The 57,671-nt window shown below is 67.8% G+C and carries 45 protein-coding genes, 1 tRNA gene and 1 pseudogene (2 of these 47 running past the window's edge); 19 read left to right on the top strand and 28 right to left on the bottom strand.

Annotated features, from left to right (window positions below; genetic code table 11):
• Both EAH68_RS01265 and EAH68_RS14670 read left to right on the top strand, forming a co-directional pair.
• Nucleotides 1-824, top strand: the 3' portion of a protein-coding gene (locus tag EAH68_RS01265; protein WP_126119496.1) for a hypothetical protein. 106 nt of this gene lie to the left of the window's left edge; the window shows 824 of its 930 coding nt (coding positions 107-930); its start codon lies beyond the left edge, outside the window; its stop codon occupies nucleotides 822-824.
• A 107-nt stretch (nucleotides 825-931) separates the two neighbouring features.
• Complete coding sequence (locus tag EAH68_RS14670; RefSeq protein ID WP_164546363.1) at nucleotides 932-2,752, top strand: hypothetical protein; 1,821 nt, start codon at nucleotides 932-934, stop codon at nucleotides 2,750-2,752.
• 5 nt (nucleotides 2,753-2,757) lie between these two features.
• On the opposite strand, the gene EAH68_RS01260 is transcribed toward EAH68_RS14670, so the two are convergent.
• The 3 genes from EAH68_RS01260 to putP are packed head-to-tail and all read right to left on the bottom strand — an operon-like array spanning nucleotide 2,758 to nucleotide 5,546.
• Nucleotides 2,758-3,234, bottom strand: coding sequence for a DUF2269 domain-containing protein (locus tag EAH68_RS01260; protein ID WP_126119495.1), 477 nt, complete (start codon nucleotides 3,232-3,234; stop codon nucleotides 2,758-2,760).
• Between the two features lie 39 nt (nucleotides 3,235-3,273).
• Complete coding sequence (locus EAH68_RS01255) at nucleotides 3,274-3,915, bottom strand: HNH endonuclease family protein (RefSeq protein WP_126119494.1); 642 nt, start codon at nucleotides 3,913-3,915, stop codon at nucleotides 3,274-3,276.
• Nucleotides 3,916-3,965: 50 nt separating this feature from the next.
• Nucleotides 3,966-5,546, bottom strand: a complete 1,581-nt coding sequence (putP, locus tag EAH68_RS01250) for a sodium/proline symporter PutP (RefSeq protein ID WP_126119493.1) — start codon at nucleotides 5,544-5,546, stop codon at nucleotides 3,966-3,968.
• 188 nt (nucleotides 5,547-5,734) lie between these two features.
• On the opposite strand from putP, the gene EAH68_RS01245 reads away from it, so the two are divergent.
• From EAH68_RS01245 to EAH68_RS01230, 4 genes are read left to right on the top strand one after another with little or no spacing between them, the layout of a single operon-like run.
• Nucleotides 5,735-8,833, top strand: a complete 3,099-nt coding sequence (locus tag EAH68_RS01245; RefSeq protein ID WP_126119492.1) for a DEAD/DEAH box helicase — start codon at nucleotides 5,735-5,737, stop codon at nucleotides 8,831-8,833.
• A complete protein-coding gene (locus EAH68_RS01240; protein WP_126119491.1) occupies nucleotides 8,834-9,661 on the top strand; it encodes an SWIM zinc finger family protein in 828 nt (275 codons plus the stop codon). It abuts the gene before it with no gap.
• On the top strand, nucleotides 9,658-10,800 hold the full coding sequence (locus EAH68_RS01235; RefSeq protein WP_126119490.1) for a metallophosphoesterase family protein: 1,143 nt from the start codon (nucleotides 9,658-9,660) through the stop codon (nucleotides 10,798-10,800). The genes EAH68_RS01240 and EAH68_RS01235 overlap by 4 nt, the downstream gene beginning before the upstream one ends.
• Nucleotides 10,801-10,804: 4 nt before the next feature.
• The gene (locus EAH68_RS01230; protein ID WP_126119489.1) at nucleotides 10,805-13,465 is read left to right on the top strand and encodes an ATP-binding protein; all 2,661 of its coding nucleotides are present in this window, start codon (nucleotides 10,805-10,807) and stop codon (nucleotides 13,463-13,465) included.
• Nucleotides 13,466-13,553: 88 nt separating this feature from the next.
• On the opposite strand, the gene EAH68_RS01225 is transcribed toward EAH68_RS01230, so the two are convergent.
• Complete coding sequence (locus tag EAH68_RS01225) at nucleotides 13,554-14,090, bottom strand: YceI family protein (RefSeq protein WP_126119488.1); 537 nt, start codon at nucleotides 14,088-14,090, stop codon at nucleotides 13,554-13,556.
• A gap of 265 nt (nucleotides 14,091-14,355) precedes the next feature.
• On the opposite strand from EAH68_RS01225, the gene EAH68_RS01220 reads away from it, so the two are divergent.
• Both EAH68_RS01220 and EAH68_RS01215 read left to right on the top strand, forming a co-directional pair.
• Complete coding sequence (locus EAH68_RS01220; RefSeq protein ID WP_126119487.1) at nucleotides 14,356-14,880, top strand: MarR family winged helix-turn-helix transcriptional regulator; 525 nt, start codon at nucleotides 14,356-14,358, stop codon at nucleotides 14,878-14,880.
• A gap of 105 nt (nucleotides 14,881-14,985) precedes the next feature.
• A complete protein-coding gene (locus tag EAH68_RS01215; protein WP_126119486.1) occupies nucleotides 14,986-15,192 on the top strand; it encodes a PspC domain-containing protein in 207 nt (68 codons plus the stop codon).
• 104 nt (nucleotides 15,193-15,296) lie between these two features.
• Here the strand turns inward: EAH68_RS01215 and catC are convergent, their stop codons facing one another.
• The 6 genes from catC to EAH68_RS01190 form a co-directional block, all read right to left on the bottom strand.
• Nucleotides 15,297-15,587 (bottom strand): muconolactone Delta-isomerase, encoded by a 291-nt coding sequence (catC, locus tag EAH68_RS01210; RefSeq protein ID WP_126119515.1) that lies wholly within the window; start codon nucleotides 15,585-15,587, stop codon nucleotides 15,297-15,299.
• A gap of 65 nt (nucleotides 15,588-15,652) precedes the next feature.
• Complete coding sequence (locus tag EAH68_RS14665) at nucleotides 15,653-15,802, bottom strand: hypothetical protein (protein WP_164546362.1); 150 nt, start codon at nucleotides 15,800-15,802, stop codon at nucleotides 15,653-15,655.
• 66 nt (nucleotides 15,803-15,868) lie between these two features.
• Nucleotides 15,869-18,670 (bottom strand): aconitate hydratase, encoded by a 2,802-nt coding sequence (locus EAH68_RS01205; RefSeq protein ID WP_126119485.1) that lies wholly within the window; start codon nucleotides 18,668-18,670, stop codon nucleotides 15,869-15,871.
• Between the two features lie 288 nt (nucleotides 18,671-18,958).
• Entirely contained in the window at nucleotides 18,959-19,507 is a 549-nt protein-coding gene (locus EAH68_RS01200) for a DUF937 domain-containing protein (protein ID WP_126119484.1), read from the bottom strand.
• 629 nt (nucleotides 19,508-20,136) lie between these two features.
• Nucleotides 20,137-20,209: transfer RNA gene (locus EAH68_RS01195), tRNA-Arg, on the bottom strand.
• Between the two features lie 111 nt (nucleotides 20,210-20,320).
• Nucleotides 20,321-21,901 (bottom strand): alpha/beta hydrolase, encoded by a 1,581-nt coding sequence (locus tag EAH68_RS01190; RefSeq protein WP_126119483.1) that lies wholly within the window; start codon nucleotides 21,899-21,901, stop codon nucleotides 20,321-20,323.
• Between the two features lie 154 nt (nucleotides 21,902-22,055).
• Here EAH68_RS01190 and argS point away from each other — a divergent pair, with 154 nt between their 5' ends.
• The gene (gene argS / locus EAH68_RS01185) at nucleotides 22,056-23,702 is read left to right on the top strand and encodes an arginine--tRNA ligase (RefSeq protein WP_126119482.1); all 1,647 of its coding nucleotides are present in this window, start codon (nucleotides 22,056-22,058) and stop codon (nucleotides 23,700-23,702) included.
• Between the two features lie 3 nt (nucleotides 23,703-23,705).
• Nucleotides 23,706-25,034 (top strand): diaminopimelate decarboxylase, encoded by a 1,329-nt coding sequence (gene lysA / locus EAH68_RS01180; RefSeq protein ID WP_126119481.1) that lies wholly within the window; start codon nucleotides 23,706-23,708, stop codon nucleotides 25,032-25,034.
• 19 nt (nucleotides 25,035-25,053) lie between these two features.
• On the opposite strand, the gene EAH68_RS01175 is transcribed toward lysA, so the two are convergent.
• Entirely contained in the window at nucleotides 25,054-25,755 is a 702-nt protein-coding gene (locus EAH68_RS01175; protein WP_126119480.1) for a hypothetical protein, read from the bottom strand.
• Between the two features lie 285 nt (nucleotides 25,756-26,040).
• On the opposite strand from EAH68_RS01175, the gene EAH68_RS01170 reads away from it, so the two are divergent.
• Together EAH68_RS01170 and thrB are read left to right on the top strand one after the other, a co-directional pair.
• Nucleotides 26,041-27,372: a homoserine dehydrogenase gene (locus EAH68_RS01170; protein WP_126119479.1), complete on the top strand. Its 1,332-nt coding sequence runs from the start codon at nucleotides 26,041-26,043 to the stop codon at nucleotides 27,370-27,372.
• A gap of 26 nt (nucleotides 27,373-27,398) precedes the next feature.
• Nucleotides 27,399-28,325 carry a homoserine kinase gene (gene thrB / locus EAH68_RS01165; protein ID WP_126119478.1) on the top strand — a complete coding sequence of 309 codons (927 nt, stop codon included), beginning with the start codon at nucleotides 27,399-27,401 and terminating at the stop codon, nucleotides 28,323-28,325.
• 6 nt (nucleotides 28,326-28,331) lie between these two features.
• On the opposite strand, the gene EAH68_RS01160 is transcribed toward thrB, so the two are convergent.
• From EAH68_RS01160 to EAH68_RS01120, 9 genes are all read right to left on the bottom strand, one after another.
• The gene (locus EAH68_RS01160; RefSeq protein WP_126119477.1) at nucleotides 28,332-29,558 is read right to left on the bottom strand and encodes an NAD(P)/FAD-dependent oxidoreductase; all 1,227 of its coding nucleotides are present in this window, start codon (nucleotides 29,556-29,558) and stop codon (nucleotides 28,332-28,334) included.
• Between the two features lie 187 nt (nucleotides 29,559-29,745).
• Nucleotides 29,746-30,486 carry a helix-turn-helix transcriptional regulator gene (locus tag EAH68_RS01155; RefSeq protein WP_126119476.1) on the bottom strand — a complete coding sequence of 247 codons (741 nt, stop codon included), beginning with the start codon at nucleotides 30,484-30,486 and terminating at the stop codon, nucleotides 29,746-29,748.
• 16 nt (nucleotides 30,487-30,502) lie between these two features.
• The gene (locus EAH68_RS01150) at nucleotides 30,503-32,404 is read right to left on the bottom strand and encodes an ATP-binding cassette domain-containing protein (RefSeq protein ID WP_241228227.1); all 1,902 of its coding nucleotides are present in this window, start codon (nucleotides 32,402-32,404) and stop codon (nucleotides 30,503-30,505) included.
• 2 nt (nucleotides 32,405-32,406) lie between these two features.
• Nucleotides 32,407-33,153 carry a molybdate ABC transporter substrate-binding protein gene (modA, locus tag EAH68_RS01145; RefSeq protein WP_126119475.1) on the bottom strand — a complete coding sequence of 249 codons (747 nt, stop codon included), beginning with the start codon at nucleotides 33,151-33,153 and terminating at the stop codon, nucleotides 32,407-32,409.
• 88 nt (nucleotides 33,154-33,241) lie between these two features.
• Nucleotides 33,242-34,027, bottom strand: a complete 786-nt coding sequence (gene narI, locus EAH68_RS01140) for a respiratory nitrate reductase subunit gamma (RefSeq protein WP_126119474.1) — start codon at nucleotides 34,025-34,027, stop codon at nucleotides 33,242-33,244.
• 9 nt (nucleotides 34,028-34,036) lie between these two features.
• Complete coding sequence (gene narJ / locus EAH68_RS01135) at nucleotides 34,037-34,726, bottom strand: nitrate reductase molybdenum cofactor assembly chaperone (RefSeq protein ID WP_126119473.1); 690 nt, start codon at nucleotides 34,724-34,726, stop codon at nucleotides 34,037-34,039.
• A 5-nt stretch (nucleotides 34,727-34,731) separates the two neighbouring features.
• Nucleotides 34,732-36,351 (bottom strand): nitrate reductase subunit beta, encoded by a 1,620-nt coding sequence (narH, locus tag EAH68_RS01130; protein WP_126119472.1) that lies wholly within the window; start codon nucleotides 36,349-36,351, stop codon nucleotides 34,732-34,734.
• Nucleotides 36,351-40,088, bottom strand: a complete 3,738-nt coding sequence (locus EAH68_RS01125; protein ID WP_126119471.1) for a nitrate reductase subunit alpha — start codon at nucleotides 40,086-40,088, stop codon at nucleotides 36,351-36,353. The genes narH and EAH68_RS01125 overlap by 1 nt, the downstream gene beginning before the upstream one ends.
• Before the next feature lie 16 nt (nucleotides 40,089-40,104).
• Nucleotides 40,105-41,442 carry a nitrate/nitrite transporter gene (locus tag EAH68_RS01120; RefSeq protein ID WP_126119470.1) on the bottom strand — a complete coding sequence of 446 codons (1,338 nt, stop codon included), beginning with the start codon at nucleotides 41,440-41,442 and terminating at the stop codon, nucleotides 40,105-40,107.
• A 249-nt stretch (nucleotides 41,443-41,691) separates the two neighbouring features.
• Between EAH68_RS01120 and EAH68_RS01115 the strand changes: the two genes are divergently transcribed.
• On the top strand, nucleotides 41,692-42,171 hold the full coding sequence (locus tag EAH68_RS01115) for a molybdopterin-binding protein (RefSeq protein WP_126119469.1): 480 nt from the start codon (nucleotides 41,692-41,694) through the stop codon (nucleotides 42,169-42,171).
• Between the two features lies 1 nt (nucleotide 42,172).
• Here the strand turns inward: EAH68_RS01115 and EAH68_RS01110 are convergent, their stop codons facing one another.
• Together EAH68_RS01110 and EAH68_RS01105 are read right to left on the bottom strand one after the other, a co-directional pair.
• Nucleotides 42,173-43,450, bottom strand: coding sequence for a DNA methyltransferase (locus tag EAH68_RS01110; protein ID WP_126119468.1), 1,278 nt, complete (start codon nucleotides 43,448-43,450; stop codon nucleotides 42,173-42,175).
• 30 nt (nucleotides 43,451-43,480) lie between these two features.
• Complete coding sequence (locus tag EAH68_RS01105; protein ID WP_126119513.1) at nucleotides 43,481-43,741, bottom strand: DUF2249 domain-containing protein; 261 nt, start codon at nucleotides 43,739-43,741, stop codon at nucleotides 43,481-43,483.
• A gap of 78 nt (nucleotides 43,742-43,819) precedes the next feature.
• On the opposite strand from EAH68_RS01105, the gene EAH68_RS01100 reads away from it, so the two are divergent.
• Together EAH68_RS01100 and EAH68_RS01095 are read left to right on the top strand one after the other, a co-directional pair.
• Complete coding sequence (locus EAH68_RS01100; protein WP_206436327.1) at nucleotides 43,820-44,950, top strand: DUF8744 domain-containing protein; 1,131 nt, start codon at nucleotides 43,820-43,822, stop codon at nucleotides 44,948-44,950.
• The gene (locus tag EAH68_RS01095; protein ID WP_126119467.1) at nucleotides 44,943-46,166 is read left to right on the top strand and encodes a beta-carotene 15,15'-monooxygenase; all 1,224 of its coding nucleotides are present in this window, start codon (nucleotides 44,943-44,945) and stop codon (nucleotides 46,164-46,166) included. Before EAH68_RS01100 ends, EAH68_RS01095 begins: the two co-directional genes overlap by 8 nt.
• Nucleotides 46,167-46,201: 35 nt before the next feature.
• On the opposite strand, the gene EAH68_RS01090 is transcribed toward EAH68_RS01095, so the two are convergent.
• Nucleotides 46,202-47,350: an RNA-guided endonuclease InsQ/TnpB family protein gene (locus EAH68_RS01090; RefSeq protein ID WP_206436326.1), complete on the bottom strand. Its 1,149-nt coding sequence runs from the start codon at nucleotides 47,348-47,350 to the stop codon at nucleotides 46,202-46,204.
• 47 nt (nucleotides 47,351-47,397) lie between these two features.
• Between EAH68_RS01090 and tnpA the strand changes: the two are divergent.
• Together tnpA and EAH68_RS01080 are read left to right on the top strand one after the other, a co-directional pair.
• Nucleotides 47,398-47,786: pseudogene (tnpA, locus tag EAH68_RS01085) on the top strand (IS200/IS605 family transposase).
• A 54-nt stretch (nucleotides 47,787-47,840) separates the two neighbouring features.
• Nucleotides 47,841-49,256 carry a multicopper oxidase domain-containing protein gene (locus tag EAH68_RS01080; RefSeq protein ID WP_126119465.1) on the top strand — a complete coding sequence of 472 codons (1,416 nt, stop codon included), beginning with the start codon at nucleotides 47,841-47,843 and terminating at the stop codon, nucleotides 49,254-49,256.
• Here the strand turns inward: EAH68_RS01080 and mobA are convergent.
• The 5 genes from mobA to EAH68_RS01055 are packed head-to-tail and all read right to left on the bottom strand — an operon-like array spanning nucleotide 49,243 to nucleotide 54,456.
• Complete coding sequence (gene mobA / locus EAH68_RS01075; RefSeq protein WP_126119464.1) at nucleotides 49,243-49,815, bottom strand: molybdenum cofactor guanylyltransferase; 573 nt, start codon at nucleotides 49,813-49,815, stop codon at nucleotides 49,243-49,245. The genes EAH68_RS01080 and mobA overlap by 14 nt on opposite strands.
• On the bottom strand, nucleotides 49,815-50,291 hold the full coding sequence (gene moaC / locus EAH68_RS01070; RefSeq protein ID WP_126119463.1) for a cyclic pyranopterin monophosphate synthase MoaC: 477 nt from the start codon (nucleotides 50,289-50,291) through the stop codon (nucleotides 49,815-49,817). The genes mobA and moaC overlap by 1 nt, the downstream gene beginning before the upstream one ends.
• Before the next feature lie 34 nt (nucleotides 50,292-50,325).
• A complete protein-coding gene (locus EAH68_RS01065) occupies nucleotides 50,326-51,570 on the bottom strand; it encodes a molybdopterin molybdotransferase MoeA (protein WP_126119462.1) in 1,245 nt (414 codons plus the stop codon).
• Between the two features lie 10 nt (nucleotides 51,571-51,580).
• A complete protein-coding gene (gene moaA / locus EAH68_RS01060; protein ID WP_126119461.1) occupies nucleotides 51,581-52,678 on the bottom strand; it encodes a GTP 3',8-cyclase MoaA in 1,098 nt (365 codons plus the stop codon).
• 41 nt (nucleotides 52,679-52,719) lie between these two features.
• Nucleotides 52,720-54,456 carry a long-chain fatty-acid--CoA ligase gene (locus EAH68_RS01055; RefSeq protein ID WP_126119460.1) on the bottom strand — a complete coding sequence of 579 codons (1,737 nt, stop codon included), beginning with the start codon at nucleotides 54,454-54,456 and terminating at the stop codon, nucleotides 52,720-52,722.
• Nucleotides 54,457-54,827: 371 nt separating this feature from the next.
• On the opposite strand from EAH68_RS01055, the gene rho reads away from it, so the two are divergent.
• Both rho and prfA read left to right on the top strand, forming a co-directional pair.
• A complete protein-coding gene (gene rho / locus EAH68_RS01050) occupies nucleotides 54,828-56,768 on the top strand; it encodes a transcription termination factor Rho (protein ID WP_126119459.1) in 1,941 nt (646 codons plus the stop codon).
• A protein-coding gene (gene prfA, locus EAH68_RS01045; protein WP_126119458.1) for a peptide chain release factor 1 crosses the window boundary here: on the top strand, nucleotides 56,769-57,671 show its 5' portion. It continues 177 nt past the right edge of the window; only the first 903 of its 1,080 coding nucleotides appear in the window; its start codon is at nucleotides 56,769-56,771; its stop codon lies off the right edge, out of view. It begins immediately after the preceding gene.

Below are 57,671 nucleotides of genomic sequence, written 5' to 3'. Positions count from 1 at the left end.
TCAACGTCCAGCTGGACACCACCCAGGCGGTGGTTGCCGGCGAACAGCTGGCGCGCCGTTACGGACACTGGGCGATCGCGGATGAACGCAACTGGGACCGGTTGTGTCGGGTCCCGCTGCGCACGGAACTGGAATGGTCCCTCGACGGGCTCTTTCCGGCTGATTTTGCCCGGCCCGTCACCGTGCCCGGCTCCCACGGGGAGGAGATGGAACTCTTCCTACCGGAGGATGTGCCCGGTGCGTGCCTGGTGGAGCGTGTTCCACCGGTTGAGTACCGGGAGGTCGGTGCGCCGGAGTTCCCGGTGCCTGATTTCGTAGATTTCTCTGGTCATGTGGGGGAGCGGGAGCGGGCGATGTTCGCCCGGATCACGGAGGTCCATGGCCTGGTGCGGTGGGAACCGGACCTGTTCGAGGACCTCAGCCACCACCTGGATCTGGAGGATCCGGAGGAGACTGAGCTCTACGGCGGGGAGATTTTCTTCCACCTCAACCTCAGTCCCTTCCTCATGCAGCGCGGGGTGATGGACCGGGTGCTGGAGATGGTGACACACCTGGTCGTCCTGTATCTGACAGGGACCCTGGAGGACCCGGAGGTGGAGTTCCCCCATGCGATGGAGGTGGCCAGTCCTCTGGAACTGGAGATGGCCGCCTGGCTGGCGGCCCGCCGGTTACGGCTGGAGGTGCCTCCCGGTATGGGGGTGGCGGTGTGGTTGAGCCTGCCTGATATGCCCGTTCCGGAAGGGTTGCGGTGGGCGCTGGTCTTCGACGTCGCCGGGGCGGTGGAGGGAACGCTGCTGGGGCACCGCTACCAGGTGAACGATTGACCCCGTGCAGGGGGTAGCCGGGGGCACGTGATCGGTATTCAGCTCAAAGATGTCGGCTTCTCATGTTCAATTAAGGATAGAAGACCCCCGGGAGACTAGGAGACCTCTTGAAGCCGTACGATGCGATCAGCGCGCACCTGAACCATTTCGTCCTCGACGAGGACCGGGTGCTGGTGCGTCGGTGGTTGCTCGAATTCCTCGTGTCCAATCCGCGTTTCCCGGTGACGGCGACCGCGCAGATCGGGGATCAGCTGATCGGCCGCTGGGGCACCGACATCCTCCGGGAGAGCCTGGGGGAGACGTGGTCCACGAATCCGCTGCCCGCCACCCGGGAGGAGTGGGAGGCTGACGGCCACCGCGTGCCGGAGGGCACCCGCCCCATCGTGCTCAATACCATTGATGGCTGCCGGTTGGAACTCTTCCTGCTCTTCGACGTCGAACTCGCCGAGGAGGAGCTTGTCGGCACGATCGACCACACAGCGGTGGCTGACCCCGCACAGCCGCATGAGCTGGCCCCCACGCTGGTGGAGTTCGTGCCCCACCTGGGTCGGCGGGAGCGGTCGGCGCTGTCCTACCTGTGGCGCATAGGCACAGTACTGGAATGGGCGGAGGGTAGTGGGCATACCTCGGCGGGGTGGATCGAGAACACCGGCCGGGACCACCAGTGCCGGCCGGTCCCGGAACTCGGCCGTGAGGAGGCCTGCCACCGGATCATCATCAGCCGCGACCTTGCGGGGCCCGCGGTACTGCACCGCGTGCTCATCCTCCTGGCCCGCCTGCTGGGTGCCCTCATCCAGGGTCGCCGGGAGGGTATTTCCCGGGGCAGCGGGCTCGTCGAGCAGGTCCCGGACACGGAGGTGGCCGTGGTCAGTCACCTTGCCGGGCTCCGCCTGGGGCTCGGCGTCCCGCAGGATACTGAGGAGCTGGCGGTCCCCGACGAGATCGACTGGAGCCGGGCCCTGGAGACCGCCCAGGTCATGGAGGACCTGCTGCAGGGCCTGCCGAACCCCGCTTTCCCGGTGGCCGGCACGGCCGGGCACACGCGCATCGCTCCGCCGGTCCTGGTGCGGGACCCCTACCGGGAGGTCGAGCAGGAACTGGCCGGCAGCCGCTCCGCTGCGGAGCAGGAGGCAGCTGAACGGTGGGTGGTGGATTTCGTGGCCGGCAACGGCCGTTTCCCGCTGCCCACCGCGCTGGCGCTGGGCTGGGGGCTCTACCTCCGGTGGGGGAGCGGTGTGGTCGGGGATCCCTCGCGCAGCTCCTGGGTGGGCGCCATCGAGCTGCGTTCGGTGGAGGAGTGGCAGGTCCGTGGCTGGGTACCTCGCCCGGATGCCCAGCCGATGGTGGTGCCCAGCTCCCAGGGCCGGGCGGTCGACTATCTCCTCCGTGATGATGTGGTTGTCGCCGACCGGCTCTCCGCCCTGGAATCAGAGGCGGAACCGGAACCGGAGAACCTCGCGCTCTTCCGGCCCGGACCGGCGGATGCACCCGCTCTGTCACAGTTCGCGGAGCTCATCCCCCGGCGGGAGGTGGAGATGCTGCGCAACCTGTGGCGCGAGCGGATCGTCCCCTATCTGACTGAGGCGGAGGACACGGAGACGGGTGTCCCGGCGATCCGGGGGCAGGCGCACCACCGATTGGAGGTCACCCCCTCGGCGGGGCAGAGCCTGACCCTGGCGGCCATCGAGGAGTTGGCACTGCGGTCGCTGGCCCAGGATCCGGAGACCGGGTTCGACGAGAACGCCCCGAAATGGGAGATCGCCCTGGTCAGCCACATCACGGCCCGACGTCTCGGTGTCGAGTACGAGACCTGCGACCTGGTTGAGCAGGCCCTCAGTCGCGGTGCAGGGGCACCATCCCTGCGCTGGGGTGCGGTCTTCCGCACGGCCGCGACGGTGGAGAACACCCTCAACGGTTTCGGCGGCTGATCCGCTCAGACGTACATCAGCACGAACATGATCAACCAGAGCAGGGCGAAGATGCCGCCGAACATGGACAGCTGCGTCTTCGTCCCCTCCCATTGATCCTCGGCGAGGGTGTCGCTCTCCGGGTCGAGGTCATCCGGGTCGAGCAGCCCGAGGGCACCCATCATCTTCTTCTGGCGGGGGATGATCAGGATCAGGAGGATGATCCAGGCGATGACGGCGGCACCGATGGCCAAGAGGTACTGGCTCTGGCTGAAATACATCCGGTCGGTGAACATGACCGCCACGCCCAGCAGCGGCACCAGGGCGGCGAGCACGCCGTAGGTGCTGCTCAACCGGTGCAGGACCCTGGCCGCGCCGGCGGCCCGGGCATCGCCGCCGCGGGCCTGGAGAGCCTGGCCCTGGAAGAGGGAAACGGCGATTGTGACGGGGCCGATGAACAGGACGGCGGCCAGGACATGCAGGGCGATGAGGATCGTGGTCACGGCAGGGATCAGCGCCTTTCTCCGGAGGGTAGGGGGTGATCAATGGTCCGGAGACAACCCTAACCAGTCTCCGCCCGGCACGCGCGGCTGACAGGCCCGGCGCATCGCCGCCAGTTCGTCGGCGGGCAGGGGAATCTCCCAGGTGGCGGCGACCAGTGCCAGGCGCCGGGCATACCAGCAGTGTGCGCCGCGGTCCCCGGGCAACCAGCCGGTGGGCAGGTGGTCGGATTTCTCCCGGTTGGCGGCGCGTGAGGTGGCCACGAGGTTGAGTGGGTCGTTGGCGAAGGCCTCCCGGCGGGCTCTGTCCCAACGGTGGGCACCGAGGTCCCAGGCGGCGGACAGAGGGAGGATGTGGTCGATCTCCACCTGCCGGCCCAGGTTGAGGGGGTCCCCGGTGTAGGGGTCGGTGCCGGTGCCGCCGGTGACGCGGCAGTCACTGAGGTGGCCGCCGGCGTCGGCAAGCGTGGCCTCCCGTACGGTGCAGCCCCCGGCCGGGGCCCAGCCGGTGCCGAACAGGTCGCGTTCGTAGCCGAGCACGCGTGGGCGTTGCGGTACCTGCGCGATGTGGGGGAGGAGCTCATCCAGCACCGGCAGGCCGGGTTCCTGCCGTGGGGTGGGTGGCCACGCGGCGAACAGCGTGGCGCAGATGAGCAGCAGTAGATAGATACGGAAGGGCCTCACACCAGTATTGGACTGGTGTGAGGCCCTTCAGGTTCCCGGGGGTGTGCGGATCAGGCCTCGCTGACGCCCTTGACCTTGGCGGCAGCGGTCTCGACATCCATGTCCTCGTCGGTGCGCAGGACCTCGGACAGGCGGACAGCCTGGTCGAATTCGGAGGTGATCTCCTCGGCCGGCGGGGAGGTCAGCAGGGTGACCACGACCAGGACCGCGGTGGCGGCGATGAAGCCCGGGACCATCTCGTAGATGATCTCGGAGCCGCCGAAGGTGCCCCAGGCGAAGACCACCACCGCGCCGGTGATCATGCCGGCGATGGCACCGGCGGCGTTGAGTCGCTTCCAGTACAGCGAGGCCAGCATGAGCGGGCCGAATGCCGCGCCGAAGCCCGCCCAGGCGAAGCCGACCAGCCCCAGGATGGAGTCGGAGGGGTTGATGGCCAGGGCGCCGGCGATGAGGGCGATGGCCACGACGGCGCCGCGCGAGAGGTTGATCAGTACCTTCTCGGCGGGCAGGCGCTTGGCCACGATCTTGTACAGGTCCTCAACGAGCGAGGAGGAGACGACCAGCAGCTGGGAGGACATCGTCGACATGATCGCGGCGAGCACGGCGGTGAGCACGAGGCCGGCGATCAGCGGGTGGAAGAGGAGCCGGCCCATGTCCAGGAAGATCGTCTCGAAGGCGAAGCGGTCGGTGACCGCGATGTCCGGGTTCTGCGAGAAGAAGACGGTGCCCACCAGGGCGGTCATCGTGGCGCCGGCGATGCACAGGAACATCCAGCCGATGCCGATCCACCGGCCCTGCTTGGCCTCCGCCGGGGTGCGCAGCGCCATGAAGCGGACGACGATGTGCGGCTGGCCGAAATAGCCCAGGCCCCAGGCCAGGTTGCCGATGATCGCCGCGGCGGAGACGCCGGCGACCATGTTGAAGTAGGTCGGGTTGCCGATGCCGTCGGTGTAGGGGCCGTAGTCGTTGCTGGACGCCCAGGTCCAGATGTCGGAGGGGTTGTCCAGGGCGATCAGGGCCATGACCGGCACGATGATCAGGGAGGCGAACATGATCGTGCCCTGCACGACGTCGGTGTAGGAGACCGCGAGGAAGCCGCCGACGAAGGTGTAGGCGACGGTGACGGCCGCGACGATGAGCATGCCGCTGAGGTACTCGCCGCCGAAGGTGGCCTCGAAGTAGCGGCCGCCGGCGACCATGCCGGAGGAGACGTAGAAGGTGAAGAAGAAGATGATGATCAGCGCGGAGATGATCCGCAGGGCGCGGGATCTGTCGCGCAGCCGGTTCTCGAAGAAGCTCGGCAGGGTGATCGAGTTGTTCGCCACCTCGGAGTAGGAGCGCAGCCGGGGTGCGACCCACTTCCAGTTCGCCCAGGCGCCGACGAGCAGGCCGATGGCGATCCACAGTTCGGAGAGTCCGGTGACGAACAGTGCGCCGGGCAGCCCCATGAGCAGCCAGCCGGACATGTCCGAGGCGCCGGCGGACATCGCCGCCACGAAGGGGTTGAGTCCGCGGTCGGCGAGCACGTAGTCGTCGTATTTGTCGGTCTTGAGGTAGCTCCAGTAACCGATCGCCAGCATCGTCGCCATGTAGATGACGATGGCGATGATGAACCAGGTTGTCTGTGACACTGGTTGGGGTCCTTTCCATTGACGGGTCCAACGGCAACCTAGGTCAGTTACCGGTGTCACCCAAACCACACAGACCCTTATCTTACTGTGACCTGCATCATGTCACGGCCTTTTCTGTGCGGCAACCTGCAGCGAGCCGATACCTAACAAAAGGGTAACGATCATCAGCTGATGGTAGAACTGTCCTTATGCCTTCGTTCCTCCTGCACGGTCTCTGGATGCCTTCCGGGCTGCATCTGTGGGTCGAGCAGACCGCGGGACACCGTGTGGTGCTCCCGTCATCGGCGCCCGAGGAGGCCTTCCCGCCCGCGGCCCGTTCGCTTCTCGACGACCGCTCCTTCCGCCACCGCCTCGAGACCGAGCTGCGCACCCCGCGCGGCCGCTCCGTGAAGCTGCGCATCCCCACCGCGGCCTACGCCCCCGAGCACGCCGTCGACGTGCTCAAACAGCTGTCCTTCCTGCTGCGCCCCGATGCCGCGGCGACGAAGGGGCAGATCGCGGCCATCGCCCCGGACCTGGTCTGGCTCATCCACCTCAACGCCGGCCTGACCCGATTCGTGCGCGCCGGCCGCGTGGTGCCCAAGCTCGTCTTCGAGGACAACCAGTGGTGGCCGCACTGGCAGCTGGCCTCCGGCCTGGGGGAGCGGGGCTGGCTCGCGGAGATGATCGCCGCGGCACCGGGCATCCTCACCGCGAACAACCGGGCGCTGGAGGAGATCGCCGATCACCTCGTGCACTGGATCGCCTCGGACATCCTCACCGACCTGGGGGAGTCCACCCGCCCCTACCCCTGGCACGATTTCGCCGGTTCGCTGCTCAACTCCACCCCGCTGCGCCGCGGCGGGCCGGGCCTGCTGCGCGCGATGAACGACTGGAAGGACTCCATCACCGCCGTCGACCTGCAGATGGTCCTCATCGTGGAGGAGCCCCCGCGCGATGACCCCGCCTCCGAGGTCCGCGGCGATCCCGACGACGCGAGCTGGCCGGTACGCGTCCAGGTCCGCTCGGGCACGGATGCGCCCGTGCCCATCCGGGCAGAGGAACTGGACCGCTCGAGCGTGGAGAAGCTGCGGCTCGCGCAGCGCCGCGCCATCGCCGTCACCGAACTGCTCGACCCGGACCAGCGCACCCGTTTCGCGCCGCGGCAGGAGGAACGCAACGGCGACTGGGATGTCCACCTGTCCACCGGGGAGATCGTCGACTTCATCACCACGGCCGTGCCGCAGCTGCAGGCCAAGGGTTTCACCGTCATGCTGCCCAAGGCCTGGTCCGCCTTCGAGACGAAGGCCCGCCTGGAGACCTCCGAGGTCACCGACCCGGCGGTCGGAGCCACCCAGTCGCATTTCGGGCTGGACCGCCTCGTCGAGTACAACTGGCGCCTGTCCGTGGGGGATGTCGAGCTCACCGACGAGGAGATGGACGAGCTCGTCCGCTCCAAATCCGGCCTGATCCGGCTGCGCGGCGAGTGGGTCCTGGCGGACACCTCCGCGCTGGGCAGGATCAACTCCTACATGGACCAGCTGACGGAGACGTCGCGGAAGCGGCGTCGCAAAGAACTCGAACAGGCCGCCGCCCTGGCCGAACGGGCGCGCGCCCTGGATCAGCCCGGCTGGGAGCAGCTCGTCGCCGACGTCGAACGCCGGCGCGAGGAGTTCAACCGCGACCATGCCGACCCCGCCGGTGGCGGCGAGGTGACCCTGGCGGAGCTGCGCCAGCTCGCCCTGGAGTCGATGACGCAGGAGCCGGTGGAGTTCACCGGCTCGACCTGGCATACGGCGCTGCTCGGCGGGCCGGAGTCGCTCATCAACGAGGCCCCGCACCGCGTGGAGATCCCCGACACGGTCCATGCGGAGCTGCGTCTGTACCAGCGCCGCGGCGTGGACTGGCTGTACTGGATGTCGCGCAACAACCTCGGTGCGGTCCTGGCCGATGACATGGGGCTGGGCAAGACACTGCAGCTGCTGGCCCTGCTGGCCGTCGAACACGAACGTGGGGAGGCCGGAGGCCCCACCCTGGTGGTCGCGCCGACCTCGGTGGTGGGCAACTGGGCGAAGGAGGCCGCGAAATTCGTGCCCTCCCTGCGGGTGCTCGTCCACCACGGCTCCGACCGGTTCCACGACGCGGAGCTGACTGAACGGGTCGCGGAATCGGATCTGGTGATCACCAGCTACGGCGTCGTCGGCCGCGACTTCGATGAGCTGGGCCGGATCGGCTGGGAGCGGGTGGTGCTGGATGAGGCGCAGGCCATCAAGAACTCCACGACCCGGGCCTCGAAGGCGGTGCGTTCCCTGCCCAGCCGCCACCGCATCGCCCTGACCGGCACCCCCGTGGAGAACCGCCTCTCGGAGATGCGCTCCATCCTCGACTTCTGCAACCCCGGCGTCCTCGGTTCGACGAGCTTCTTCCGCAACCACTTCGCCAAGGCCATCGAACGCGAACACGACGAGGTGATGACCGAGCGGCTGCGCCTGCTCACCGCCCCGTTCATCCTGCGCCGGCTGAAGACGGACCCCACCATCATCGATGATCTACCGGAGAAGAGCGAGGAGATCATCACCGTCGAGATGTCCGCCGAACAGGCCGCCCTCTACAAGGCCCTGGTCGAAGACGTGCAGAAACGCCTCGCGGAACGCGAGGGCATCGCGCGCCGGGGCCTGGTGCTGGCCACCATCACGCGCATCAAGCAGATCTGCAACCACCCGGCCCAGTACCTCGGCGACGGCTCCCCGGTGACCATCCGGGGCCGCCACCGTTCCGGCAAGGTGGAGGAGCTCATGCGCCTGCTGGACGAGGCCATCGAGACCGACCAGCGCATGCTCATATTCACCCAGTACAAGGCCTTCGGAGACATCCTCGTGCCCTACCTGTCCGAGCGTCTCGGCGAGAAGGTGCCCTTCCTCCACGGCGGGGTGACCAAGACGGGGCGGGACCAGATGGTCGCCAACTTCCAGTCCGCTGAGGGCCCACGCGCGATGATCCTCTCCCTCAAGGCCGGCGGCACCGGGCTGAACCTCACTGCGGCCAGCATGGTCGTGCACATGGACCGCTGGTGGAACCCGGCCGTGGAGAACCAGGCCACCGACCGTGCCTTCCGCATCGGTCAGCAGAAGGACGTGGCGGTGTACAAGATGATCACCGCCGGTACGCTGGAGGAATCCATCCAGGACATCCTCGACGGCAAGACAGAGCTCGCCGGTGCAGTCATCGGCGAGGGCGAGGGCTGGATCACCGAGCTGGGCCCGGAGGAGCTGGCCCAGCTCATGAGCTACCGCGGGAGGGAGAGCTAGATGGCTCAGCGCCCCAGCGACGACAACGTCATCTACGCCAACTTCGGCGCCCGCACCCGCGTCAGCAGACCGGAGGAGGTCGACTCCCCGCCGAAGCGCCGCCGCGCCACGCTCTCACCCGCGGCCCAGCTGCTTGTCGACGTCGCCACCTCCCGCGCCGACTCCGGCCGGCTCAGCCGTGGCCGCCGGTACGCCGACGCCGGGCACGTCATCTCCCTGGACATCCGCGCCGGGCGGGCGCACGCCCGGGTCGCCGGCTCCCAGAACGAGCCCTTCACCGTCACCGTCCAGCTGCCCTACCGTTCGACGGATGATCTCGCCGTGGTCGCCGCGGAACTGGCGCGCACCCCCGACGGCATGCGCCACGCACGGCAGGGCGAGGTCTCGCAGCATCTGCTGGAGGTGCTGCTCACCGACGACATCAACGACATCCGCCTGTCCTGTGACTGTCCCGACCCCGCCCCGGTGTGCAAACACGAGGTCGCTGTGCTGGAGAAGCTCGCCGCGAAGATTGACGCCGATCCGCTGGCCCTGTTCACCTTCCGGGGTCTGGACCTGACCTCCCTGGAGGAGGCGGTGATGGCACAGGCCAGGGACGCCTCCCGCGAGGCGGAGAACGACCCGGAGCTGTTCTGGACCGGCCGCCAACTGCCCGGGCTGCCCGAACCGCGGGTGGCCCCGGCGCTGGATGATTCCGACCTGGATCTGCTGCACAAGGCGATGCGTTCGATCTCCTACACCAACGTTGATCAGCTGCGCGCGGTCTCTGACATCGAGGATCTCTACGACGCCCTGTGTCGGGAGGCCGTGATAGATATTGAGCCATGACCGCCACAACCTTCATCCACACCTCTGACCTGCAGCTGGGCATGACCCGCTGGTTCCTGGCCGGGGAGGCGCAGGCGCGTTTCGACGCCGCCCGCCTGGCTACCCTCCGCCGCCTGGGGGAGGTGGCGCTCGAACACGGGGCGGAGTTCATCGTCATCGCCGGTGACGTCTTCGACTCGAATTCGCTCTCGGCGCAGACCACGGGCCGGGCACTGGAGGAGCTGCGGCGGTTACCCGTCCCGGTTTATCTCCTGCCCGGCAACCATGATCCCCTCGTGGCGGACTCGGTCTTCCGCCGTCTCGACCTGCCCGGTGTCCATGTGCTCGCCGACTCCCAGGTGGTGGCGGTGACCGAAGGCGTGGAGCTGCTCGGCGCACCCCTGCTGGCGCGCAAGGCCACCACCGACCTGGTCCGGCAGGCCCTCGACGGCCTGGAACCGACGGAGAATATCCGCATCATGGTCGCCCACGGCCAGGCCGAGGCCCGCAGCAACGAACACACCCCCGACCTCATCGACCTGGCGCATGCCGAGTCCCGCCTGGCGGAGGGCACCATCGACTACCTCGCGCTCGGCGACACCCACTCCGCCCAGCCGGTGGGTGCCTCCGGGCGGGTGTGGTTCTCCGGCGCGCCCGAGACCACCGACTTCCGCGACCACGCCACCGCCGGGGGCGGGGAGACCAACTCCGGCAAGGCCCTGGTGGTGCAAGTAGAGAAGACCACCACCAGCGACGCCGCCGTGCAGGTGGCGGAGGTCACCACCGGCCAGTGGACCTTCGAGGCCCTCGACCGGGAACTGGGCGGGGAGGAGGACGTGGCGGAATTCCTCGACGCCCTTGACGCCTACCCGGACAAGGAGCGCACCGTGATCAAATACGGCCTGCGCGGAACACTGGACATGTCCGCCACCCGGCTGCTCGAGGAGGGCATCGCGCAGCACGAACCCGTCTTTGCCTCCCTCCGGGAACGGGCCCGCCTGACCGACCTGCACCTGGAGCCGGGCCCGGAGGAACTCGACTCCCTCGGACTGACCGGTTTCGCCGCCACCGCGCTGGGCGAGCTGGTCGAATCCGCCGGGACGGACCCCACCGCCCGCGACGCCGTCAACCTCTTCTTCCGCCTGGCCAAGGAGAACTAGCCCCATGCGTATCCACTCCCTGAGCATCCGCAACGTCCGCGGCATCGAACAGCTGGAGCTGTCCGGTCTGCCCGAGACCGGCGTCATCGTCATCCACGGCGACAACGAACAGGGCAAGTCCACCACCGTGGAGGCCCTGCGCACCGTGTTGCTGGAGAAGCACGGAACCACCAGGAAGGAGGTCAAGGCCCTCCAGCCGGTGGGCCGGGATGAATCCCCCACCGTCACCCTGCACGCCACGATCGGCCCGCACACCTTCACCATCACCAAGAACTGGCTGCGCCGTGCCAAGTCGGAGCTGAACATCAGCACGCCCCAACGGGAGAACCACACCGGCCGGGAGGCGGATGAACGCCTCGAGGAGATCATCCGTGAACACCTCGACGAAAATCTGCTGCAGGCACTGTTCATGAGTCAGGAGGATCTCGGCGAGACCATCAGCGCCGTGGGCATCCCCTCCCTGACGAAGGCACTCGACGGCTACGGCGGCGACGGTGGCGACGGTGGGCAAGCCGATGCCGGCACCGAGGACACCGCCCTGCTGGCGGCCGTGGAGAAGGAGTACACCCGTTACTGGTCGGCCAAACGCGGTGACGCCGCCAACGACCTCAAGAATGCCCGTCAGGCCTGCGAGGACACCCGGACCGAGCACACGGCTGCCCAGGCTGAGCACCGCGAACTGCAGGGCTTCGTCGACCGCCACGACCGGATCGTCGAGCGGCGTGACCGCGACGCCGCAGCCCTGCCCGAGGCGCAGGCCGAGGAGGTTGCGCTCGCCCAGAAGTCGGAAGTGGCCAGGCAGGCCCACGAGAAGGCAACCCACCTGCGCCGGGAACTCCAGCTGGCCGCCGAGGCCCACCAGCGCGCCGGGGAGGCCGTGGCCCAGCGCGGCCGTCTGCGCCTGGCCGTGACGGAGGCCGGGGAAGAGCTCGAACTTCGCAGCCGCGGGCTGGCGGAGGCACAGCAGGCCGCGGCAGAGGAGAACACCCAACTGCAGCAGCTGGGGGAACAGCTCGCCGCCGCGAAGCTCGATCTGGAGGAGACCGCCGGGCAGTTGCGGGAAGCACGCCGCCACCAGCGCCTGGTGACGGCCGCCGCGCGCCGGGCCGAGCTGTCCGCGCAGCTCAGTCAGGTCAGCGAACTCAACGACCGGGTCCGTGCGCTGCGGGAACAGACCGCGGGCCGGCAGATCACCGACGCTGATGTCGCCTCCGTGGAGGAGGCCACCACGGAGGTGACCCTGCAGCGCCGCCTGCGCGAGCAGACCGCCGCGAAGCTGGAGCTCAACGCCCCGGTGGGCACACAGATCACCGTGGACGGGGAGTCCCGCACGTTCGACAGCGCCCCCCTCCACGTCGAACTTGCCCAGGGCACAGAGCTGACCCTCGGGGAGATCACCGCCCGCTACATGCCCGGCCGCGACGAGACCTCCGGCACCGACCCGGTCGCCGCGGCCGAGGCCCGACTCGCCGACCTGCTGGCGGACCTGGAGCTGCCGGACCTGCCGACGGTGCGGGCTGCCCGTGAGCAGGCCCGCACCGCCGCCGAGGAACTGGCCCAGCTGCTGCGGGAGCGCACCGACCTGCTCGGCGGGGCGGATGAGGAGACACTCGTGGCTGAGCTGGCGCGCCTCGACCAGGAACTGGCCGAGGTGGAGTTGCCGGAAATCAACGCCGCCGCGGCCGCCCGCGCGGTCGAGGATGCGGAACAGGCCGAGGAGGAGGCGCGGAAACTCATCGACGTCCTGGGCGCCGACCTCGCCCCCTGGCAGGAACGCAAGGCCCAGACCGAGCTGACCACCCTGAGGGTGCGGATCGAGGCGGCCGAGGCGAAGCTTGCCGCAGCGCAGCAGTCCCTGGCAGAGGCGGTGGACGCAGCAGCGGACGAGGTTCTGGAGGCCGCTCTACTCGAGTGCGGGAAAGCCCGGGAGGAGGCGGAGGCACGCTCCCGGGACGCGGAGGCGGAGGTCGCCGCCGTGGACCCGGAACTTGCCGCGGGCCTCCATCTGGGGGCGAAGGAACGGGTGGAGTCGCTGGGGGTGTCGATAAGCGAGGCCGAGCTGACGCTCCGTGAGCTGCAGGGGCGGATCGAGCAGGCCACCGGTGCCGCGGAACGCCTGGACAAGGCGGCCGCGGCACTGGCGGCGGCGCAGCACCAGTTCGACTCGGTCAGCCGCCGGGCGGAGGCGGTGCGCCTGCTGCGTGAGACCCTCCACCGGCACCGGGATGCCGCGCGCGCCCGCTATGCCCGGCCCTTCGCCGAGCAGCTGACCAGCCTGGCGCGCACCGTTTTCGGCCCGCAGGTGGAGTTCTCGCTCTCGGAGGATCTCGAGGTCACCCAGCGCAGCATCGGCGCGGACACCGTGCCGGTGGACGGGCTGTCGGCGGGGGCGAAGGAGCAGCTGGCGATCCTCACCCGCTTCGCCATCGCCGGCCTGACCTCCCGGGAGAGCGCGGACGGGACGGTGCCCGTCCCCGTGATCATCGACGACGCCTTAGGCTCCACCGACCAGGGGCGTCTCGGACTGATGGCCACGCTGTTCAGCCAGATGGGGCGGACCAGCCAGGTCATCGTCCTCACGTGTGAACCCCAGCGCTACAACCGGGTCGTCGGGCGCACCGAATACGCCATCGAGGACCTCAAATCGAGCGGGATGCTGCTCTAGGGGGCCTCAGGACGCCAGAACCCCCGCACCTCGAGGAGAGTGGGTGCGGGGGTGGAACTGGGGGAGAGGCCTTTCAGCCTCCGAGGCCTCAGGCCTGCTTGATGCCGGAGCCGTCGATCTCGATGGTGATCTGCTCGGAGACCAGCACGCCACCGGAGCCCAGCGGGGCCTGGAAGTCGACGCCGAAGTCCTTGCGGTTGATCTTGGTGGTGGCCTCGAAGCCGATGCGGGTGTTGCCGAACGGATCCTCCTCGACGCCGAAGATCTCGACGTCCAGGGTGACCGGCCTGGTGATGCCCTTGAGGGTCAGGTCGCCGGTGACGGTGCCGGAGTTGCCGTGGATATCGAAGGAGGTGGACTCGAAGGTCATCTCCGGGAACTGCTCGACGGCGAAGAAGTCGTCGCCGCGGACGTGGCCGTCGCGGTCGGCGTTTCCGGTGTTCACGGAGGCTGTCTTGATGACTGCCTTGACCACGGATGCCTGCGGGTTCTCAGTGTCGACGACCGCCGAGGCCTCGAAGTCCTCGAACTTGCCGCGGACCTTGGTGACCATGGCGTGGCGGGCGGTGAAGCCGATCTCGGTGTGGGCGGTGTCCAGGACCCAGGTGCCGTTGTAGTCAGTCATTTCTTGATCTCCTTGAGTTGGTGTGTGCTGTCGCTAAAATTCTTGACCGCTCCCCGGCCTGCCCGGTGGGCCTGCCGTCGTGCGGTTCGATGACCACTCTAACAAATGTTGATGACTTGTCAACATGTCGTGTATGATTAGTTTCAACGAATAAGAAAAAGCAGGTCATGGACCCTAACCAGAGGAGTGGACAGAGATGAGTGCAAGCACCGATCCGGCACCCGCGATTATTGATGCAACCTATGGCGGGGTTATAGTCGATGACATGGCAACCGAGGCTCGTTGGCTCAACGATGAAGAACAGGCGGTGTGGCGGCTCATCCTCGCCGGCATGCGCAAGATCGACCGGGTACTGGATGAGACCCTGCTGAGCTGCAGCGACCTCTCCAGCTCCGAGTTCTCCGTGCTGGTATCCCTCTCCGAGGCAGAGGACCAGGCGCTGCGCCTGCGTGACCTCTGCGCCGGACTGGACTGGGACCGTTCGCGCACCTCCCACCAGATCACCCGCATGGAGCGCCGCGGACTGGTGACCAAACGCAAGAGCGAGGGTGATGCCCGCGGCGTCATCGTCTCACTCACCGACGACGGCATGCGCCGGCTGCGCGCCGCCGCCCCGGAGCACGTGGAGAGCGTCCGCCGGGTCGTCTTCGACCACATGACGCCGGAGCAGCTGACCCACGTCAAGGCCTTCATGGAAGGTGTCACCGCGGTGAGCAACGTTCCGGGCCATCCGGACTTCTGCGGCTCCCTCACGGAACCCGCCGACGCAGACGCCGACTCCGACTGCTGAGCCGGCTGAAGCTTCAGGGTTTCCTCAGGGCTTTTCCCCATGTTCTTCGCCCCGCCGGGCTGACACAATGGGAGTTGACAGAGAAACAGACCTGAGGAGCCTGACATGAACGACTTCAACACCCCGATGCACCAGCGACGCCTCCACCGTTCCAACACAGACCGCTTCGTCGGCGGCGTCCTCGGCGGCATCGCCGAAACCTACGGCTGGAACCCCACCCTGGTCCGCCTGATCTTCGTGGTCTCCTTCCTCCTGCCCGGCCCCCAGATCCTGGCGTACATCATTGCCTGGTTCATCATGCCGCAGGGCTGACACCCCCACGAATCCAAGCCAGGGCCAGGGGGAAAGAAAACACCGCCCGTCCCCCACATGAGAACGTGGGGGACGGGCGGTGTTTCGTCGATAAGCGCAGGAGCCTAGAAGAAGTCCTCGCGGGTGGCGTTCGGGTGCTGCGCCAGCGGGGTGACCTTGATGTCCATGTGCTTGTACATCGGGAAACCGGAGAGCACCTCGTGCAGGTGATCATTGTCGCGCACATCGTAGATGGAGTAGTTGGCGTACTCGCCGACCACGCGCCAGATGCCCTTCATCACGCCCTCCTTCTGGAGGTTGCCGGAGTACTCCTTCTCGCGGACCTGGAAATCGGCGACCTGCTCAGGGGTGAGGGACTCGGGGAACGTGACATCCATGCGTGCCAGAAACAGCATTGCGCGGCCTTTCATGATCGTGGGTACAGACGATTCCTCACCCTACCTGCGCCCACGGCACCCTGCTACAGCACCCCGATGACGAAGATGAGCAGGAGCGCCACCGCCAGGATCAGTCCGCCCGTCGCCCACCACCGGTTTTTCGGGGCGGGCGCGGCAGCACGGATACTGGGAGGCTCGTCGGTCGTCTCAGGATTCGCAAGCGGGTCAGTCATGCCCCACAGGCTAGCCCATGCCCTGCGGGTGCCGAAACCTCCCGCCGGGTATGGGCTGCTGAGGTGTCAGAGGAGCTGACGCAGCACGTACGGCAGGATGCCGCCGTGCTGGTAGTAGGCCTCCTCCGCCGGGGTATCCACCCGGACGACCGCCTCGAACTCGACGGTGCGACCGTCAGCCTCACCGCGCACGGTCACCGTCTCCGGGATGTCCGCCCGGCCCTCCAGGCCCGTGATGGAGAAGACCTCCTCACCGGTGATGCCCAGGCTCTCCGCGGATTCACCCTCCGGGAACTGCAGCGGCAGCACACCCATACCCACCAGGTTGGAGCGGTGGATGCGCTCAAAGGACTGCGCGATCACCGCACGCACACCCAGCAGCGTGGTGCCCTTGGCCGCCCAGTCACGCGAGGAACCGGAACCGTATTCGGTGCCCGCGATGACCACCAGCGGGACCTTCTCCTCCGCGTACTGCATCGCAGCCTCATAGATCGAGGTCTGCTCCCCGTCCGGGAAGTGGCGGGTCACGCCGCCCTCCGTGCCCGGGGCCAGCAGATTACGCAGACGCACGTTGGCGAAGGTGCCGCGCACCATCACGTGGTGGTTGCCGCGGCGCGAACCGTAGGAGTTGAAGTCCTTCGGTGCCACGCCCTGCTCCTGCAGGTAGCGGCCCGCCGGGGAATTCGGGTTGATGTTGCCGGCCGGGGAAATATGGTCGGTGGTGACGGAATCACCCAGCAGCGCCAGCACGCGGGCACCCGTGACATCGGTGACCGGCTCCGGTTCCGCACCCATCCCGTCGAAATAGGGAGGCTTGCGGATATAGGTGGACTCCCCGCTCCAGGCATACTTGTCGCCCTCCGGCACGTCCATGCCGCGCCAGTTCTCGTCGCCGGTGAAGACATCGGCGTAGCCCTCCTCGAACATCTCGGCGCGGACGTTCTCGCTGACCACCTCGCGGATCTCCTCGTCAGAGGGCCAGATGTCCCGCAGGTAGACGTCCTCGCCGTCGGCGTTCTTCGCCAGCGGCTCGGTGAGCAGATCCGTGTGCAGGCTGCCGGCCAGCGCATAGGCGATGACCAGCGGCGGGGAGGCCAGGAAGTTCATCTTGACCTCCGGGTGGATCCGGCCCTCGAAGTTACGGTTGCCCGAGAGCACCGAGGCGACGTTGAGGTCGTTGCCGGTCGTCGCCTGGCTGACCTCCGGGATCAGCGGCCCGGAGTTGCCGATACAGGTGGTGCAGCCGTAACCGATGTTGTTGAAGCCCAGGGCGTCGAGGTACTCCGTCAGCCCCGCACGCTCCAGGTAGTCGGTGACCACGCGGGAACCCGGCGCCAGGGTCGTCTTCACCCAGGGGCGGGTCTTCAGGCCCTTCTCCACCGCCTTCTTGGCCAGCAGGGCCGCGCCCAGCATGACCGAGGGGTTGGAGGTGTTGGTGCACGAGGTGATCGCCGCGATGACCACGTCACCGTGGTCGATGATCGCCGGTGTCCCACCGATGGTCACATCCACCGGGTCACTGGGCCAGCCCAGCTTCGCGTTGGCGGTCAGCTGCTCCCGGGTGAGCTTCCGCGGCGGCGGATCCTTCCGGGGGCCCGTCGTCAGAGAGACCGGGTCACTGGCCGGGAAGGAATCCGCGGAGGCGTCGTCCACGCCGCCGTCGGCCGGCTCGTAGATGGATCGCTCACCGGCGAGCAGACCGAGGACCGTCGCGGGGGCATCACCCAGCGGAATCCGGTCCTGGGGGCGCTTCGGCCCGGCGATGGAGGGCTCGACGGTGGCAAGGTCCAGCTCCACGACCTGCGTGTACTGGGCCGGATTCTCCGGATCGTGCCACAGGCCCTGCTGCTTCGCGTAGGCCTCGACCAGCTTGATCTGTTGTTCCTCGCGACCGGTCAGGCGCATGTAGTCCAGGGTCTCGTCGTCGATGGGGAAGATCGCGACCGTCGCACCGTACTCCGGGCTCATGTTGCCCAGGGTGGCCCGGTTGGCCAGCGGGACACTGGCGACGCCGGGGCCGAAGAACTCGACGAATTTGCCCACCACCCGGGTCTCACGCAGCAGCTCGACCACGGTGAGCACGAGGTCGGTGGCGGTGGTGCCGGTGGGCAGTTCACCTGTCAGCTTCAGTCCCACGACCTCGGGGATGAGCAGGCTGGCGGGCTGGCCGAGCATGGCGGCCTCCGCCTCGATGCCGCCCACGCCCCAGCCGAGCACACCGAGGCCGTTGACCATCGGGGTGTGGGAGTCAGTGCCGACGAGGGTGTCCGGATAGGCCTGGGTCACGCCGTCGCGCTCCCGGGTGAACACCACACGCGAGAGGTACTCGAGGTTGACCTGGTGGCAGATACCGGTGTCCGGCGGGACCACCACGAAATCACTGAAGGACTCCTGCGCCCAGCGCAGCAGCTGGTAGCGCTCCTCGTTGCGCTCGAACTCCAGTTGCGCGTTGATGCCCAGGGCCTCCGGGGTGCCGAAGGCGTCGGCGATCAGCGAGTGGTCGATGACCAGCTCACCGGGGATCAGCGGGTTGATCTTCTTCGGGTCGCCGCCCAGGTCTGTCATCGCGTCGCGCATGGCCACCAGGTCGACCACACAGGGCACGCCGGTGAAGTCCTGCATGAGGACGCGGGCGGGGGAGTACTGGATCTCGCGTTCGGAGGTGTCCTCCGGGGTCCAGTTGACCAGGGCGTCGATCTGCTCCCGGGTGACCAGGCGGCCATCCTCGTTGCGCAGCAGGTTCTCCAGGAGAATCTTGAGGCTGTAGGGCAGGCGGGATGTGGTCTCCACCTTGTCCAGGCGGAAGATCTCGTAGTCGGTGTCACCCACTCTCAGCTGATCGCGGGTATCGAAACTGTTCGTGCTCATATCGGGTCATACCTCTCATGTGATGAGTGGCTGCCCCTTCATCAGAGTGCCGCACCGTGATGGGACAGGGTGTGGCGGAGGGGAACTCAACCACTCAGGAAACGGTCGGGGATGTGACTGGGGACAGTGCTCACGGGCGAGCATCTCCGGGGACTCCGGCCATGGGCACCTCCAGGTTGCTCGTCGATTTCTCAGGGGGAGCAGCGTCCGCGCTCCGGGGACGCCCTCATTCCCCAACGTACGTGACCTGGAACACTTCCGCCACGGGTTGCGGCTGATTCTCCCTGCTTATCGACGTCCCCCGCCCAGCAACCCACCCAGCAGGTCACCGAAGATGCCGCCGCCCGGGGCGGCCTGGCCTCCGCCACCGCCGCCGAGCACCTGGCCGAGAATCTGCTCGAGCATCCCGCCCTGCGAGGAGGCCGTCTCCGTGGTGCCGCGCTGCTGGAGCCGACCGGCCAACCAGGACATGACGATCGGTGCGAGGAGGGGCAGCAGCTTTTTCACCAGGTCGTTGCCGCCGGCCACGCCGCCGAGCTGGCTGACCACCTGGTCCTCCTGGGAACCGAAGATGTGGTGGGCGATCTTGGCGCCGTCGTCGGTGTCGATGGCTTCGACATCCACCTCGCCCTCCGCGAGGGAGGGGTCGTGCTTGCCCAGGGCGTTGGCGAGCGAATCCCGGCCCTCCGGGGCCCGGGCATTGGCGCCCATGCCCATGAGCAGGGCGGGCAGGACGTTCTCGGCGGCCTGGCGGACATTCGCCGGATCCTCCCCGAGCTGGTTGGCGATGCGGTCTACGGGCAGCTTGGACAGAAGGTCGTTGATGTTGTGTGACATGGACCACATCGTAGTCATGTTCCTCCTGCCTGGGCGGGATGTGGGTGCGGATTGCCGCCCACTCGGCCCAGCCGGCGGCATGTTTATGCGGGCCACTCTTGATCGTGGATTGGGCTCACCGCCTGCGCCCCACTTTGCCCCACCTGAACCGCACTGGGGCGCCGCGACCGTGACTTCCCGCAAGCTCCCCCTGCCGCTGCCTGGGGGTTGACAGCTATTTATGTGATCAACTCTGCGGAAAATCGTGGATTTCCGGACCGGAGTTGACCAGATAAATCCGGCTGGGCGACACCTCGACGGGGGAGGAGGCAGGTAGGGGGTGCAAAAATTCAGATCCCGGGCTCCGTCTTCGCGACGGTGACCCGGGATCTGCGGCTTCAGTCGAACCTACACTGTTCCTACTGTCTCTTCCGGCACTCTCGTGGCATCTGATCGAGTAGCTTCTGTGTTTTCTTTTGTTCGGTGAAGCACTATCTGAAGTGTAACCCAGCTCACTCCTGTTGGCAATGGCCCCGCAAAGAATTTTTGGGCAGCAGGGCTGGTGGGGCCCGGCAGGCGACACTGGCCCGGAGAGGAAAAATGACACCTGTCCGGCCCCGGAAATGGGGGTGGAACGGTGTCTGCTGCTGTGTCCCCGACACGATTCGAACGTGCGACCTTTGGTACCGGAAACCAATGCTCTATCCACTGAGCTACGGAGACAGCGCGGCCATCCCATGCGGGATGGCAACGATGAAAGTGTAGCACCTGCCCGGTGCCCGGACCCAAATCACCCCACCGGAAGAGCCTGCACCGGCCCCACGCCGGTCCTGCTCAACCGTTCAGGCCCGCCACGTCGGTGATCTCAACCCTCCCGGTGCGCAGGTAGTCGACCACAACCTCGTCGACGGCCTCGTTACCCCAGGCGACGTGCCCGTGGCCGTTGCCGTGGACGGTGAGGACCTGGGCACCCATTGCCTCCGACATGGGGCCGTGCAGGGAATGGGGGGTCTGCGGGTCGCCGGTGCCCTGGACGACGAGGGGGCGGGTGGCCAACGGGGAGCCGTCGATGGGCGGCAGGTCCGTCACGGGATCGGCGCCGGAGCAGACCGCCCCGGAGGCGAAACGCGCGTTGGGGTAGGTGAAGATGTCGCCGGTGACGTACTGGGCCCAGGCGTAGCGGGGGAGATGGCGCAGTGATCCCGGCTGGTGGTTCTCGTTGCAGATGAGCAGCAGCTGCATCTGCTCGCCGATCATGGCGTCACGTTCCTCCGCGAGTTCCTCCTCGGTCAGTTCCTCCTCCACCTCCTCGTAGGCGGTGTAGTAGTAGTCCTCGAGAAGTTCCTCGCCGTTGATCACCTGGGCGAGGAAGTCCCATTGTGTGGCATCGGACAGTAGTTCGCGGGTGGTGTTGAGGGTGAAGGAATCGGACTGGTCGCCACCGGTGAAAACCTGGGAGACCAGACCCCTGAAGAAAGAGTTGAAGGAACTGGTGGCGTTCATGACACCGACCCCGAAGCCGCCGGTGAAGCCGAGTCCCGGCGGCAGGTCACCGGCGGTGGCGGCCGGGGCGGCGATCGTGGGGGTGGTGCCTGTCTCAGCGAAGACCTGCCGCGCCCAGGCCTCGTGGACGCCACGGGGGGTGTCACCGAGGCCGTAGACGTCATTATTGGAAGCGGCCCAGGCCATGAAGTCGTGGAGGGAGCCCTCGTAGCCTTCCTGCTGGGCGCCGAGGATGCCGTTCCAGGCCAACTCAGGGTTCATCACCGAGTCAAGGACGACCCGGTCGGTGTGCTCCGGATAGCGGGTGGCGTAGCCGGAGGCGAGGAAGGTGCCGTAGGACACCCCCAGGAGGGAAATCTGCTCCTCCTCCAGAGCCTGCCGGACCAGCTCCCAGTCGTCGATGGTGTTGCTGGTGGTCAGGGATGTGGGGTAGCCGGGGGAGTGCTGTCCGCACAGTTCGCGGAGGAATCCGCCGCGGCGCACGTGCATGCCCAGTGAGCTGGGTTCCTCCTCCCCGCAGTTGACGGGGGTGGAGCCGGTCAGGCCACGGGGCTGGACCGCCACCCGGTCCCATTCGGACATGATGCCCACCGGCCAGATGCCGCCGTCGTTGTTGAAGAAGGAGTATGCCTCCGCACCGGGGCCACCGGGGTTGCCGAAGAGCGTGCCGCGCCGGGCGGTGGGGTCGGCCGTCGGGATGCGGACGAAGCCGACGGAGATCTGCGCGCCGTCGGGTTCGGCGTGGTTCATGGGGACATTGATACGCCCGCATTCAGCGTTGTTGTCGCTGACCAGATCGGGGCACTCCTCCCACGTGATCTGCGGGGCCGGGGCGGCGACCGCGGCCGGGGCCAATGAGAGGAGCGTCGCGGCACCCAGGGCGGCGGCGAGGGGGCGGATCAGGGCGCGCATGCGGGCCTCAACTCTCCGGTGGCGGCGGACGGGGAAAAATCTGGCAGGGGAACATCCTAACCCGGGGTGTACGTCTGCGAACTGTGAAAAGCCGGACACACGGCGGGTGAGCGGAATGTGAGAGCCTCCTGTCAGTGCACTACACTTTCTGCCCATGACACCTGCTGATCTTGCGTCCCTCATCCGGGAGACCGCCACCGAAGTGCTGGCGTCCCGCGACCTCGATATTTCTGTCTTACCCGAGCAGGTCGTGGTCGAGCGCCCCCGCAACCCCGAGCACGGCGATTACGCCACCAACCTGGCCCTGCAGGTGGCCAAGAAGGTGGGCACCAACCCGCGTGAGCTGGCGACCTGGCTTGCCGAGGCCCTCGTAGCCGACGCAGCCGTCGACTCCGCGGAGATCGCCGGCCCGGGTTTCCTCAATATCCGGCTGGCCGCCGCCGCGCAGGGTGAGATCGTGGCGAAGATCCTCGAGGCGGGGGAGCGCTTCGGTCACGTGGACCGCTTCCGGGGCGAGAAGATCAACCTGGAGTTCGTCTCCGCAAACCCGACCGGCCCCATCCACCTCGGTGGCACCCGCTGGGCCGCCGTCGGCGATTCCCTGGGCCGGGTGCTCACCGCCGCCGGCGCGGAGGTCACCCGCGAGTACTACTTCAACGACCACGGCGGCCAGATCGACCGCTTCGCCCGTTCCCTGCTGGCCGCCGCCAAGGGCGAGCCCACCCCGGAGGACGGCTACGGCGGGGATTACATCGGCGAGATCGCGAAGGCGGTCGTCGAGAAGCAGCCGGATGCGCTGAGTACCGGGGACCCACAGGAGACCTTCCGCGCCATCGGCGTGGAGATGATGTTCGAGCACATCCGCGAATCCCTCCACGAGTTCGGCACCGACTTCGACGTCTACTTCCACGAGAACTCCCTCTTCGAGTCCGGCGCGGTGGACAGGGCCGTGCAGAAGCTCAAGGACAACGGCAACCTCTACGAATCCGAGGGCGCCTGGTGGCTGCGTTCCACCAACTTCGGTGACGACAAGGACCGCGTCGTGATCAAGTCCGACGGCGAGGCCGCCTACATCGCCGGTGACATCGCGTATGTCGCCGATAAATTCGACCGCGGCCACACACTGTGCATCTACATGCTGGGTGCCGACCACCACGGTTACGTCGCCCGCCTCAAGGCCGCGGCCGCCGCGCTGGGCTACGACCCGGACCAGGTTGAGGTCATGATCGGCCAGATGGTCAACCTGCTGCGCGACGGACAAGCTGTGCGCATGTCCAAGCGTGCCGGCACCGTGATCACCCTCGACGACCTGGTGGAGGCGATCGGCATCGACGCCGCCCGCTACTCGCTCATCCGCTCCTCCGTCGACTCCTCCCTGGACATCGACCTGGCGCTGTGGGCCTCCCAGTCCTCCGACAACCCCGTCTACTATGTGCAGTACGGGCACGCACGCCTGTGCTCCATCGCCCGCAAGGCCGCCGAAGTGGGCGTGACCTACGAGAACGCCGACTACTCCCTGCTCACACACGAGCGTGAGGGCGACCTCATCCGCACCCTGGGTGAGTTCCCGGCCGTCGTGCTGGCCGCCGCCGAACTGCGCGAACCGCACCGCATCGCCCGTTACGCCGAGGAACTGGCCGGCGTCTTCCACCGCTTCTACGACAACTGCCAGATCCTGCCCAAGGCCGATGAAGAGGCCGCCCCGATCCACACCGCCCGCCTGGCACTCGCCGCGGCGACCCGCCAGACCCTGGCCAACGCGCTCGGCCTGGTCGGTGTCACGGCACCGGAGAGGATGTAGTTGATGACCGACTTCAACGATCTGCCGGCACACGTCTGGCCCCGCAACGCCGTCCGCCAGGAGGACGGCGTGGTCACCATCGCCGGCGTGCCCCTGCCGGAGATCGCCGAGGAGTACGGCACCCCCGTCTTCGTCGTCGACGAGGACGACTTCCGTTCCCGCTGCCAGGACATGGCGCGTGCCTTCGGCGGCCCGGAGAACGTGCACTACGCCTCCAAGGCCTTCCTCACCCGCACCATCGCCCGCTGGGTCGACGAGGAGGGGCTGTCCCTCGACGTCGCCTCCCTCAACGAGCTGAAGATCGCCCAGGCCGCCGACTTCCCGGCCGCACGCATCACCGCCCACGGCAACAACAAGGGCGCGGACTTCCTGCGCGCCTGCGTACAGGCAGGTGTGGGCCACGTCGTCCTCGACTCCGAGCAGGAACTTGTCCTCCTCGACTGCATCGCCGCCGCTGAGCAGCGCGTGCAGCAGGTGATGATCCGCGTGAAGCCGGGTATTGAGGCCCACACCCACGAGGCCATCGCCACCAGCCACGAGGACCAGAAGTTCGGTTTCTCCCTGGCCTCCGGCTCCGCCTTCCGCGCCGCCGAGGCCGCCGTGCGTGCCCAGAACCTCGAGCTTGTCGGCCTCCACTGCCACGTCGGCTCCCAGGTCTTCGACGCCACCGGCTTCACCATGGCCGCCGACCGTGTCCTGGCCCTCTACTCGCGGATCCACCGCGAGCTCGGCGTCCAGCTGCCCGAACTCGACCTCGGCGGCGGCTACGGCATCGCCTACACCGAGGATGAGGAGGCCCTCGACGTCGACGAGGTCGCCCACGACCTGCTCACCGCCGTGGCCAAGACCGCCGCCGAGCTGGGTATCGACGCCCCCACCGTCCTCGTCGAGCCCGGCCGCGCCATCGCCGGCCCCGGCACCGTCACCGTCTACGAGGTCGGCACCGTCAAGGACGTCACCGTCGACGAGGGTGTCACCCGCCGTTACCTCTCCGTCGACGGCGGCATGTCCGACAACATCCGCCCCGCGCTCTACGACTCGCTTTATGACGCCCGCGTGGTCAGCCGCTTCACCGAGGCCCCGGGCATCCCCTCGCGGCTGGTCGGCTCCCACTGCGAATCCGGTGACATCCTGGTCCGCGATGCGCAGTTCCCCTCCGACATCGAGACCGGCGACCTGATGGCCATGGCCGCCACCGGGGCCTACGCCTACGCCATGTCCAGCCGCTACAACGCCTTCGGTCGCCCCCCGGTCATCGCCGTCCGCGCCGGTAAGACCAAGCTCATGCTGCGCCGCGAGACAGTTGAGGACATCCTCGCGCTGGAGGCCTGAGGCTCTCAGTAGCGGCAGGTCACGGCATGAGGCCGGTGACCTCTTCGAGCAGGCGCAGGACGGTGAGGTTGTGGATCCTGCCGGTGGGCAACCCGAGCACCGTGGAAGTCAACGGGGCCTCAGTATCCATGGCCTTCACGGTGATGCGGTCCACGGTGCCGGAGGTCTGGCCGATGCACATGCGCAGTTCCGTGTGGGAGGCGTCGGCCTCGGCCCGGGCACCCGGGGTGCGTTCCCAGGCTCGCCGCCATGATTCATCGGCGGGGACGGAGAGGTTCTCCCGGGTGCCGCTGAGCAGGGCCGGGGCGCCGGTGTCACGGGCGGCGGCCATGTGCCGACGGGCCTCCACGGCAGTGAAGGTCTGCCAGGTGATTCCCGCGGCCCGCTGGTCGTTGCGGTCGACGAGCACGCGCAGGGGGGCGGTGGCCTCATCGTCCCGGTAGCCCACCCGCTGGCCGGCGAGGTTGACGCGGTCGACGGCTGCGCGGACGTGGTCGGGCATGTCGTCGAGTTCTTCGGAGGTCTTGTCGGCGTGCCAGCTGCGGGCGGTGGCCATGTCCTCGCCGGCGGTGGGGATGTCACGGAGGATCTCGGCGGACCAGTTCGCGGCGAACACACCGGTGAGGGCGAGGACCTCCTCGTGCTCTGCGGGGGTGTGGATCACGGTGCAGGAATCTCCCGCGACGACGACCTCGGAGGCGGCGGCTGAGGGGACGTTCATGGGCGGGAGGCTGAGGAGGAGGGCTGCAGCAAAAAAAGAACGGACTGACACGTGGCTCCTTCCCGACCTAGGACACACCTGATGTTTCCCCAGTATAAGGGAATATGCATGGACCGTCGACTGTTCCCTGCCAACTGTGCCACGATCGTGACCGCTGACCGGGTGGACTAGACTGGCCCGGTATGCCCCGGCACCGGTGCCCGGGCACTGAGGAACGGTACCGGCCCCGCTAGGCTGGACCAGGAAAGTTTCCGTCACGGACTTGCGACACGACCCAGGAGAACAATGACCCAGAACAAGCAGCCCACGTACAACCCCGGCAAGGGAGTCGGCGAGCCGGTTGGTGTCGCCATCCTCGGCCACGGCACCGTCGGTTCTGAGGTGCTGCGTCTCATGGGTGAGTATTCGGATGCGCTGGCGCACCGTATCGGCGGTCCGCTGGAGCTCAAGGGTGTGGCCGTATCGGATCTGTCCAAGCCGCGTGAGGGGGTGGACGCCGCCCTGCTCACCGATGATGCGATGAGCCTGATCAACCGCGAGGACGTCGACATCGTCGTCGAGGTCATCGGCGGCATCGACTACCCGCGTGAGCTCGTGCTCGCGGCCCTGCGCGCCGGCAAGTCCGTCGTCACCGCCAACAAGGCCCTGGTCGCCGCGCACGCCGATGAGCTTGCCGACGCCGCCGACGCCGCCAACGTCGACCTCTACTTCGAGGCCGCCGTCGCCGCCGCCATCCCGGTGGTCGGCATGCTGCGCCGTTCCCTGGCGGGCGACAACATCCTGCGCATCTCCGGCATCGTCAACGGCACCACCAACTTCATCCTCGATGCCATGGAATCCACCGGCGCCACCTACGGGGACGCGCTCGCCGAGGCCACCCGCCTGGGCTACGCCGAGGCCGACCCGACCGCCGACGTCGAGGGCCACGATGCCGCCTCCAAGGCCGCCATCCTCGCCTCCCTCGGCTTCCACACCCGCGTGAAGTTCGACGACGTCCACTGCGAGGGCATCACCAAGATCACCGCCGAGGACATCGAGGCCGCCCGCAACGCCGGCTACGTGATCAAGCTGCTGGCCATCTGCGAGCGCGTCGCCGACGAGGCCGGAGTCGAGTCCGTCGCCGCCAGCGTCCACCCGACGCTCGTGCCGGTCGACCACCCGCTGGCCTCGGTCAACGAGTCCTACAACGCCATCTTCGTCGAGGCTGAGGCAGCCGGCCGCCTCATGTTCTACGGCAACGGTGCCGGTGGCGCCCCGACCGCCTCCGCGGTGCTCGGTGACCTCGTCGGCGCTGCCCGCAACAAGGTCCACGGCGGTCGCGCCCCGGGTGAGAACACCTACGCCAACCTGCCCATCGCGGACTTCGGCGACGTGACCACCCGCTACCACATCGACATGGAGGTCGAGGACCGCACCGGTGTCCTCGCCGAGCTCTCCGCCATCTTCGCGGCCCGCAACATCTCCCTCAAGACCGTCCGCCAGGAGGAGTCCGGGGAGAATGCCCGCCTCATCGTGGTCACCCACTCGGCGCGCGAGGCCGACCTCGACGCCACCGTCGAGGAGCTGAAGCAGACCTCCGCGGTCAAGGCCGTCAACAGCGTCATCCGACTGATCTAGCCCTACAGACAAAGGACAGAGCACTCATGAGCATCGAGCTCGAGGTGGGCACCCGGGCCACCGTCACCGTCCCCGGTTCCTCAGCCAACCTGGGACCCGGTTTCGACACCCTGGGCCTGGCCGTCGGCCTCTACGACACCGTCGAGGTCGAGGTCACCGAGGGCGGCCTGGAGGTCGAGGTCTACGGGGAGGGTGAGGATGACCTGCCCCGCGACGGTTCCCACCTGGTGGTCAAGGCCATCCTGTCCGGCCTCAACGCCGCCGGGGCCCAGGCCCCGGGCCTGCGCGTGGTCTGCACCAACGCCATCCCGCAGTCCCGTGGACTCGGTTCCTCCGCCGCGGCCGCCGTGGCGGGTGTGGTGGCCGCGAATGCGCTGGCCGGTAACCCGCTGACCACCGACCAGGTGGTGCAGCTGTCCTCCGCCTTCGAGGGTCATCCGGACAATGCCGCAGCCTCCGTCCTCGGTTCCGCCGTGGTCTCCTGGACCACCACGCCCGTCGACGGCTCGCAGCCCGGTTACAAAGCGGTTTCCGTCGATGTCGACCCGCGGATCCGTGCGACCGCCCTGGTCCCGGACTTCCACGCCTCCACGCAGGCCGTGCGCCGGGTCCTGCCCAGCCACGTCACCCACACCGACGCCCGCTTCAACGTCTCGCGGGTGGCCGTGATGACCGTGGCCCTGCAGAAGCACCCCGAACTGCTCTGGGAGGGCACCCGTGACCGGCTCCACCAGCCCTACCGGGCCGATGTCCTGCCGGTCACCGCAGAATGGGTCAACCGTCTGCGCAACCGCGGTTACGCCGCCTACCTCTCCGGTGCCGGCCCGACCATCATGGTGCTGTCCACCGAGCCTGTCTCCGAGAAGATCCTCGACCAGGCACGCGAGGCCGGCCTCAAGATCCACGAGCTGGAGGTCGCCGGACCGGTCCGCGTGGAGTTGTCCCGGGCCTGAGCCTTCTCAGAACCGGTGGGTGCGTTCGGATTCGGGGATCGGTTCCACCATCCGGTCGGGGCTGAAGGGCGCGACCCAGTCCTCGGGTTCCCCGGCGATGTCGGCCACCACGGCTGCTGCGGCGGACAACGCCCAGGCCAGTCCCCACGCCCGGTAGCCGGTGATCACGTGGATGTTCCGGTGGCCGGGCAGGGCACCGATATAGGGCATGCGATCATAGGGCATGTAGTCGCCGGCCAGCCAGCGGTAGAGCACCTGCTCGACGTCGTACCTGTCGCGGACGTCCTCGATGAGGGTGCGGTGGCGGGCGTCCATGTCGAAGGTGTCGTCATCGTATTCGTGGCTCTCGCCACCGAAGACCAGCACCGGCTGGTCCTTGTAGGAGGCGGTGCGGATGGTGCGCATCGGTTCCCCGGTGGTCACGTACATGCCTGCGGGGTAGTCACTGCCCTCCTTCAGCTGCACCGCCAGCGCATAGGACATCTTCAGCCACATGAAACCGTCGAAGAGGTCCCGCCGCCAGAAGGGTTCGCCGCTGGCCTGCAGCACATGCCGCGCCTTCAGCTCCCCCTTGTCCGTGGGGACGGTGTGCGGCTGCCCGGGGATGATGTCGGTGGCCTTGGTCTGCTCGTAGATCACCCCGCCACGACTGCGGAACTCCTCCGCGAGTGGGAGCAGGAATTTCCTGGGGTGGAACTGGGCCTGCCCGGCGAATTTCACCGACCCGGCGATGTCGAAGGGCAGCTCGGTCTCTGTCTCGAAGCTGGCCGGCAGGCCGAGCGAGACCGCGGCCTCGACCTCGGCACGCAGCTCGGGGATGCGTTCCTCCCGCCGGCTGTAGACGAAGGCGTCCCGGCGGGAGAATTCGCAGTCGATGCCGAGTTCCGCGCTGATGGCCTCGACCTTGTCGATCCCGCGCTGGTTGGCGTCCGCGTAGGCCTGCGCGACCTCTTTCCCGTGGCGGGCGATGAGATGGTCGTAGATGAGGTAGTGCTGGGAGGTCAGTTTCGCGGTGGTGCCACCGGTCGTCCACTCGGCCAACCGGGCCTTGTCGATGAGCACGGTCCGCAGCCCGCGCCGCTGCGCATGGTAGGCGGCGACGATGCCGGTGATCCCGCCACCCACCACGGCCAGGTCATAGACGGTGTCATCACCCGCCAGCTCCGGATAATCCGTGCGCGGCGTGGTGGCCGTCCACAGTGATTCGTCCCTGCCTTCAATCGTGCCCGACATCGGTTCTCCTCACGCGAGGAGCGGGCGGGGGGAGGGGGTGGCCTCGTTCCTCACTGTTGTGTCTGATTCTGGAACTGGAACAGCAGCGGTGCCCCGGGCGGGGCAGCTGCTTTCATCATGACACGAAACTGGTGCTCAGCGGCGGGATCCCCGATGATTATCAGGGTCGGCACAGACCTGGGGGCCCTCAGCGCTCAGACGTGGCCCGGGGGCCCTTGTTCACACGCACCACGCATGCCCCGTCGTCGGCATAGGGCAGCAGCGTCAGTGAAACCGGTCCCGAGTTCTGCTCCGGGCAGGACCCGGTGGTCTCCTGCAGAAAGCCCTCGTGGATGGCGCAGACGAAGGCACTCGGGCGGGGTTTACCCTCGGTGACGAAGGGGCAGGAGTGCAGGGAGAGTTGGCCGTGGCCGTCCGATTCATCGGCCGGGCGGGTGACCGTGGGATCGAAGCCCATGTCGCGGAGCTTGATGTAGAGCTGCTCGAGGATATCCGCATCATTGGCGGGGGGCTGCCCCTCCTCGTGCATCCGGCGGGCCCAGTCCCGGCCGAGCTGGCGGGCCTGCTCGAGGGTCTCCGGGGTGAGGGAATTGGTGCCGGCCAGGGCGCTGGTGAGGACCTCCACCAGGGAGACGTATTCGTTGACTACAGCCCGGTTGTCGGGGACCCGGACCTGGAAGATCAGGGAGGGCCGGCCGCGCCCTTCGGACTGGGTGGTGGCGACCCGGACCGCGCCGCGGCTGACCAGTTCATCAAGGTGGCCGCGGGCGGTGTTGACATGCATACCCAGTTTTTCCGCGAGTTCGGCGGAGCGGGCCCCGTGCGGGAAGGTCTGCAGCACATCGAGGACCTCCCGCTGTTTGACGCTGAGCGGCAGCGCGTCCGAGAACAGCTCGACGGACGGGCGCGGTGCTGGTGCGTCCACCATGTGGGATCTCCTCCTGTTATCTCCGGCGGGCCGGATGAACACTTATGGCCAGGGCCTTGGTCACGCAGTCGACGGTCATACCCGGTTCCAGACCCAGCGTGAGCGCGGAACGGCGCGTGACCGGCACGTGGAGCCGGGCGGCTCCGACCGAGACCGTCACCATCGTCCCTGTCCGGGCGGTCGAGGCAACCACTGAATCGACCCTCCCACGCCAGATGTTACGTGTTGATTCCTGCGGCTCCCTGCCACCGGCGGGTAGCCGCAGGGCGGTGGCCTCGGGTGGGAACACCGCGACGGCCGGATCACCCGGCTGCAGCTCATCGTCCACTGAACCGGCAAAAGTGCCTGTCACGGTCAATTCTGTCCCCTGGATCGTGACCGTGTCAACCTCCCGGGCCGTGACAGTGCCGACTATTCGGGACAGTCCGGCCAGCTCAGCGAGGAAATCATTGGGCGGGACGTCGAGAAGCTCCGCGGTGGGGCCGGCAGCGGCGACCTCGCCCCGTTCGAGGACCACCAGGTGCTCGGAGAGGGTGGCCACGTCAACGGCGTCGTGGGTGACCAGCAGGGTGGTGCGATCCTGCGCGGCGGCACGCAGCAGCCGGCGCCAGCGGGTGGCGGAGGCGACGTCGATTGCGGCCAGCGGCTCATCGAGGATGAGCACCGCGGGCCGGGTCCCCAGGGCGCGGACCAGGGCAACCTGGGCGGCCTGGCCCCCGGAGAGCGCAGGCACGGAGACCTCCGCCAGCTCAGCCAGCCCGGCCGCCGCCAGGAGTTTCCCGGTCAACGCGGGGTCGCGGGTGGCCATGGTCACCGCACCCGCGACGGTGGTGGTCCGCGGTAGACCGGGGCGCTGGGTCAGCAGCACCACGCCGCGTTCGGCTGCCGGCACGAAGCGTCGGCCGTCGACGGGGCGGTCACCGACGGAGATCTCCGCGCCACGCAGCCGTCCGGCGATCATCCCCATCAGTGTGGTCTTGCCTGAGCCGTTGGGTCCGACGACGGCGGTGATGCGCTCGGCGGGGAAGACGGTGCCGTCGGCGGTGACGGGCACCCCGCCGGACCCGGGGGTGGTGAGGGCGCGCAGCTCACCGGTGTCGAGTTCCCCGGTCCGCCGGGCGCGGGGCTGCGGTGTGCGCCGCAGGGCGGCGGGCAGGGCAGCGAGTGCGAGGACGAGGACGGCGAGGAAGATGAGGATCGCACCGAGAGCGTTCGCGCTGCCCGGATCGGTCTCGCGTTCCAGGTAGATGCCCAGCGGCATGGTGCGGGTGACGCCGGGCATGGAGCCGGCGAAAGTCAGCGTGGTACCGAATTCCCCCAGGGAACGGGCGAAAGCCAGGCCCGCGCCGGTGGCCACGGCCGGGGCGACGGCAGGCAGGGTGACTTTCCGGAGGATCTCCCGGGGCCGCATGCCCAGGCCGGCCGCACTCGCCGGGATCTCCGGGTCGATCTGGCGCAGCGCTGAATCGGCGGTGACCACGACAAAAGGCAGGGCGATGAAGATGTGGGAGAGCACGACGCCGGGGAAGGCGAAGGCGAACTGGAGGCCGAGGACGTCGAGAAGCGGGGCGGTGATCCCGCGTCTGCCCACCGCCGCGGTGAGCGCCAGGCCGGCGACCACCGGTGGCATCGCCAACGGCAGCATGACCAGGAGCCGGATGAACCTGCCCCCGCGCGGCCAGTCCTGGATCGCCAGCGCCAGCGGCACACCGAGCAGGGTGGTCAGCACGGTGGCCCACACCGCAGAGAGCAGTGTGACACGGAGCAGCTCGGCGGTGGTGGGGCTGGTGAGCACCTCACCGAAGCGTTCCCAGGGGACGCGGACGCCCAGTGCGAGGATGGGGCCGAGGATGAGGACAAGGGCGGCGACGGCGAGCAGCGTCACCGCGACCGGTGTGCGGGTGGGGGCGGGCTTCACGGTCAGTTGGCCTGGGTCCACCCGTGCCTGGTCCAGATGTCGACCATCTCATCGTCAGTCAGGGCGTCGACGAAATCGGTGGCGGCCTGCTTATCGACACCCGCGGTGGTCACCGCGGCGACGACCTCGTTGGGCTGGTCCTCACTGCCGGGGATCTCGATGACCTCGACACCCTCGCCCGCGGAGAGGGCGTCGGTGCGGTAGACCCAGCCGGCGTCGGCCTCGCCGGAGACGACCTTGCCCAGCACGTCGGCGACCTGATGCTCGAGGGAGGCGGGTTCAGCCACGATGCCGGTGTCCGCGATGATGGCCTGCGAGGCGGTGCCGCAGGGGACCTGCGGGTCACAGAGGACGAAGGTGGTACCCGCCAGATCGTCCACGGAGCCGATGTCCGCGGGGTTGCCCGCAGGCACGACCATGACCAGGGTGTTCACGGCCACGGCACGGGGATCCTCGACCAGTCCCTGTTCCACGGCCTTGTCCATGTTCGCGCGGTCGGCGGTGATGAGGACATCACCCGGGGAGCCGTCCGCCAGCTGCTGGACGAGGGTGGAGGAACCGGCGTTGACGAAGTCCAGCTCCGCATCAGTCAGCGTCTGGAAATCATCGTTGAGCACGCGGGTGGAGGAGGCGCCGAGGATGGTCAGGGAGTCCGTTCCGGCTTGGGAATCGGAGTCGGTGGCGCAGCTGACCAGCAGCAGGCCGGCGGCGGCGGGAGCGAGGAGGCCGACGGCACGGGACAGACGCATGAGGGAACCTTTCAGGTGGGGAAAGTTCAGGGGCCGGTACGTCAGACGTTAACGTACCGGCCCCTGGTGTGCTGCGGTTCTGCGCGGCTCAGGCCCCGCGGGAGGGGGTCTGGTTGCGTTCGTCGAGCTGCTCGGTGTGGGAGCGGACAGGCTCCCAGGCGACGTGTTCCTTCACCGGACCGGTGCGGGTGTCGCGTGAGCGGTAGACCACGTAGGGGCGGGTGACGTAGCCGACCGGCGCGGAGAAGGCGTGCACCAGGCGGGTGAACGGCCACACCGCGATGATGGTGAAACCGGCGATAACGTGGACCTTGAACTGCCACGGCACATCGGTCATGAGCGCGGGCTGGGCCTGGAAGACCAGCAGCTGGCGCAGCCACGGCGAGATGGTCTCGCGGTAGTCGTAGCCGTGTGCGCTACCGAAGAGCTGGAGGGTGACGGTGGCGAAGAAACCGGAGACCAGCGCGGCGCCGAGCAGCAGGTACATGACCTTGTCGGAGCGGGACGTGGCCAGAAAGACCGTCCGGTTGACCACCCTCCGGTAGATCAGCCCCGCCAGGCCCAGCAGCGCGGCGATGCCGGCCAGGGTGCCCGGGTAGGTGGCGATGAGGTGGTAGGTGGCGTCGCTGATGCCCACGGCCTGGGTCCAGGACTTCGGGATGGCCAGGCCCATGAGGTGGCCGATGATGACGAAGACGATGCCCCAGTGGAACAGCGGGGACGACAGTCGGAGGAGTTTTGATTCGTAGATCTGCGAGGAATGGGTGGTCCAGCCGAACTGGTCGGTGCGCCAACGCCAGATGATGCCGATGACGAAGGCCGCGATCGCCAGCCAGGGGAAGGCCACCCACAGGAAAACATCGAAATTGTCCATGGTTGTGTCCTAGGGGATATCCGGTTGAGCGGTGGGGAAGGGCAGGGGGGTGCCGATGCCGACGAGTTCCGCCGGCGGCCCCGAACGAATGAGATCGAGGTAGCTGTGGGTGGTCTCCGCGTCGATCTTCGGCAGCGACATCGCCACGGCGACAATGAGGTGCGCGAAGGGGGAGTTGAAGGTGCTCAGCGCCGTGCGCAGGACCTCAAGGCCGTCGCGGTGGGCGGCGAGCAGTTCCACGGTCTGGGCGTGCTGCTTCCCCTCCGACAGGGCGACAGCCTCGAGCACCACGCAGAGGTGGTCGGGGAGTTCCTCCCGCTGCTCCTCGAAGCCGAGCTGCGCCAGCGCCTGCCGGAAGGCGAGGATGGCGGTGCCGCGGGTGCGGGTGTCGCCCACGGAATAATAGGAGAGGAACAGGGAGCAGCGGCGACGCTGGTCGAAGGTCTCCACGTAGTGCTCCTCCACCCCGCGGCGCCCCATGGTGCGGGCCGCGTCGGTGAAGGCCGCGAACTGCTCCGCGATGGCCGGAGGCAGCTGTTCGAGGTGCGTGTCGACGGCCGCGATCCTCTCGCCGAAGTCCTCACCCGGGTAGTCCAGCAGCAGGGAGGCGGCCATGGCCACGGTGCGGCGCTGGTTCTCATTCACCCGCACCGGGCGGGTGATGTCGTCGGGGATGGGTCCGACGTGGTTGCGTGCCATCGCGATCAGTCCTTGGTGGTGTGGGGTTTGCCGTCCCTGCGGGGCGGGAACATCCCCTCCGGGCGGTCGCCGGTCCAGCTGAGCAGGGAGACCTTGCCCGCCGGTTCCGCAGCGTGGCTGGTGCAGGCCTCCGGGGCGCCCTCGCCGAGGTCGGGCATGTCGAGGAAGGCGTCCGCCGGGTCGATGTCGCCGAAGGGGTCGAGCGAGGTGATGCCGCGCGGGGACTCCGGGGAGGCAGTGGGGATGACGTAGCGGTCGTCGTATTTGGCGATGCCCAGCAGGCGGTACATCTTCTGGATCTGCCTGCCCGTCATCCCGACGGCCTCCGCGATGCGTTCCTGCGGTTCGTTGCCCAGGTTGATGTCGCGCATGTAGGAACGCATCGCCACCAGGCGCCGCAGCGAACGTTCGACGGGTGCGGTGTCACCGGCGGTGAACAACCCGGCGAGGTACTCGAGCGGGATGCGCATCGTGGACAGGGCCGTGAACAGCACCTTGTCGTCCTCGCCGTCGTTGCCGGAGGCGGTGACGGCGTCGACGACCGGCGACAGCGGCGGGATGTACCAGACCATGGGCAGGGTGCGGTACTCCGGGTGCAGCGGCAGCGCGACCTCGTAGGTGAAGATGAGGTCCCAGATGGGGGACTGCTGCGCGGCGTCGATCCACGAGTGCGGGATGCCGGCCTGCTGCGCGGCGGCCACGACCCGGGGGTCGTGCGGGTCGAGCAGGATGTCCTTCTGCGCCTCGAAGAGGTCCTGCGGATTCTCGGTGGCCGCAGCCTCGGCGACGCGGTCGGCGTCGTAGAGCAGCACACCCAGGTAGCGCAGGCGACCGACGCAGGTCTCCGAGCACACGGTCGGCTGGCCGACCTCGATGCGTGGGTAACACAGGGTGCACTTCTCGGCCTTGCCGGACTTGTGGTTGAAATAGACCTTCTTGTACGGACAACCGGACACACACATGCGCCAGCCGCGACACTGGTCCTGGTCGACCAGGACGATGCCGTCCTCGGCACGCTTGTACATTGCACCGGAGGGGCAGGAGGACACACACGTCGGGTTGATGCAGTGCTCGCAGATGCGCGGGAGGTAGAACATGTAGGAGTCCTCGATCTCCTTGCGCACGTCCAGGTTCATCTGGTGCAGGACCGGGTCCTCGTCCATGGTGGCGGTGGAGCCGCCGAGGTTGTCGTCCCAGTTGGAGGACCAGCTGATCGTGTTCATCTCCCGGCCGTCGAGCTGGGAGATCGGTCGGGCGGTGGGCTGGGTGTTCTGGTTGCCCGGCACCGCCAGCAGCTTGTCGTATTCGTAGGTCCACGGCTCGTAGTAGTCGTGGATCGTCGGCAGTTTCGGGTTGTGGAAGATGTTGAACAGCTTGGACAGGCGCCCGCCCGCCCGGGGCTTGAGCTTCCCGGAGGAGGTGCGGACCCAGCCGCCCTCCCATTTGTCCTGGTCCTCCCAGCCCCGGGGATAACCGACGCCGGGGCGGGTCTCGACGTTGTTGAACCAGATGTACTCGGTGCCTTCGCGGTTGGTCCAGGCCTGCTTGCAGGTGACCGAACAGGTATGGCAGCCGATGCACTTGTCCAGGTTCATGACCATGGCGATCTGAGCCATAACCTTCATTAGAACTGCACCTCCTGGGAGCGGCGACGGATCCGGGTGACCTCGTCGCGGTTGTTTCCGGTGGGGCCGATGTAGTTGAAGCCGTAGGTCAGATGGCCGTAGCCGCCCGCCACGTGCACCGGTTTGATCATGATTCGGGTCAGGGAGTTGTGGGTGCCGCCGCGGCGGCCGGTCCCCTCATTGAGCGGGGTGCCGACGGTGCGCTCCTGCGCGTGGTTCATGATCGCCGTGCCCTCCGGGATGCGGTGGGAGACGATCGCGCGGGCGGAGACGATGCCGTTGCGGTTGTAGAGTTCGATCCAGTCGTTGTCGGCGATGCCGACCTTCTCGGCGTCCTTGTTCGACATCCACACCACCTGGCCGCCACGGGAGATCGAGAGCACATGCAGGTTGTCGAAGTACTGCGAGTGGATCGACCACTTGTTGTGCGGGGTGAGGTAGCGGACGGTGACCTCGGGGTTGCCGTCCTCGCCGGTGACCAGCTGGCCCGGGTTGGTCTCCCCGTTGAGGTGGAGCCGGTCCAGGGGCGGACGGAAGACGGGCAGCGCCTCGCCGTAGTCGAGGAACCAGTCGTGATCGAGGTAGTAGTGCATGCGCCCCGACAGGGTGTGGAAGGGCTTGTCGTACTCGATGTTGATGGAGAAGGCCGTGTAGCGGCGGCCATTGCGTTTGTCACCGCTCCATTCCGGTGAGGTGATCACCTCCACGGGGCGTTCCTTCACCCGGTCCCAGTCGATGCGCGCACCCTCGTTGCCGGCGATGAGATCCGACATGTCGGTGCCCACACGCGCACCCTGGTTGCGGAAGCCCTCCGCGGCGACTTCACCGTTGGACACACCCGACAGGTGCAGGATCATCTCGATGACCTTGATGTCGGTGTCCAGGTCGGGGCGTTCCCCGGCCGAGAGGGTCTCGGAGGTGCCGTTCTTCACGGCGAGCTCCTCGACCTGTTTGGCCACGTTGTAGGGAGTACCGTGCACACCGGTACCCTTTTCGCCGGTCAGCGGGCCCAGGTGCAGCCACTTCTCGTGGATGCGGGTGTAGTCGCGTTCGACGGGGATGAGCTTGGCCATCGTCTGCCCCGGGATGAGGCCGGTCTCCGCGAGGTCGGGGACGATGCCGTTGGGCATGCTCAGCTCGTCGGGGGAGTCATGGCCCAGGGGTGCGGTGATCAGGTCCGTCTGAGTGCCCAGCCAGCGCACCGCCTGCTCTGAGACGGCGCGCGAGAGGTCCCGGAAGACCTCGAAGTCGGTGCGGGCCTCCCATGGCGGGTTGATCGCCGCGTTGAAGGAGTGGATGAACGGGTGCATGTCCGTGGTGGACAGATCATGCTTCTCGTACCAGGTGGCCGCCGGCAGGACGATGTCGGAGACCAGCGTCGTCGATGTGTTGCGGAAGTCCGTGGTCAGCATCAGGTCGAGCTTGCCGGTCGGTGCCTCCTCCCGCCACCTGATCGATTCGGGACGCTCGTGCTCCTCCAGCTCTGTCGCGGTGGCGTCGGAGTCCACGCCGAGCATGTGGCGCAGGAAGAACTCCGTGCCCTTGGCGGAGGAGCCCATGAGGTTGGTGCGCCAGTTGAGCAGGATGCGCGGCCAGTTCTCCGGGGCGTCCGGGTCTTCAGCGGCGAACTGCATGTTGCCGCTCTCCAGCTCGGAGACCACATAATCCTTGATGTCCATGCCCTTGGCCTCGGCCTCATCGGCCAGCAGCAGCACGTTGCGGTTGAACTGCGGGTAGGCGGGCATCCAGCCGCGTTTCATCGACTCGATGAGCGTGTCGGAGAGCATCTTGTCGCCGACCACCCCGCGGTTGGCCAGCGGGGAGGCCAGGCGGGAGGCCTTCGAGTTGTCGTAGCGCCACTGGTCGGTGGTCAGGTAGAAGAAGCCGGTGGTGATCATCTGGCGCGGCGGGCGTTGCCAGTCCAGCGCGAAGGCGTACTGGGACCAGCCGTTCATCGGGCGCAGCTTCTCCTGACCGACGTAGTGGGCCCAACCGCCGCCGTTGACGCCCTGTGTACCGCACATTGAGGTCAGGGCCAGGAAGGTGCGGTAGATGTTGTCGGCGTGGAAATAGTGGTTGACGCCGGCGCCCATGATGATCTGGCTGCGGCCCTTCGAGTCGTCCGCGTTCTGGGCGAATTCCCGGCCGATGCGGATTGCGGCATTGGCGGGCACACCGGTCAGCTCCTCCTGCCAGGCGGGGGTGCCCGGGGAGCTCACGTCGTGGAAGTCGGTGGGCCACTGGCCCGGCAGGTTGAGCTCCGGGCGGGCGACACCGTAGTGGGCGAGCATGAGGTCGAAGACGGTGGTGATCTTCTTCCCGTCGACCACCCGGTAGGGCACACCGCGGTGGACGACACCGGCGCCGATGGGGCCGGTGCCCTGGACATCCTCGGGATCCGCGGCGAGGTCGAAGCGGGGGAAGAGCACCTCCGCGGTGTCGAAGGTACCGGTGTCGGCCACGGACATGACGGATTCCACGCCGTCCTGGCGCAGATTCCACTTGCCCACCCCGTCCTCGCCGTACCGGTCGGCAATGGTGCCGCCCGGGTCGGCCACGGTGCCGTCGGGCCGCATGGTGAGCAGGCGGTGGGTGGCGTTGGCGGAGCCCTGCAGCCCGGCGTGGGTGCCGTCGGCGTCGAGAAGCGAGGCGGTGAGGAATTTGCCCGGCGTCACCGTGCCGTCCCCACGCTCGTCCAGGGCGATGAGGAAGGGGGCGTCGGTGTATTTGCGCATGTACTCGATGAAGTACGGCGTCTTCTTGCCCACGTGGAACTCGGAGAGGATGACATGGCCCATGGCGAAGGCCAGGGCGGCGTCAGTGCCGGGGTTGATACGCATCCACTCGTCGGCGAACTTGGTGTTGTCGGCGAAGTCGGGGGAGACGACGACCACCTTGGTGCCGTTGTAGCGGGTCTCCACCATGAAGTGGGAGTCCGGGGTGCGGGTGACCGGGATGTTCGAGCCCCACATCATCAGGTAGGAGGAGTTGTACCAGTCACCTGATTCCGGGACATCGGTCTGGTCGCCGAAGGTCTGCGGGGAGGCCGGCGGCAGGTCCGCATACCAGTCGTAGAAGGACAGGGCCACCCCGCCGATCATCTGCAGGAAACGGGTGCCGGCACCGTAGGAGACCTGCGACATCGCCGGGATGACCGTGAATCCGGCGATCCGGTCCGGGCCGTACTGGCGGATGGTGTAGGTGTGGGCGGCCGCTGCGATCTCCACGGCCTCCTCATAGTTGATGCGGATCAGCCCGCCCTTGCCACGCTGGGAGACGTAGGCGGCGCGCTTCTCGGGGGTCTCCACGATCTCCCGCCAGGCCAGCACCGGATCGCCCAGCCGGGTCTTGGCCTCCCGGTACATGTCCACCAGCACGCCACGGGCATAGGGGTAACGGATGCGGGTGGGGGAGTAGGTGTACCACGAGAAGGAGGCGCCGCGGGGACAACCGCGGGGTTCGTAGTCGGGCATGTCCGGGCCGGTCGAGGGATAGTCGACGGCCTGCGACTCCCACGTGATCACACCGTCCTTGACGTAGACCTTCCAGGAGCAGGAGCCGGTGCAGTTCACCCCGTGGGTGGACCGCACCATCTTGTCGAAGGACCAGCGGTTGCGGTAGAAGATGTCCGCCTGGCGGCCCCCCTTGAGGAACAGCTGCTGGCCACTGTCGGTCATCTGGCCTTTACGCAGGAAGCTCCCGAACTTGAACAGCGGGTTTGCGGTCGTGGTGGTCATGGGCGAAATCCTTTGGTCAGCCGGGGAACGGGGCGTTGGGGCGGGCGTAGTAGATCCAGGTCAGGGTGGTGGCGAAGGCGAAGAACACGACGCAGCCCCAGAAGAAGATGACGGGTGCTATCAGGGACAGCAGGACGCCGACGATGAAGGGGCCGAAGGCGCCGACCGCGCCGGTCCAGCCGATCACGCCGCCGGACTGCCGCTTGGGCAGGATCATCGGCATCTGCTTGAAGGTGCCGGCGTTGCCCAGGCCGGTGAAGAAGAACATGATGAGCATCGAGCCGAGGAACCAGATGTACTCGTCCGGCGAATCCGGGGTGAGGAAGAGAGCGGCGATCGCGGTGAAGATGGTCATGCCCACCCCGCCGATGAAGGTCCAGATCGCGCCGCCGAATTTATCGCACAGCGGGCCCCACAGGGCGCGGACGAGGGCACCGATGAAGGGGCCGATGAAGGCGTAGGTCGCGCCGCGGGGGAGGTCCTCGGCGGCGTAGGTCGCGGCGAATTCGGAGCCGGAGCCGAAGACGTTGTTGATGATCAGCGCGAGCTGGGCAGCGAAGCCGGAGAAGGCGCCGAAGGTCATCAGGTAGATGATCGTCAGAAACCAGGTGTTGCGGTTGCTGAAGATGTCGATCTGTTCGCGGAAATTGGCCTTGACCGGCACGTCCTTGAGGTAGATCCAGGCGACGGCGGCCATGATGATCGCCCAGGGGACCATGAGGATGGCGGGGTTGTGGACGAAGAGTGCCTCACCGTCGCCGGAGCGCTGCGGGGCCACGAAGCCGATGCCCAGGAGGGTGACACCCATCAGCCACGGCGCGACGAGCATGATGAAGGACATGCCGAAGTTGCCCAGACCGGCCTGCAGACCCAGGGCGGTGCCGGAGAGGCGCCTGGGGAAGAAGTATCCGGTCGAGGGCATGAAGCCGGAGAACACGCCGCCGCCGATACCGGTGAGGAAGGCGAGGACCAGCAGCCACCAGTAGGGGGTGTCGGTGTTCTGGACGGCGAAGTACCAGCCGAGCATGGGGATGATGAACAGCAGCGAGGACATCGTGACCAGGCGGCGGGTGCCCATGGTGGCCGGCAGGAACATGAAGACCAGGCGGAACAGGCCGCAGGCCAGGCCCGGGATGGAGGTCAGCCAGTAGAGCTGGGTGGTGGAGAGGTCGAAACCGATCGAGTTGAGGACCGGGGCGATGGCGGAGACCAGGTACCAGGTGGCGAAGCCGATGAAGAGGATGATCGTGGATATCCACAACGTCCGCCACGCGATGGAGGAGTCCCAGGTCTCTTCGTTCTCAGGGTCCCAGCCGTGCAGGACCCTGCCTTGCGTGTCGAGTTTTGTGCTCATGCGATCCTCACTGAACAGGGGGTGTTTATTCAAGGAAAATCTGTGCTAAATACGACGGTATAACCTTTGCCCTGCGTTTTCAGCGGTTCGTGCAGGTTTTCTGGTGTTTAATCGGAGGTGGAGGGGCATCTCGGTTTCTTCTGTTTGACGATGTCACCGGCAGCCCGCCCGCCCCGCAGCCGGGGCGCCCGCGCTCCTGCCCTACACTATGGCACAGATCACAGGCCCGTGCCGGAGAAAGGACTGGATATGACCAGCGGACTGACCGGCATTGTCATCGTCACCTCCGACCGCATCCTGAGCGGGGAACGGCGGGACACCGCCGGCCCGCTGGCCTGTGAGTTGCTCGCGGAGGCCGGGATTCCGGCCGGGATCGTTGTCGTCGAGGAGGGGGCACGGGCCGTGTCCCGGGCGCTTGCCGACGCCCGCGCCGCCGCCCACCGCGTCATCGTCACCGTGGGCGGCACCGGCCTCGGACCCCGCAACCAGGTCCCGGAGGCCACTGCCCCGCTGCTTGCGGTGCGCCTCGACGGGCTGGTCACCCAGGTGCTCATCCAGGGGCTGACCTCCACCCGTCAGGCGGGCCTGTCCCGGGCGCTGATCGGCCTGACCGGCCGAGGTCCGGCGGATGCCCTGATCATCAATTCCCCTGGCTCCACCGGTGGGGTCCGCGACACCCTCGGCGTGGTCTGTCCGCTGCTGCCGGACATCTTCGAACGACTCTGCTGAATCACCCCGGCGCCAGTTCCCCGTAGACCACGCTGCCTCCGCCCGCCCAGCCCACCTCGGTGGAGATGCCCGACTGCTCGCCGTCGATGACCCCGCACAACCGCCGTAGGGCGATGGTCTCGGCCCATTCGCGCTGCTCGATGCCGATGTGGCGGCGGCCCAGCTTATGGGCCGCCGCTGAGGTGGTGCCCGAACCCAGGTGGTAGTCCAGCACCGTGTCACCCGGCTCCGTGAAGCGTTCGATGAGCAGCTGGAGCAGTGACTCCGGTTTCTTGCCGTTGCGGAAACTCACCCCGCCTTCCGCGGCGACCCGGTTGTAGTCCGCATGGACATCGAGGAAATTGGGGTGGGGCAGGCACGTGTGGTCCTGGGAGAGCGGCATGCCCTGGAAGTAGGAGCCGTTGCGGTTCCCGGTACGCGGGGTATGGAAGTAGCGGTGGCCCAGGCCGTCAGCCCCGATGTCGGGGACCTCGATGAGCGTCATCGGGGCCAGGTCGAGGGGCTCCAGGTGGGCGACCCAGAAACGTCCCGAGGAGTTCTTCTCCCGCAGGGACCCCCGGATGGAGTGGGTGCGGAAAACTCCCTCTCCGGGGGTGACGTCGATCTTCCGCCAGGCCTCCGGCTGGTAAATGGTGCACTGTCGGCCGCCGAGGACGGCCGGTGTACCGGGGCCGGTGACCTCGACCCGCCAGCGGTAGTCAGTCAGGTCGCGTTCCCGCCGCCGGCCGGGCATGCGGAAGTCCGGGTCGCGGGAGTAGATGAGGATCTGCTCGACGACGTCGTGGAACTGCTTGTCCGCTGTCAGCGTCCGGTCGGGGTGACGGACCAGGGCGTGGAGAACGGCGACCTTGTGCAGTCCCTCGAACTGGTCGAGCATCACCTCGAGGTAGGCGGACTGGTGGAAGCTGCACTGGAGGATGAAGACGGCGTCGTCGCGGAGCAGGGGCAGGGCGGCCCTGATCCGCTCGTTCATGAAACTCAGCCAGTCCGCCCGGCTGCGCCGGTCGGCATAGAGGTAGTCCGAACTGCCCGTGTTGTAAGGCGGGTCGATGTAGGCCAGCCGCACCGTGCCACCGAACAGCGGGGCCAGCGCCTGCAGCGCGGGCAGATTGTCACCGCGCAGGATGAGGTTGTCCCGCTCCGTGAGTACCTCGACCCGTTCGGTTCCCGATCGGTGATGCCGGCGCAGCGGCCCCAGCTGTGCAGCGGCCTGCGGGCGGACAGTGTCCATGCCCTGCCAGACGAGGCGGACGCCGTCACGTGCTGATGGGGAGGGCATGCCCCGATTCTAGCCTTTCTGCAGGGCTTTTCAGGCGGTTCGCGTGAACTTCAGGCGCCAGTCGCGGGGTCCCTCCTGCAGGTACGTCACCTTGAAGGTCCCGGCCCTGGCCTTGACCTCACCAAGCAGGGGGAGGGGGTTGTGAGGTGCGATGAGGATCATCGATTCGCCGACCCGGCGCGAACCCAGGGCGCCGTGGATGGCGCCGTGCCGGATCGCATGCGGGATGATGGCGGCGTTGAGGACGGGGGTCTCGTCCACTTCGCGGGCGTCGGAGATCGGCAGCTGCATGTCCATGGTGGGTGGTCCTCCGGGATCGGGGAAGCGGAACCTGCTCAGGCCTGTCACCCAAATAGTACGATATAAACCGTGGCAAAAAAGAAGTCCGCCGTGTGGCCCCGGGGCCTGCTGCTGATGTTCGCGGGGGTCTCCCTGCTCACCGGCATGCTCGCCGGACTCACCCTCCTCGGCCTCTGGGCGGGTACCCCGCCCGCCTCCCTGGGCCCCGACCACGGTGCCCTCATGGTCTTCGGTTTCGTCGGCGGGGCAATCGGGATGGAACGTACAGTCGCGGCGAAGACCCGCTGGGCCTGGACTGGTCCGGTGGCCAACGCCCTCGGCGTGGTCACGCTCCTGGCCGGCGCCCCGCGGCTGGTCCCGGCCACGGCCTTCACCGTGGCCTTCCTCGTGCTGGGCGCGGTGTATGTACTCATCCACCGCCGCCAGGCCACCTACTCCGTGCTGGTCCAGGCGTCGGGAGTGATCGGTGCGGTCTTCGCCACCGTCTGGTGGGGCGGAGGCGCGGACTTCGCGGACATCGTCCCCTGTGCCGTCGTCTTCGCCGTGGCCACCATCATCGGGGAACGCATGGAACTGGCCCGGGTCTCCTTCGCCGGCACCGCCGCGGAGACCACCATCACCGCCCTCGTCCTCGCCCTGGTCGCCGCGGCCCTGCTCTTCGCGGTGCAGCCGCAGCTCGGCTTCGCGCTCATGGGCGTACTGCTGATCGCGGTCGCCGTGGTCACCGTGCGTGTGGACGCCGCCCGCCGCCTCATCCACGCCGGGAAACTGCCGAAATACACCGCGATCTGCATGCTCGCCGGCTACGGCTGGCTCATCGTCGCGGGGCTGCTGTGGCTGGGTTTCGGGCACACCCGCGCCGGGCACCTCCACGATGCCGCCGTCCACTCCGTCTTCCTCGGATTCGTGGTCTCCATGATCTTCGCGCATGCCCCTTTCATCCTCGGTGGGGTCATCCGCAAATCCATCCCCTACCACGTCACCCTCTATATCCCGGTGGCCCTGCTCCACGCCGGGCTGGTCCTGCGGGTTGTCGCGGACCTGCGGGCCACCGACCTCGCCTGGGTGGGCGGGGGAATCCTCAACGTCGTCGCCGTGCTGCTGTTCATGGTCACCGCCGTGACGCTGATCGCCACCGATAAACGCCGCCGCCGCATCGCCCGGGAGCAGGCGCGGGCACGGAGGGCTACCCGTGTCTGAGCTCTCACTCTCCGACGTCTCCCTGCGCCGACGCGGCCGCTACCACACGCTGGCTGCCGCGACGGTGGGCAGCTGGCTGCTCATCGGGCTGGGCATCATCCTCGCCCGTTCCCTGGGCGCCCCGGTCAGCTGGTGGGTGACGGTCCATGCCTTCACCCTCGGGGTGGTCACCACCGCGATCCTCATCTACTCGACCCACTTCACCGAGGCACTGACCCGCACGGCCGCCGGCAGCTACCGCGGTGTGGTCACCCGGATCATCCTCGTCCAGGTCGGCCTGATCCTGCTCATCGTGGGTAAGGCCGGTTACGACTGGGGTGCGCTCGCTGATTTCGCCGCCACCCTGGTCATCTGGGCGGGGCTGTGGCACATGGCCGTCGTGTTCTCGCACCTGCGCGGCAGCCTGTCCGGGCAGTTCGCCGCCACCGTGCCCTTCTACCTCGCGGCCGCCGCCTTCCTCGTACTGGCGGGGCTGATCGGCAATTTCGCCGGCCGCGGTGTCGGCGACTACACCGGCATGATCGCCGGGCACTCCCGCGCTGCCATCTGGGGCTTCGCCTTCCTCACCGTGCTGGGCACCGTGGTCACGCTCCTGCCCACCCTCTCCGGCACCCGCATCAGTGCCACCGCCCGCCGCCGCTGCACCCGGGCACTCATCCTCCACTGCGGGGCCCTCGTTGCGGTGCTCGTCGCGCACCTCCTCGGGCAGCCGGTGTTCGCCGGCGCCATCCAACTGCTGGTCGTCGTGGCCGCGCTGCTGGTCATCCAGCCGGTGCTCACCGGAGTCCTCGGTGGCCGGGCGAACTGGTCCACCGCCACCCTCAGCGTCACCGCCGGTCTGCTGTGGCTGACCGCAGTGTGCGCGGCGGACGCCGTGAGCACCCTGCTGGCCGCCGACGCCCGCCAGGTCACCGCCCTGTTCGCCCCCGCCTTCCTGGGGGTCGGACTGCTGCAGCTGATCACCGGCGTCCTGCACCACCTGCTGCCCACCCTCCTCGGCGGCGGTCGGGAGCAGGTCCTGCGGGCCCGGAACACGGCAGACAGGGCGGGCGTGGCCCGGGTGCTGCTGCTCAACCTCGGCGCCGTATTCACCCTGCTCGCCCCGGACGGGCCGGCGCGTACCGCCGGGCTGATCATGATCGGGCTCGGCCTGGCCTCCCATGTCCTGTTCCTCGTCCCTGCCATCGCCGGCCAACACCGGAAGGAGTCCCGTTAAGGGTTCCCCACGCCTAAAGGCGGGGGATTTCCAGCTCAGGCCGCATCCACAACATCCCCGGAAGGAGGGTGCACATGTCTTATGTCCTCAACACTGGTGTGGCCCCGTTCTGCCACAGCCAGGATCACCCTGGCAGCGTTCCGGTCCCGACCCGCAGTGTGTCCGCAGGTCTGGCACCGGAAGGTTCGCTCTTCGAGTTCGAGTGGTTGCTTGGCTCTCGCGAAACACTCAGAACACGTCATGGTCGTGTAGGCGGGCGTGACCAGCACCACCTTCCGGCCAGCCCGCGCGGCCCTGGTGACAAGCTCGCGCTTGGCCGCACCGATAGCGGCATCAGCGGCTTTCCGCGCCATCGTGGACCTGGCGAGAAACGCCGGTTTGAAGTCCTCTATCGCGATCAGATGATGGTTGTCGGTGATCTTCTTCGCCCACACCCGGGAGTCGTGCGTGGTCTGCCGAGCGGCTTTCTTGTGCAGCTTCGCGGCCTGGCGGCGGGCACGCTGATACCCGTTGGACTGCTTGCGTCCCGTGCGGTGACGCCGCGACATCTTCCGCTGTGCCTTGGCCAGTTCCGCGGCACAGCGCCTGCGGTGCCCCATGTAGGGCAGGTCATAATTCTCGTCGGTGGTCGTGGCGGTGGTGGACACACCCCAGTCGATACCGATACGTCCCTCAGTCTCCGGGGTTGGTTTCGCTTCGCGGCGGACCACGAACGAGGCGTACCAGTGTCCGAGGCTGTCCTGGTAGACGCGCACACTCGTCGGTTCGGAGGGCAACTCGCGGGACCACACCACCGGAATCGACACACCCTTGGGCAGTCGCAGACGACCGTCCCGGATAGAGAACCCCCGGGTGGAGTACTCCAACGACGGAAAAGCGCGTTTTTTCGTCTTGTATGTGGGCCGACCCCGGCCCTTGACCGTGTAGGAGTGTTGGAGTGCCTGCGCATAGGTGCGGAGTGTGGCTTGTTGGGCGACCTGGGAACCCTCCCGCATCCACGCGTTCTTCCCCCGCAGCTCGGTCAGCAGCTTCCCCAGCTTCGCCAGGGTTGGCTTATTACCGGCCTTCTGCTGGTGGACTGCCTCATTCCACAGGAACCTACACCGACCCCATTCCTGGGAAAGCGATCGCTGCGCCTGGGTGCCTGGGCGCAGGCGGTAGGTGTAACGCACGATCTCGTCCACACCGCCAGCTATACCCCACCACGTGATGTTTCGTCCAGAGGGTTGATATCAGGTCAAGCAGAAATGTTGTCTGCCGGTGTGCCTACCACCTCGTATGGTGCCCGACATATCGTCGCCCGGTCATCGAGGGCGACGTGGCAGTCAGGCTCACCGAGATCGTCCGGAAGGTCGCCGCCGAACACGGGAATGCACCATCATTGAGCCGGACACCATGCCCGATCATGTTCACCTACTGGTCGACTGCGACCCGCAGTACGGCATCCACCGACTGGTGAAACAGATCAAGGGACGATCACCCTGTGTGCTCAGGCAAGAGTTCCCGTCCTTCCTATCCAGGCTTCTGACGCTCTGGACAAACTTGTACTTCGTCGCCGCTGTCGGCGGCGCAACACTGGAAGTGGTCAAGAAATATGTCGAAAACCAACGTAATACCTAACCCGTCTCTTTCCTCCCCATGCCTGAAGGCAGGGGTTTCCAGGGGTGCTATTCGATGACCATCCCCGTGGGTGCCCCCGCCACCGAACCCCGCCCGGAGCATGGGCCGGAAGCGCAGACCGGCTGGGCCTCCTGGCTGGTGATCGGCCTGGCCATCGCAGCCGTCATCGTCCTCGGCGTCACCCTGACCACCGGGCCGGGCACCCAGCGGGCGCAGGCCCCGGCCGAGGTGACCCAGACCGGGGAGACCATCACGCAGGCCATCCGCATCGATGGCATGTCCTACCACCCCAACCGGGTGGAGATCCCCGCCGGCAGCCGGCTCGTCCTGGAGCTGGTCAACGGGGGCAACCAGCCGCACGACCTCACCCTCAACGGCTTCACCACCGAACTGATTGACCCGGGTGAATCCGCCACCTTCGATGCGGGCGTGTTCACCGCCGACACGCAGGGGTGGTGCACCATCGCCGGGCACCGGGCCCAGGGGATGGTCTTCAACGTCGTGGTCACCGGCGCCACCGATGTCCCCGCCCAGGCCATCACCCCGGGGAGCAGCCCGACCCCGGAGACCAACCCGTTCGTCGATGTGCCCAGCCCCGCCACCCGCCTGGCCGCCGAACTGCCGGAAGGCGCCTGGTACGACCCCGCCCTCCCACCCGCACCCACCGGCACCGTCCACGAGCTGGCGTTCACCGTCACCGAGGAGATCCGGGAGGTCGCCCCCGGACACCAGCAGGCCCAGTGGCTGTTCAACGGCCAGGCCCCCGGGCCCACGCTGCGCGGGAGGGTCGGCGACACCTTCCGCATCACCCTCACCAACCACGGCACCATGGGCCATTCCATCGACTTCCACGCCGGGGAGGTCAGCCCCGACGCCCCCATGGCCACCATCTCACCGGGAGAGAGCCTGGTCTACGAATTCGTCGCCCGCCGCTGGGGGATCTGGATGTACCACTGCGCCACCGCCCCCATGAGCCTGCACATCGCCAACGGCATGGCCGGCGCCGTCATCATCGACCCACCCGCAGGCCTCGACGAGGTCGACCACGAGTACACACTGCTGGCCCACGAGATCTTCCTCGGCCAACGCGACACCGGCGCCGACGCCGAACGCGTCAACGCCGGCCGCCACGACCTGACCGGTTTCAACGGCTACCCCAACCAGTACGACCTGCGTCCGCTGGAGATCACCGCCGGGCAGCGGGTGCGGTTCTGGGTCCTCAACGTCGGCCCCGACAACCCGCTGAGCTTCCACATCGTCGGCGCCGTCTTCGACACCGTCTTCAGCGAGGGCAGCTACTCCGTGCGCGCCGGGCTGGGGGAGTCCACCGGCGCGCAGGTGCTGCCCCTGCTGCCCGCCCAGGGCGGTTTCGTGGAGGTGACCTTCGAGGAGCCGGGCACCTACACCTTCGTCAACCACATCATGACGGAAGGGGAGCGGGGCCAGCACGGCACCATCATCGTCCGGTGATACCGACCTCACCGCGTTCGGCAAGTTCACCGGGGGTGTCGTAGTCGCGTTCTGTCCCGTCGCCGTCGACCTCGATGACCAGGTCGGCGGTCCGCAGCAGTTTCTTCGCCGCCTGATCACGCACGGTGTCCAGCCGGCCCAGCGCACGCTCAAGCCCCGCTGCCCGCCACACCGCGCACAGGGGCTGGACGTGGCCGTCGGCGGCGCGCACGACGGCGGCGTCGGCTGCGGGGTGGTGGGAGAGGGCATCAACAAGCAGGGGCAGCAGGGCGGGTGAATCCGGCGCATCGACAGAGAGCACGGCGACGAGTTCCGGTGTCTCAAGCGTCCGGAAGCCGGCGGCGATGCCGGCCACGGGGCCGCCGAAGGGCGGGTCCTCGCTGACCACGGGCACCGCGACCCCCAGGTCCGGCTGCGGGGAGACGACCACCACCTCATGGTCGGCCAGGGCGGCAAGGAGATGGTCGACCAGGCGGACACCGTCGAGGGTGACCTGCGCCTTGTCCACCCCGCCCATGCGCTGCCCGCGTCCGCCCGCCAGGACGATGACGGCAGGCATCAGCGCGGCAGCTCGCGGGACCAGTCGCCCGAACGTCCGCCTGATTTCGCGGTGATACCGCAGGTGCGCAGGTAGGCGGAACGGTCCACACCCTTGACCATGTCGACGATCGCGAGCGCGGCGACAGTCACTGCGGTCAGAGCCTCCATCTCCACGCCGGTGCGGTCGGCGGTACGTACGGTGGCCTCGATGGCGACGTGGTCGTCGAGGATCTCCAGATCGACCACGCAGCCGTGCACGCCGATGGTGTGGGCCAGCGGCAGCAGATCCGGCACCTTCTTCGCTGCCGAGATGCCCGCGATCCGGGCGACGGCCAGGACATCGCCCTTGGGTACGGTCCCGTCGCGCAGCGCGGCCAGCACCTCCGGGGAGCAGGCGACCTCGCCGCGGGCGGTGGCCGCACGCACGGTCGGGTTCTTGGCGGTCACGTCGACCATGTGGGCCGCACCGGCGGCGTCGAGATGGGTGAACTTCATGGCTTACCTTTCTGAAGGAACTGACTGGGTGCGCTCAGGGGCGGCGGAGCAGGACACCGACGGTGTCGCCGCCCTGCAGTCGACTGGTACCCGGCTCAATGAGCGCGACCCCGTCCGTACCGGCCAGGGAGGCCACCAGATGGGAGCCGGTGCTGTGCCGGTTGAAGGGGGCCGCGACAGGCCGGCCGCCCGACCAGTCGAGGTGGACCGGGGCGAGGAAGGTGCGCTCCGGGGATGCCGGAAAGCTCACTCCTTCCGCGACGGTGGCGCGGATATGCGGGCGCTCCCACAATCCCCGGGTCGGGACGGTACCGGAGAGCGCCGCCAGCAGCGGCGGCACGTACAGACACCAGGAGACGAAGGCTGCGACCGGGTTGCCCGGCAGGCACATCAGCACCGCCCGCCCGCGGGTGCCCAACCCCTGCGGCGAGCCCGGGCGCTGCGCCACGGTGCCGAACCACACGCCCTCGCCCGAGGTGGCCTCGCGCACCACATCGAAGGCCCCGACGGAGACCCCGCCGGTGGTGACCACCAGGTCATGGGTGGCGCACAGCCGGTCGAGCACCGCCCGGAAATCAAGGGGCCGGTCACCGGAATGGACCTGCGTCACCTCGATGCCCTGCTCGGCGAACAGGGCGGCGAGCATCGGCCGGTTTGAGTCGGGCAGCTGCCCCGGACCCGGGTGCATGCCCGGCTCGACCAGCTCGTCACCGGAGGACAGGACCGCCACGCGGGGGCGGGGGAAGACGGTCACGCGGGGCAGGCCCGCGGAGATCAACGCCGCGACGGCGCCCGGGTCAACGCGGGTGCCGGCGGGGACGACGACCTCACCGGGGGTGATGTTCTCACCCAGCGCGCGGATGTGCCGGCGTTCCGGACGCACGGAGTGGATGGTCACCGAACCGGGAAGGGGCTGCGGGCCACCGGGGATGTCGGTGTCCTCGACGGGGATGACCCGCAGGTCCCCGTGGTGCTCACCGACGGGGGCGCCGGTCATGATCCGCAGGGCCGCACCGGCCGGGACGTCGGCGGCCACACCGCCGGCGGGGATCTCACCGGACACGGGCAGCGTCCACGGGCCGGGGCCGTCGAGGTCACCGTCGCGCACGAGGAAACCGTCCATGGCGGAATTGGAGAACGGCGGAACAGGCAGCACCGCGACGGCGTCGGCGGCGAGCACCAGTCCCGGGGCGTCGACAGGGGTGACGCTCACGGGCTCGCCGGGGGAGGCCAGGTCGAGGTCGAGGAGCGCTGCCAGATGTTCGGTGATGGACCGCATGGAGACGAGATTAGCCACCGATGGCGGACATGGGGCGGTCCGGCTGGAGGAAACCAGGATCGTCGATGCCGTGGCCGGGTAGTTTGCCCCACATCGCCCCGGCCCAGATGGCGGCGAGCTCCGCGTCCCCGGCACCCCCGCGGATCAGTTCCCGCAGGGAGGTCTCGGTGCGGGAGAACAGGCAGGTGCGTATCGCCCCGTCGGTGGTCAGCCGGGTGCGGTCGCAGTCGCCGCAGAAGGGCCGGGTCACTGAGGCGATCACGCCGATGCTGCCGTGCAGCTCCTGCTTATCGACACCCCGTGCCTCCCACAACGCCGCCGGTGCCGCCCCCCGGGGCTCCTCCGCCGGGCTGAGCACGAAGGCGGTGCGCAGCTGTTCCAGAATCTGGTCGGCGGTGACCATGTCCTCCCGCCGCCATTTATCGCGCGGCCCCAGGGGCATCTGCTCGATGAAGCGCAGCTGCGCGCCCCGGTCCAGGCAGTACTCGGCCAGCGGGACGATGTCGGCCTCGTTGACGCCGGGCATGATCACCGAGTTGACCTTGACCGGGTGCATCCCGGCGGCCACGGCGGCGTCGATGGCCGCCAGGACATCCGGCAGCCGGTCACGGCGGGTCAGGCGGGTATAACGTTCCCGGTCGAGGGTGTCCAGGGAGATGTTGACCCGTTCCAGCCCCGCCTCCTGCAGGCCGGGGAGCCGGCGTGGCAGCCCCAGACCGTTGGTGGTCAGAGCGGTGGATACGGGCTGGCCCTCGTCGGTGCGCAGCGCCGTGGTGGCGGCGATGATCTTCTCCAGTGATTTCCGCAGCAGCGGCTCCCCGCCGGTGAAACGGATCTGGCGGATACCCAGGCGGGTGACCGCGATAGTGATCAGCCGGATGACCTCCTCATCGGTGAGGGAGGCCTCTGTGGGCAGCCACTCCAACCCCTCAGCGGGCATGCAGTAGGTGCAGCGCAGGTTGCAGCGGTCGGTGAGACTGACGCGTAGATCACGGGCGACCCGGCCGTAGGTGTCGACGAGTTCGCGGGCGCCGTCGATCCGCGGCGGTGGGGGTGTGCCCGGCCCGCCTCGCCCAGGAAAGCCCGGCAGAGGAAGTTGCGTCGTCATGTTCCTTATATCCTAGGAACCTGGGCCGCAGTATGCCAGGATCAGTTCTCCGGCCGGGGGTCCTTCGGCTGTCCCGGGCCCTTGAGCGCGATGATCCTGAACTCCCCTTCGGCCAGGTGCTTGCGCAGATCCTTCTTGTCGAATTTGCCCACCGACGTCTTGTCGATGTCGCGGACGAAGGTCCAGTACTCCGGCAGCATCCAGCCCGGGAGGGCGGAACGCAGGGCGTCGCGGAGCTGCTCGGCGATCTGTTCCGTCTGCGCGATGTCCTCGTGCAGCACGGTCACCGCGAGCGGGCGCTCACCCCACTTCTCGTCGGGGTAGCCGATGACGGCGCACTCCACGACCTCCGGCTCGTTCATGATGATGTTCTCCAGCATGGCGGAGTAGATCCACTCACCACCGGAACGGATCACGTCGCGGGCGCGGTCGGAGACCGTGAGGAAACCGTCGGCGGTGACGGAACCTACGTCGCCGGTGCGCAGCCAGCCGTCGTCGGTGAACAGCTCACCTGCGTCGGTTACCTCCCGGCCCCGGAATTCGCTGGCGGTGCCGTCGCCGACCTCCGTGGGGGAGTGGTAGTAGGCGCCGGTGACGATGTTGCCGCGCACCTGGATCTCACCCTGGTTGCGGTCGGTGGAGGAGACGACCTCACCGTCGTTGACCACCCGGTACTCCAGCAGGTTGGAGAACCGCCCCTGGCTGACGCGGTAGGTCCAGCGGGCCTCGCCCGAGGAGCCGGACGGGGGCCGCGCGACGGTGCCGACCGAGGACGTCTCCGTCATGCCCCACACGTGGATGATGTCGACACCGTAGCGCTCCTCCCACAGTTCGATGAGGATCGGCGGAGCGGGGGAACCACCGACGTAGATCTCCGTCAGGGACATCCGCTCCGGCGGGTTGTGCAGGTAGTGCACGATGAGCTGGATCCACAGAGTGGGCACGCCGTGTGCCACCCGGGGGTGCACCGCCGCGATGAGGCGGGCGAGCGTCGGGGCGGAGACGTCTGAATCGGGGAAGACCAGGGGGGTGCCCGACATGAAGGCCGCGTAGGGGACCCCCCAGGACAGGACGTGGTAGATGGGCACGCAGCACAGGAAGGACTCGCCGTGGGAGACGGCCAGGGAGTCAGTGGTACGCAGCGCCATCGCCTGCAGGTAGATCGAACGGTGCGAATAGGCCACGCCCTTCGGCGGACCGGAGGTGCCGGTGGAATAGCAGATCGCGGCGGTGGTGTTCTCGTCCAGGACAGGCCAGTCGTAGACTGTGGAACGGCCGTCGAGCAGCGCCTCATAGGAGTGGACCGCGATGCCGTCGGGAAGCTCCGCCATCACCGGGGCCAGGGGGCCGAGGCCCGTGAAGACCACCGCCTGCACCGAGGGGCAGTCCACCAGCGCCTTACCCAGCAGGCCGGCCAGCCGGGGATCGCAGACGATGACCTCGATCTCGGCGTGGTTGATGATGTGCTGGACCTGGTCGCTCATCAGCTGCTTGTTCAACGGGGCGAAGATCGCCCCCATGCTGGACACCGCGAACTGCACCTCCAGGTGCTCGGCGCAGTTGTGCATGAAGGAGCCGACCCGCTGGTCTCCCGTGATCCCCAGATCGTCATGCAGCGCGTGGGCGAAGGCCGCGGCCCGGGCGTGGATCTCATCGAACGTGGTCTCCTCGGCACTGTCGGTGCGCCACGTGGTCACCTTCGTGGTGGCATGCGCGGTGGAACCGTACTGGAGGATCCGGGAGATCGACAGCGGCACGTTCTGCATGGTGGAGAGCATGCCCAATACTCTAGCCCGGAGGGTCGATGCGATTGTGTCAGCGGCATACGCTACACTGGCTGGAGATCGACGGGGGTCTGGGATTTTCCACACAGGCCTCCAGTCCGCCCGGACCTACGCGTCCACCCACCTTCTGTTGCTGTGCAGCCTGCCGGTTGCCGTGGCCTGGAAGGGTGCGGTCCTTCACGGTCCGGCCCGGTCTGATCTCCACCGAAGTACGGCTCCGTCCCCGTTCATGCCGCCCGAGGCACATATGCCCTGGGGTGGCGGGCGACGTTGAGTTGCTCAACTCCACAGAAGGCTTCCAGCCCGGTGCATGACGCATTCACCCATGGCACACCAGGGTCTGGTCAAGCAACGAAAGGACATCCGTGACCGATACGGACACCGCCACCGCTGCCGCTCCGGCCGACCTCGCGTCGCTGAAGATCCCTGAGCTGCGCAAGATTGCCGCGGACAAGGGCCTCAAGGGGGTCTCCGGCCTGCGGAAGAGTGATCTGATCACCGCCATCCAGACGGGTGCCGTCCAGCCCCGTTCCCGTGCAGCTGCCCCGGCCGAGCAAGCCGCCCCGGTTGCCACACCTGAGTCGGTGGAGCGGGAAGAGAAAGCGGAGAAGACCGCCCCGGCCCGTCGGACCCGTGAGACCGCGCAGGAGCAGGCTGCTCCGGCGGAGGCCTCTGCTGAGGCAACTGAGACCGCCCAGGAGGGCGGTTCCGAGGAACCACGCTACGAGTCCCGTTCCGCTGCCCGCCGTGCCCGCCGCAACCGTGCCCGTCATGGCCAGCGTGACCAGGAGCCCGGCCAGGACCAGCAGGAGCAGAATCAGCAGCACTCGCAGGACTCCACTGCCGCGCAGGAGCAGCCGCGCCAGGAGCGCACCCAGGAGCAGGAGCAGCCGCAGGACTCCGGGCAGGACCAGCAGGAGCAGGGCCAGCAGCAGCGCGGTCAGCGTGAACAGCGTGAGCAGCGCAGTCAGCGTGGCCAGCGCGGGGATCAGCGCGAGCAGCGCGAGCAGCGCAGCGACAATGGGGACGGGGAGGGCCGCCGCGGTCGCCGCAACCGCCGCAACCGCCGCGGTCGTGCGGGCGACCAGCACGATGGTGGCCAGCAGCAGCACCAGGATCAGCAGCAGGATTCTTCTGACCTGCACGATGTCGCCGGCATCCTCGACATCGTGGACAGCAACGTCGCCTTCGTGCGCACCACCGGTTACCACGCCTCCCCGGCGGACGTCTTCGTCCCGAACCAGCTGATCCGCCGTTCCGGCCTGCGCGCCGGCGATGCCGTGACCGGCAAGGTCCGCATGGGTGGCGGGCAGACCCACGGCCAGGGCCGCAACCGCCAGAAGTACAATCAGCTCGTCAGCGTCGACACCGCCAACGGTCTGAGCCTCGATGAGGCGCGCAACCGCCCGGACTTCGCCAAGCTGACCCCGCTGTACCCGAACCAGCGCCTGCGCCTGGAGACGGACCCGAAGATCCTGACCACCCGCGTCATCGATCTGATCATGCCGATCGGCAAGGGTCAGCGTGCGCTGATCGTCTCCCCGCCGAAGGCAGGTAAGACGACGATCCTGCAGAACATCGCCAACGCGATCTCCACGAACAACCCCGAGTGCTACCTCATGGTGGTGCTGGTGGATGAGCGTCCGGAGGAGGTCACCGACATGCAGCGTTCGGTCAACGGTGAGGTCATCGCCTCCACCTTCGACCGCCCGCCGGGAGAGCACACCGCGGTCGCCGAGCTCGCCATCGAGCGTGCGAAGCGCCTGGTGGAGCAGGGCAAGGACGTCGTCGTCCTGCTGGACTCCATCACCCGTCTGGGCCGTGCCTACAACAACTCCTCCCCGGCCTCGGGTCGTATCCTCTCCGGTGGTGTGGACTCCAACGCCCTGTACCCGCCGAAGCGTTTCCTGGGTGCCGCCCGCAACATCGAGAACGGCGGTTCCCTGACCATCGTGGCCACCGCCATGGTGGAGACCGGTTCTGCTGGCGACACCGTCATCTTCGAGGAGTTCAAGGGCACCGGTAACGCGGAGCTCAAGCTGGACCGCAAGATCTCCGAGCGCCGTGTCTTCCCGGCCGTGGACGTCAACCCCTCCGGCACCCGCAAGGACGAGCTGCTGCTCGCACCGGATGAAGCTCGCGTCATGCACAAGCTGCGCCGTATCCTGTCTGCACTGGATCCCCAGCAGGCCATCGATCTGCTGATCAGGCAGCTGAAGAAGACCAAGAGCAACGGCGAGTTCCTCCTGCAGGTCGCATCTTCCGCCCCGATGGCCGCCGACAAGGATGAGGAGGACTACTCCTAAATGGCAGGACATGTCTCCGCGGTAGACGACATCGTCTCCGAGTACCAGGGCATCGAGGCGCAGATGTCCGACCCGGCCACGGCCGGTGACCAGGCGCTGTTCCGCAAGCTGTCGAAGCGCTATTCGGAGCTGCAGCCCATCATCAAGGTCAACAAAGAGCTGGTGAGCACGCGCGAGGACCTCGCGGACGCCCGCGAGATGGCCCACGAGGACAAGGAGTTCGCCGCCGAGGCCGAGCGTCTGGAGGCTCGTCGGGTGGAGCTCGAGGAACAGTTGGCGGATCTGCTGGCCCCGCGTGACCCGCATGACGCCGATGACGTCATCATGGAGATCAAGGCCGGTGCCGGTGGTGAGGAGGCCGCCCTGTTCGCCGCCGACCTGGCGCGCATGTATGAGCGCTACGCCGACAAGCACGGTCTGACCTGGGAGGTCCTGGGTCTCTCCGAGTCGGATCTCGGCGGAGTCAAGGACATGACCTTGTCCATCCGTTCGAAGACGCCGTCCCGGGACGGGGCGTGGAGTGTCCTCAAGTTCGAGGGCGGAGTGCACCGAGTGCAGCGCATCCCCGTGACCGAGTCGCAGGGCCGCATCCAGACCTCCGCTGCCGGAGTCATGGTCTTCCCCGAAACCGATGAGCCTGGCGCCGTCGAGATCGAGGAGAAGGACCTGCGCGTCGATGTCTACCGTTCCTCCGGTAAGGGCGGCCAGGGCGTGAACACCACAGACTCCGCCGTGCGCCTGACCCACCTGCCCACCGGCATCGTGGTCACGTGTCAGAAGGAGCGTTCGCAGATCCAGAACAAGGCGCGTGCCCTGCAGGTCCTGCAGGCCCGCCTGGAGGCGATGGAGCGCGAGAAGGCCGATGCCGAGGCCGCCGAGGGCCGTGCCGCACAGGTGCGCACC

The sequence above is a fragment of the Corynebacterium hylobatis genome, from assembly GCF_003955685.1.
In the GTDB taxonomy this organism is placed as follows: Bacteria; Actinomycetota; Actinomycetes; order Mycobacteriales; family Mycobacteriaceae; genus Corynebacterium; species Corynebacterium hylobatis.
This window is presented reverse-complemented; position numbering and strand designations above follow the sequence as displayed.

Excerpts from the sequence above, each read along its gene's own strand:
- EAH68_RS01245 (WP_126119492.1), top strand. The coding sequence starts at position 5,735 with ATGCCTTCGTTCCTCCTGCACGGTCTCTGGATGCCTTCCGGGCTGCAT.
- EAH68_RS01240 (WP_126119491.1), top strand. The coding sequence starts at position 8,834 with ATGGCTCAGCGCCCCAGCGACGACAACGTCATCTACGCCAACTTCGGC.
- EAH68_RS01235 (WP_126119490.1), top strand. The coding sequence starts at position 9,658 with ATGACCGCCACAACCTTCATCCACACCTCTGACCTGCAGCTGGGCATG.
- EAH68_RS01230 (WP_126119489.1), top strand. The coding sequence starts at position 10,805 with ATGCGTATCCACTCCCTGAGCATCCGCAACGTCCGCGGCATCGAACAG.
- EAH68_RS01225 (WP_126119488.1), bottom strand. The coding sequence starts at position 14,090 with ATGACTGACTACAACGGCACCTGGGTCCTGGACACCGCCCACACCGAG.
- EAH68_RS01220 (WP_126119487.1), top strand. The coding sequence starts at position 14,356 with ATGGCAACCGAGGCTCGTTGGCTCAACGATGAAGAACAGGCGGTGTGG.
- EAH68_RS01215 (WP_126119486.1), top strand. The coding sequence starts at position 14,986 with ATGAACGACTTCAACACCCCGATGCACCAGCGACGCCTCCACCGTTCC.
- catC (WP_126119515.1), bottom strand. The coding sequence starts at position 15,587 with ATGCTGTTTCTGGCACGCATGGATGTCACGTTCCCCGAGTCCCTCACC.
- EAH68_RS14665 (WP_164546362.1), bottom strand. The coding sequence starts at position 15,802 with ATGACTGACCCGCTTGCGAATCCTGAGACGACCGACGAGCCTCCCAGT.
- EAH68_RS01205 (WP_126119485.1), bottom strand. The coding sequence starts at position 18,670 with ATGAGCACGAACAGTTTCGATACCCGCGATCAGCTGAGAGTGGGTGAC.
- EAH68_RS01200 (WP_126119484.1), bottom strand. The coding sequence starts at position 19,507 with ATGTCACACAACATCAACGACCTTCTGTCCAAGCTGCCCGTAGACCGC.
- EAH68_RS01190 (WP_126119483.1), bottom strand. The coding sequence starts at position 21,901 with ATGCGCGCCCTGATCCGCCCCCTCGCCGCCGCCCTGGGTGCCGCGACG.
- argS (WP_126119482.1), top strand. The coding sequence starts at position 22,056 with ATGACACCTGCTGATCTTGCGTCCCTCATCCGGGAGACCGCCACCGAA.
- lysA (WP_126119481.1), top strand. The coding sequence starts at position 23,706 with ATGACCGACTTCAACGATCTGCCGGCACACGTCTGGCCCCGCAACGCC.
- EAH68_RS01175 (WP_126119480.1), bottom strand. The coding sequence starts at position 25,755 with ATGAACGTCCCCTCAGCCGCCGCCTCCGAGGTCGTCGTCGCGGGAGAT.
- EAH68_RS01170 (WP_126119479.1), top strand. The coding sequence starts at position 26,041 with ATGACCCAGAACAAGCAGCCCACGTACAACCCCGGCAAGGGAGTCGGC.
- thrB (WP_126119478.1), top strand. The coding sequence starts at position 27,399 with ATGAGCATCGAGCTCGAGGTGGGCACCCGGGCCACCGTCACCGTCCCC.
- EAH68_RS01160 (WP_126119477.1), bottom strand. The coding sequence starts at position 29,558 with ATGTCGGGCACGATTGAAGGCAGGGACGAATCACTGTGGACGGCCACC.
- EAH68_RS01155 (WP_126119476.1), bottom strand. The coding sequence starts at position 30,486 with ATGGTGGACGCACCAGCACCGCGCCCGTCCGTCGAGCTGTTCTCGGAC.
- modA (WP_126119475.1), bottom strand. The coding sequence starts at position 33,153 with ATGCGTCTGTCCCGTGCCGTCGGCCTCCTCGCTCCCGCCGCCGCCGGC.
- narI (WP_126119474.1), bottom strand. The coding sequence starts at position 34,027 with ATGGACAATTTCGATGTTTTCCTGTGGGTGGCCTTCCCCTGGCTGGCG.
- narJ (WP_126119473.1), bottom strand. The coding sequence starts at position 34,726 with ATGGCACGCAACCACGTCGGACCCATCCCCGACGACATCACCCGCCCG.
- narH (WP_126119472.1), bottom strand. The coding sequence starts at position 36,351 with ATGAAGGTTATGGCTCAGATCGCCATGGTCATGAACCTGGACAAGTGC.
- EAH68_RS01125 (WP_126119471.1), bottom strand. The coding sequence starts at position 40,088 with ATGACCACCACGACCGCAAACCCGCTGTTCAAGTTCGGGAGCTTCCTG.
- EAH68_RS01120 (WP_126119470.1), bottom strand. The coding sequence starts at position 41,442 with ATGAGCACAAAACTCGACACGCAAGGCAGGGTCCTGCACGGCTGGGAC.
- EAH68_RS01115 (WP_126119469.1), top strand. The coding sequence starts at position 41,692 with ATGACCAGCGGACTGACCGGCATTGTCATCGTCACCTCCGACCGCATC.
- EAH68_RS01110 (WP_126119468.1), bottom strand. The coding sequence starts at position 43,450 with ATGCCCTCCCCATCAGCACGTGACGGCGTCCGCCTCGTCTGGCAGGGC.
- EAH68_RS01105 (WP_126119513.1), bottom strand. The coding sequence starts at position 43,741 with ATGCAGCTGCCGATCTCCGACGCCCGCGAAGTGGACGAGACCCCCGTC.
- EAH68_RS01080 (WP_126119465.1), top strand. The coding sequence starts at position 47,841 with ATGACCATCCCCGTGGGTGCCCCCGCCACCGAACCCCGCCCGGAGCAT.
- mobA (WP_126119464.1), bottom strand. The coding sequence starts at position 49,815 with ATGCCTGCCGTCATCGTCCTGGCGGGCGGACGCGGGCAGCGCATGGGC.
- moaC (WP_126119463.1), bottom strand. The coding sequence starts at position 50,291 with ATGAAGTTCACCCATCTCGACGCCGCCGGTGCGGCCCACATGGTCGAC.
- EAH68_RS01065 (WP_126119462.1), bottom strand. The coding sequence starts at position 51,570 with ATGCGGTCCATCACCGAACATCTGGCAGCGCTCCTCGACCTCGACCTG.
- moaA (WP_126119461.1), bottom strand. The coding sequence starts at position 52,678 with ATGACGACGCAACTTCCTCTGCCGGGCTTTCCTGGGCGAGGCGGGCCG.
- EAH68_RS01055 (WP_126119460.1), bottom strand. The coding sequence starts at position 54,456 with ATGCTCTCCACCATGCAGAACGTGCCGCTGTCGATCTCCCGGATCCTC.